The 57671-nt window shown below is 73.4% G+C and carries 50 protein-coding genes and 1 riboswitch (2 of these 51 cut by a window edge); of the genes, 14 read left to right on the top strand and 36 right to left on the bottom strand.

The features are described from left to right. From KSNIM_RS27575 to KSNIM_RS27565, 3 genes are all read right to left on the bottom strand, one after another. Positions 1-830, bottom strand: partial view of an SUKH-4 family immunity protein gene (locus KSNIM_RS27575; RefSeq protein ID WP_263105819.1) — the beginning only. Its footprint begins 1141 nt before the window's first position; only the first 830 of its 1971 coding nucleotides appear in the window; its start codon is at positions 828-830; its stop codon lies beyond the left edge, outside the window. 9 nt (positions 831-839) lie between these two features. After that, positions 840-5513 (bottom strand): toxin glutamine deamidase domain-containing protein, encoded by a 4674-nt coding sequence (locus KSNIM_RS27570; RefSeq protein WP_263108132.1) that lies wholly within the window; start codon positions 5511-5513, stop codon positions 840-842. 263 nt (positions 5514-5776) lie between these two features. Next, complete coding sequence (locus KSNIM_RS27565; RefSeq protein WP_263105818.1) at positions 5777-6130, bottom strand: hypothetical protein; 354 nt, start codon at positions 6128-6130, stop codon at positions 5777-5779. 165 nt (positions 6131-6295) lie between these two features. Between KSNIM_RS27565 and KSNIM_RS27560 the strand changes: the two genes are divergently transcribed. Then, complete coding sequence (locus tag KSNIM_RS27560; protein WP_263105817.1) at positions 6296-7603, top strand: SUKH-4 family immunity protein; 1308 nt, start codon at positions 6296-6298, stop codon at positions 7601-7603. A gap of 29 nt (positions 7604-7632) precedes the next feature. Here the strand turns inward: KSNIM_RS27560 and KSNIM_RS27555 are convergent, their stop codons facing one another. From KSNIM_RS27555 to KSNIM_RS27530, 6 genes are all read right to left on the bottom strand, one after another. After that, positions 7633-8244 carry an endonuclease gene (locus KSNIM_RS27555; RefSeq protein ID WP_263105816.1) on the bottom strand — a complete coding sequence of 204 codons (612 nt, stop codon included), beginning with the start codon at positions 8242-8244 and terminating at the stop codon, positions 7633-7635. Between the two features lie 80 nt (positions 8245-8324). Then, a complete protein-coding gene (locus KSNIM_RS27550; RefSeq protein WP_263105815.1) occupies positions 8325-8831 on the bottom strand; it encodes a hypothetical protein in 507 nt (168 codons plus the stop codon). A 45-nt stretch (positions 8832-8876) separates the two neighbouring features. Then, complete coding sequence (locus KSNIM_RS27545; protein ID WP_263105814.1) at positions 8877-9356, bottom strand: GNAT family N-acetyltransferase; 480 nt, start codon at positions 9354-9356, stop codon at positions 8877-8879. A gap of 1 nt (position 9357) precedes the next feature. After that, a complete protein-coding gene (locus tag KSNIM_RS27540) occupies positions 9358-10296 on the bottom strand; it encodes an RluA family pseudouridine synthase (protein ID WP_263105813.1) in 939 nt (312 codons plus the stop codon). 110 nt (positions 10297-10406) lie between these two features. Further along, positions 10407-11018: a signal peptidase II gene (gene lspA, locus KSNIM_RS27535; protein ID WP_263105812.1), complete on the bottom strand. Its 612-nt coding sequence runs from the start codon at positions 11016-11018 to the stop codon at positions 10407-10409. Between the two features lie 203 nt (positions 11019-11221). Continuing rightward, positions 11222-11728 (bottom strand): TraR/DksA family transcriptional regulator, encoded by a 507-nt coding sequence (locus tag KSNIM_RS27530; RefSeq protein WP_263105811.1) that lies wholly within the window; start codon positions 11726-11728, stop codon positions 11222-11224. Between the two features lie 628 nt (positions 11729-12356). Here KSNIM_RS27530 and ileS point away from each other — a divergent pair. Next, on the top strand, positions 12357-15485 hold the full coding sequence (gene ileS / locus KSNIM_RS27525; protein WP_263105810.1) for an isoleucine--tRNA ligase: 3129 nt from the start codon (positions 12357-12359) through the stop codon (positions 15483-15485). Positions 15486-15725: 240 nt separating this feature from the next. Here ileS and KSNIM_RS27520 read toward each other — a convergent pair whose 3' ends face one another. The 16 genes from KSNIM_RS27520 to rsmH all read right to left on the bottom strand — a co-directional run bounded on the left by KSNIM_RS27520 (position 15726) and on the right by rsmH (position 34002). Beyond that, a complete protein-coding gene (locus KSNIM_RS27520; RefSeq protein WP_263105809.1) occupies positions 15726-17060 on the bottom strand; it encodes a DivIVA domain-containing protein in 1335 nt (444 codons plus the stop codon). Positions 17061-17109: 49 nt separating this feature from the next. Further along, the gene (locus tag KSNIM_RS27515) at positions 17110-17400 is read right to left on the bottom strand and encodes a YggT family protein (RefSeq protein WP_030262809.1); all 291 of its coding nucleotides are present in this window, start codon (positions 17398-17400) and stop codon (positions 17110-17112) included. Between the two features lie 75 nt (positions 17401-17475). Continuing rightward, positions 17476-18084 carry a cell division protein SepF gene (locus KSNIM_RS27510; protein ID WP_030262811.1) on the bottom strand — a complete coding sequence of 203 codons (609 nt, stop codon included), beginning with the start codon at positions 18082-18084 and terminating at the stop codon, positions 17476-17478. Between the two features lie 210 nt (positions 18085-18294). Continuing rightward, positions 18295-19083, bottom strand: coding sequence for a YggS family pyridoxal phosphate-dependent enzyme (locus KSNIM_RS27505; RefSeq protein ID WP_263105808.1), 789 nt, complete (start codon positions 19081-19083; stop codon positions 18295-18297). Beyond that, positions 19080-19814, bottom strand: a complete 735-nt coding sequence (gene pgeF, locus KSNIM_RS27500; RefSeq protein WP_263105807.1) for a peptidoglycan editing factor PgeF — start codon at positions 19812-19814, stop codon at positions 19080-19082. The genes KSNIM_RS27505 and pgeF overlap by 4 nt, the downstream gene beginning before the upstream one ends. 11 nt (positions 19815-19825) lie before the next feature. Next, positions 19826-21034 (bottom strand): cell division protein FtsZ, encoded by a 1209-nt coding sequence (gene ftsZ, locus KSNIM_RS27495; RefSeq protein ID WP_263105806.1) that lies wholly within the window; start codon positions 21032-21034, stop codon positions 19826-19828. A gap of 364 nt (positions 21035-21398) precedes the next feature. Then, positions 21399-22151 (bottom strand): cell division protein FtsQ/DivIB, encoded by a 753-nt coding sequence (locus tag KSNIM_RS27490; RefSeq protein WP_263105805.1) that lies wholly within the window; start codon positions 22149-22151, stop codon positions 21399-21401. Beyond that, complete coding sequence (gene murG / locus KSNIM_RS27485; RefSeq protein ID WP_263105804.1) at positions 22144-23250, bottom strand: undecaprenyldiphospho-muramoylpentapeptide beta-N-acetylglucosaminyltransferase; 1107 nt, start codon at positions 23248-23250, stop codon at positions 22144-22146. The genes KSNIM_RS27490 and murG overlap by 8 nt, the downstream gene beginning before the upstream one ends. 6 nt (positions 23251-23256) lie before the next feature. After that, positions 23257-24627, bottom strand: coding sequence for a putative lipid II flippase FtsW (gene ftsW, locus KSNIM_RS27480; RefSeq protein WP_263105803.1), 1371 nt, complete (start codon positions 24625-24627; stop codon positions 23257-23259). A 64-nt stretch (positions 24628-24691) separates the two neighbouring features. Further along, positions 24692-26119, bottom strand: coding sequence for a UDP-N-acetylmuramoyl-L-alanine--D-glutamate ligase (gene murD, locus KSNIM_RS27475; protein ID WP_263105802.1), 1428 nt, complete (start codon positions 26117-26119; stop codon positions 24692-24694). Beyond that, positions 26116-27177: a phospho-N-acetylmuramoyl-pentapeptide-transferase gene (mraY, locus tag KSNIM_RS27470; protein WP_263105801.1), complete on the bottom strand. Its 1062-nt coding sequence runs from the start codon at positions 27175-27177 to the stop codon at positions 26116-26118. The genes murD and mraY overlap by 4 nt, the downstream gene beginning before the upstream one ends. Further along, positions 27174-28577, bottom strand: coding sequence for a UDP-N-acetylmuramoyl-tripeptide--D-alanyl-D-alanine ligase (locus tag KSNIM_RS27465; RefSeq protein WP_263105800.1), 1404 nt, complete (start codon positions 28575-28577; stop codon positions 27174-27176). Before KSNIM_RS27465 ends, mraY begins: the two co-directional genes overlap by 4 nt. Further along, positions 28574-30160 (bottom strand): UDP-N-acetylmuramoyl-L-alanyl-D-glutamate--2,6-diaminopimelate ligase, encoded by a 1587-nt coding sequence (locus KSNIM_RS27460; RefSeq protein ID WP_317634060.1) that lies wholly within the window; start codon positions 30158-30160, stop codon positions 28574-28576. Before KSNIM_RS27460 ends, KSNIM_RS27465 begins: the two co-directional genes overlap by 4 nt. A 113-nt stretch (positions 30161-30273) precedes the next feature. Beyond that, positions 30274-32388, bottom strand: a complete 2115-nt coding sequence (locus tag KSNIM_RS27455) for a peptidoglycan D,D-transpeptidase FtsI family protein (RefSeq protein WP_263105799.1) — start codon at positions 32386-32388, stop codon at positions 30274-30276. Further along, on the bottom strand, positions 32385-32840 hold the full coding sequence (locus KSNIM_RS27450; protein WP_263105798.1) for an FtsB family cell division protein: 456 nt from the start codon (positions 32838-32840) through the stop codon (positions 32385-32387). The genes KSNIM_RS27455 and KSNIM_RS27450 overlap by 4 nt, the downstream gene beginning before the upstream one ends. A 193-nt stretch (positions 32841-33033) precedes the next feature. Beyond that, a complete protein-coding gene (gene rsmH, locus KSNIM_RS27445; RefSeq protein WP_263105797.1) occupies positions 33034-34002 on the bottom strand; it encodes a 16S rRNA (cytosine(1402)-N(4))-methyltransferase RsmH in 969 nt (322 codons plus the stop codon). Positions 34003-34538: 536 nt separating this feature from the next. On the opposite strand from rsmH, the gene KSNIM_RS27440 reads away from it, so the two are divergent. From KSNIM_RS27440 to KSNIM_RS27425, 4 genes are all read left to right on the top strand, one after another. Further along, complete coding sequence (locus tag KSNIM_RS27440) at positions 34539-35078, top strand: beta-class carbonic anhydrase (protein WP_263105796.1); 540 nt, start codon at positions 34539-34541, stop codon at positions 35076-35078. Positions 35079-35407: 329 nt separating this feature from the next. After that, a complete protein-coding gene (locus tag KSNIM_RS27435; RefSeq protein WP_411543782.1) occupies positions 35408-36433 on the top strand; it encodes an AAA family ATPase in 1026 nt (341 codons plus the stop codon). Between the two features lies 1 nt (position 36434). Continuing rightward, entirely contained in the window at positions 36435-37778 is a 1344-nt protein-coding gene (locus KSNIM_RS27430) for a DUF58 domain-containing protein (protein ID WP_263105795.1), read from the top strand. Further along, on the top strand, positions 37775-40210 hold the full coding sequence (locus KSNIM_RS27425) for a DUF3488 and transglutaminase-like domain-containing protein (RefSeq protein WP_263105794.1): 2436 nt from the start codon (positions 37775-37777) through the stop codon (positions 40208-40210). Before KSNIM_RS27430 ends, KSNIM_RS27425 begins: the two co-directional genes overlap by 4 nt. A gap of 95 nt (positions 40211-40305) precedes the next feature. On the opposite strand, the gene KSNIM_RS27420 is transcribed toward KSNIM_RS27425, so the two are convergent. From KSNIM_RS27420 to KSNIM_RS27410, 3 genes are all read right to left on the bottom strand, one after another. Continuing rightward, positions 40306-40689 carry a DUF3040 domain-containing protein gene (locus tag KSNIM_RS27420; RefSeq protein WP_030262858.1) on the bottom strand — a complete coding sequence of 128 codons (384 nt, stop codon included), beginning with the start codon at positions 40687-40689 and terminating at the stop codon, positions 40306-40308. A gap of 274 nt (positions 40690-40963) precedes the next feature. Beyond that, positions 40964-41716 carry a methyltransferase domain-containing protein gene (locus KSNIM_RS27415; RefSeq protein ID WP_263105793.1) on the bottom strand — a complete coding sequence of 251 codons (753 nt, stop codon included), beginning with the start codon at positions 41714-41716 and terminating at the stop codon, positions 40964-40966. A gap of 110 nt (positions 41717-41826) precedes the next feature. Beyond that, positions 41827-42348, bottom strand: a complete 522-nt coding sequence (locus tag KSNIM_RS27410) for an SAV_6107 family HEPN domain-containing protein (RefSeq protein WP_263105792.1) — start codon at positions 42346-42348, stop codon at positions 41827-41829. A 593-nt stretch (positions 42349-42941) separates the two neighbouring features. Here KSNIM_RS27410 and KSNIM_RS27405 point away from each other — a divergent pair. Further along, positions 42942-43553 carry a DUF4126 domain-containing protein gene (locus KSNIM_RS27405; protein WP_263105791.1) on the top strand — a complete coding sequence of 204 codons (612 nt, stop codon included), beginning with the start codon at positions 42942-42944 and terminating at the stop codon, positions 43551-43553. 159 nt (positions 43554-43712) lie between these two features. Beyond that, a complete protein-coding gene (locus KSNIM_RS27400; protein ID WP_263105790.1) occupies positions 43713-45098 on the top strand; it encodes a phytoene desaturase family protein in 1386 nt (461 codons plus the stop codon). A gap of 13 nt (positions 45099-45111) precedes the next feature. On the opposite strand, the gene KSNIM_RS27395 is transcribed toward KSNIM_RS27400, so the two are convergent. After that, positions 45112-45957, bottom strand: coding sequence for a hypothetical protein (locus KSNIM_RS27395; RefSeq protein ID WP_263105789.1), 846 nt, complete (start codon positions 45955-45957; stop codon positions 45112-45114). An 87-nt stretch (positions 45958-46044) separates the two neighbouring features. Beyond that, on the bottom strand, positions 46045-46959 hold the full coding sequence (gene metF, locus KSNIM_RS27390; protein WP_263105788.1) for a methylenetetrahydrofolate reductase [NAD(P)H]: 915 nt from the start codon (positions 46957-46959) through the stop codon (positions 46045-46047). 166 nt (positions 46960-47125) lie between these two features. On the opposite strand from metF, the gene KSNIM_RS27385 reads away from it, so the two are divergent. Then, positions 47126-48250, top strand: coding sequence for a polyprenyl synthetase family protein (locus tag KSNIM_RS27385; RefSeq protein ID WP_263105787.1), 1125 nt, complete (start codon positions 47126-47128; stop codon positions 48248-48250). Positions 48251-48425: 175 nt separating this feature from the next. On the opposite strand, the gene thiE is transcribed toward KSNIM_RS27385, so the two are convergent. The 3 genes from thiE to KSNIM_RS27370 form a co-directional block, all read right to left on the bottom strand. Then, the gene (gene thiE / locus KSNIM_RS27380) at positions 48426-49070 is read right to left on the bottom strand and encodes a thiamine phosphate synthase (protein ID WP_263105786.1); all 645 of its coding nucleotides are present in this window, start codon (positions 49068-49070) and stop codon (positions 48426-48428) included. Beyond that, positions 49070-49435, bottom strand: coding sequence for an Rv2175c family DNA-binding protein (locus KSNIM_RS27375; RefSeq protein WP_263105785.1), 366 nt, complete (start codon positions 49433-49435; stop codon positions 49070-49072). Before KSNIM_RS27375 ends, thiE begins: the two co-directional genes overlap by 1 nt. A gap of 118 nt (positions 49436-49553) precedes the next feature. Next, positions 49554-50756, bottom strand: a complete 1203-nt coding sequence (locus KSNIM_RS27370) for an NAD(P)/FAD-dependent oxidoreductase (RefSeq protein ID WP_263105784.1) — start codon at positions 50754-50756, stop codon at positions 49554-49556. A 68-nt stretch (positions 50757-50824) separates the two neighbouring features. Beyond that, positions 50825-50937: riboswitch (TPP riboswitch) on the top strand. On the opposite strand from KSNIM_RS27370, the gene thiO reads away from it, so the two are divergent. The 4 genes from thiO to pknB all read left to right on the top strand — a co-directional run bounded on the left by thiO (position 50932) and on the right by pknB (position 54955). Continuing rightward, positions 50932-52086 (top strand): glycine oxidase ThiO, encoded by a 1155-nt coding sequence (thiO, locus tag KSNIM_RS27365; RefSeq protein WP_263105783.1) that lies wholly within the window; start codon positions 50932-50934, stop codon positions 52084-52086. (Overlaps the previous riboswitch by 6 nt.) Continuing rightward, positions 52080-52304: a sulfur carrier protein ThiS gene (gene thiS / locus KSNIM_RS27360; RefSeq protein WP_263105782.1), complete on the top strand. Its 225-nt coding sequence runs from the start codon at positions 52080-52082 to the stop codon at positions 52302-52304. The genes thiO and thiS overlap by 7 nt, the downstream gene beginning before the upstream one ends. Positions 52305-52306: 2 nt before the next feature. After that, complete coding sequence (locus tag KSNIM_RS27355; protein ID WP_263105781.1) at positions 52307-53104, top strand: thiazole synthase; 798 nt, start codon at positions 52307-52309, stop codon at positions 53102-53104. A gap of 105 nt (positions 53105-53209) precedes the next feature. After that, positions 53210-54955 carry a Stk1 family PASTA domain-containing Ser/Thr kinase gene (gene pknB, locus KSNIM_RS27350; RefSeq protein WP_263108129.1) on the top strand — a complete coding sequence of 582 codons (1746 nt, stop codon included), beginning with the start codon at positions 53210-53212 and terminating at the stop codon, positions 54953-54955. Positions 54956-55042: 87 nt separating this feature from the next. Here the strand turns inward: pknB and KSNIM_RS27345 are convergent, their stop codons facing one another. Then, on the bottom strand, positions 55043-55672 hold the full coding sequence (locus tag KSNIM_RS27345) for a sulfite oxidase-like oxidoreductase (protein ID WP_263105780.1): 630 nt from the start codon (positions 55670-55672) through the stop codon (positions 55043-55045). Positions 55673-55861: 189 nt separating this feature from the next. Here KSNIM_RS27345 and bfr point away from each other — a divergent pair, with 189 nt between their 5' ends. Next, positions 55862-56341, top strand: a complete 480-nt coding sequence (gene bfr / locus KSNIM_RS27340) for a bacterioferritin (RefSeq protein ID WP_263105779.1) — start codon at positions 55862-55864, stop codon at positions 56339-56341. A gap of 39 nt (positions 56342-56380) precedes the next feature. Here bfr and KSNIM_RS27335 read toward each other — a convergent pair whose 3' ends face one another. Then, on the bottom strand, positions 56381-56635 hold the full coding sequence (locus tag KSNIM_RS27335; protein WP_263105778.1) for a bacterioferritin-associated ferredoxin: 255 nt from the start codon (positions 56633-56635) through the stop codon (positions 56381-56383). A gap of 161 nt (positions 56636-56796) precedes the next feature. Further along, on the bottom strand, positions 56797-57671 hold the 3' portion of the coding sequence (locus KSNIM_RS27330) for a class II 3-deoxy-7-phosphoheptulonate synthase (protein WP_263105777.1). 475 nt of this gene lie beyond the right edge of the window; the window shows 875 of its 1350 coding nt (coding positions 476-1350); its start codon lies beyond the right edge, outside the window; the stop codon is at positions 56797-56799.

Here is a 57671-nt window from a genome sequence, read left to right as displayed (position 1 = left end):
ACCCAGGACAGCCACTCCTCGTGGCTCGCCGGCGCGGCCAACCCCTCCAGCAGCACACAGTGCAGATCACCCGCGACCGAGCCCAGCGGCACACCCTCCGGGTACGCCAGCGACAGCCCCAGCCCCAGCCCGTACCAGCCGGACTCCACCAGAAAATCCGGATCGGAGAGCCACTCCTCCAACTCCCCCGCCAACGCCGCATGCACCGGCCACGCAGCGTGGAGGTAGGCCGCAACGGCCTCGGTGGTGTCGCCGTTGTCGGACCGGAGCTCCACGAGGACCCGGTGGAGCGCACGCTGCTGCACGCCGTTCAGTGGCAGCCGGGCCCGGACGGCCCGGTGTACAGCCCGGTCCACGAAGCCGACCGTGCGGCCTTCCAAACTGATCTCGGGTCGGGAACCCGCGAACTCCGTCAGCCGCTCGATCGGCACCGGCCGGGCCGTCAGGGCGGCTGCGAACGCGCGCCACACGTCCAGGCTCGAGCGCGAGGGCTCCAGGGCCGCCGCTGCGGCGAGCCACAACAATTCATCGGGATCCGCGGGAAGTTCGTGCTGTCCGATCTGCCCCGAACGGTCGGCGACCGCCGGCGCGGCGATCGACACCCGCCGCCCGAGGAGCCCGAACGCTGCTTCGCGGACCCAGGACGCGATGCGTTCCTGGTCCTCGGAACTCGTCAGCGGACCTGCGGACTCCACCCGTTCCAACTGCAGGGCGACGTCGGGCGCAATGGCGCCGGCCGCCCGTACGGCCGCTGCGATCACCGCCTCGAGGCTCCGCCCGGCACAGTCGACGGTAACGGGAACGGTCTGGGAGGAGTCGTCGTTCGTCACTCGGCAATCCTATGCATCTGCGCTGCCGTCCCTCCGAATACCCATGCGCATCCACAGCACTTCGATGTTCCGCATGTACCAGCGGGTGTCCGCCTTCTGGCCCTGCACCGCGTTCTGGTGGACGTTTCCCGCGGACATCTTTCCGGCGCGGTAGCCGATCGAGTAGCTCACGTCCACGCTCGATAGTGAGGGCGAGTTGCGGATGTAGATGGAGCAGTCGTTCGTGCCCTTGATGCCGCCCGTCCTACCACCACCGGACGAGCGCCCGCAGGGCTCCCGCTCGGTGTAGAGGTGGACGGCCTCCATCGGATTCTTGCCGGCTGCCACCCGCGCCTTGTTCACCTCGTCGAAGTACTTGCCCACATGGGGTTCGGAGTGGTCCTCGTGCTCCTTGGCGGTACCCGGCGCGGAGCTGTCCACGACGTAGTGGGTCTCTCCGCTGTCCGGATCCTTGACCTCCAGCACAGCGAAGTTCCGCCCGCTCATGTCCAGAGCGTTGCCCGTCCCATTGGTGGTCTCCCGCAAGTAGGCGGCCCAGGAAGTCCCGACCTCACGGTTCCCGAAACCCTTCACCATCTCGTTGTAAATATTCCTCGCGGGGCTCTTGCTCGTACCCCACATGTCGAACTTCTTGTGGAAATGGGCTCCCCACGAGCGACCCTCCGGCGGACGCGGGGAATTCGGGTTCGACCACTCGTAACCGTCGGGTCGGCCACCGAGTGCGTAGCCCACCGCGTTGCCCCGGTGGAAGTCGACGTTCATCCGGGCGAGGACGGCGACCACGGCACCGCGCTGGCTGGGATGGAGATCGGCGAATCCGTCGAGCGCATGTACGAGCTCGGTGTGGGTGAACCCACGGGGAACGTTCTCTCCCTTGAGGGTGTTGCGCTCGGCGGACTCGTCGAACAGCTTCTGGAGGGAGCCGTCGCGCTCCCACGCCTCCAGGGCTGCGAACGCCTTGCTCGGATCCGTCTGCTGTACGTCCTGGCCCTCGCGCAGGGTCTTCTGCGAGGGGTCCGCGAGCCGTCCGTGGTGCTCGTGCTTCTCGTCCTGCTTCGTGCCGTACTCGGCGGAGCCCTCGACCTCGTCCCGTGCGGTGACCTTCGGCTTGCCCGGGCCTTCGGGGTCGGTCGCCGTCTTCGGCTTCTTGGCGGCCGACCCGTCGTCGCCCTCATGGTCGAGTTTGTGCTTGGTGCCGGCAGCCTCCGCCGGGGCGCGGCGGTCGGGACGGCTGTCGGTCCGGGTGTGACCGGACCGGCCGGGGTCGGTGTGCGGGCTCGCGGGGCGGCGGTCCGGGCTCAGGGGGATGGCGAAGACGCCGTGGTCGCCGCTGTGGAGAGGCTGGTTGGAGCGGCGGCCGGTCTGGGCGTCGATGTAGGTGATCTTGCCGTTGTGGTTGGCGGCGTTCCAGGCGTGGGCGCGGCCGTCCGCGTCGCGGGTGATGATGACGGCCTGCGAACCGTGGCCCTCGCGGCGGAGGGTGTCCTCCAGTCGGCGATAGGCGTCCTTGCCGTCGCCCATGTCGGAGAACCTGGCACCGAGGGCGTTCTCGATGCGGTCGCGTCCGCCGCGCTCACCACGGTCCGAGGGGTTGCCGTCCGCGTCGTGGTCGGGGGTGCGGGCGGCCGCCGGGGTCGGGTGCCCCGAGTAGGTGTCGACGGTGGCCAGTGCCACGTCGACGCAGTTGTTGTGGCGCCCGGGGGCGTCCGGGTCGCCGTTGATGGCGCGCGGCCAGTCGCCCTCCGGGTCGGGATGCCGCTGCGGCTTGCCGTCGGCGTCACGCGGGACGGAGTTCTCGACCCGCTCGCGGTCGTGGTGGCTCGGCTCGACCAGACCGCCCGGGCTGCCGTGCGGACGGTCGGCGGTGGCCGGACGGTCCGGGTCGACCGGCTTGTGGTCGGGTGTCGTGTGGTCGGGACTGTCGTGGTCGCCCGGCTTGTGGTCGGGTGTCGTGTGGTCCGGGGCGCTGTGCTGGGGGTTGACCTTCGGCGTGTTCGCACCCTCGTCGCCATGCCGGTCCGCCTCGGGGAGACGGTGTTCCGGCGTGCCGGTCGGACGATCGGCGGCCGGGCGGTCGGCACGCGGGTCCGGACGCGAGGTGGCGTCGGGACGCGGTGTGCCGGTCCGCGGGTCGGGACGGCCGGCAGCGGGCTGCCGGCCCAGGTTGGTGGGGCGGTCGGTGCGGTCCGGGCCCGGGTTGTTCCGCTGCCCGGGGAGGGTGGGCCGGTCGGCGTTCGGGGTGCCGGTGGTGGGGCGGTCGGTGCGCGGCGTGTTCGCGCTGCCCGTGCCGGACGTCCCGGTGGTCGGCGGGACACTTGCACCGGGGCTCACCGGGCCGGGGTTCACCGGGCCCGGGTTCTGGGACGGCTGGCCCGTGGACGGCGTTGCGGCGCTGTCCGGGGCGGGCGTACCGGGCGTATGGGTCGGCGGCGCATCGGCGACCGCGGTGGAGGCGGTGTGGACGGTCGCCCGGGGCGGACCGTCCGAGGACGGCGTGCGGGAGGCGTCGCCGGCCGGGACGTGCGGCACCGAACCTGCATGCGGCGGCACCGCCGAACCGGAACGTTCCTGCTGCGGGGCGCCCTCCTCGGCCCGCGGGGTTGGCTCGTGGCGCTGCAGCGGCGCCTCGTGCCCGGGGCGGCCGGCCTCCGGACCGTTGTGGGACTGGGCCGCGGTACCCGCCGGGGCGTCCCCGCGCACCGGACCGTACGACGGGGACGGTCGCCCGTCGCCGTGGTGGGACGGGCGACCGGACGGCTCGTCGCTGCCGCGCACCGGACCGTAGGACGGAGCGGTGGTGTGCGCATCGGCGGCATGCGGCTGAGCCGGCTGGGCGTGCGCGGGCGTCGGGCCGGCGTCCGGGGAGGGACGGGACGACGGGGAGCCGGCCTCGTGGCTCGGCGTCGGCGTGCGGGACGAATCGGGCGCGGCGTGGGCGGAGACCGGACCGGGCCGGGTGGCATCCGTACCCGCGTGCGACGGGGTGCCGCTGTCACCGCCGTGGTGCGGACCGGCGGAAGGCGCCGCCTCGGACCGTCCGGCCGGCGTACCGCCGGGGGCCGGGGTCGGCGCGGGAGCGGGCGAACTGTCCGACGCGGTGTGGGCGGAGACCGGGCCGGGCCGGGTGGCGTCCCCACCCGGGTGCGGGGCGGTACCGCTGTCACCGGCGTGGGGCGTGCCACCGTGGGCCGGGGCCGGGGATCCGTCGCCGGCGTGGTGGGACGCAGGGGTCGGGGCAGGAGCGGGAGCGCTGTCGGGCGCCGGGTGCGCGGTGGTCGGGCCGGGCCGGGTGGTGTCCGCGCCGGAGCGGTCCGCGGGGGCGTCTCCGTTGTGTGCGGGTCCGTCCGGAGAACCGTCGTGGGCAGGAGGGTTGGGCCGACTGTCGGTACCGGTGTGCGCGGGCGGCGCGTCCGCCCCGCGGCCGTTACCCGACGCCGGCACCGGGCCGTCCGAGCCGGGCGCCGGCCGGCTGTCCGTACCCGTGTGGGCGGGCGCAGCCGTGTCCGCGGCGGGGGCGGGCGCGGAGTCGGAGCTCAGTCGCGTGCCGAAGGGGTCGAGCGGCGTGGCGCTGCGGTGGTCGCTCGCAGGTGCCGGGGCCGGCGCCGGCCGGGGCGTGCTCTCGCTCCGGTTACCGGTGCCGCCCTCACCGCTGTTCCCGTTGTCGACCGAGGGAGTGTGGTCGGCACCACCGTTGCCGGAGTCGCCGGACGAGTTGCGCGAGCCACTCGGCGAGGACCCGGACGACGACCCCGACCCGTGCGAGCGCGACGTCCCGGTGCTGCCCGAGCCACCCGACGTGCCCGACGAATCCGAGGAACCCGACGAGCCCGAGGAACCCGACGAGTTGGACGACGACCCGGAGTCTTCGCCGTTCCCGTTCCCGTTCCCGGTCCCGTTCCCGCTCCCGTGCTCGCCGCCGCCCTCGTGGCCGCCGCTTTCCCCGTGCCCGGCCGCACGGTCCGCATGGTGCCGGGCGGCGCCACCGGCTCGCGAGCCGAGCCCGTCCTTCAGGGACTCGCCGAAGGTCTGCTTCCAGTTCTCCGCGGAGGACTTCCCCTCCTCCCAGCCCTTCTTCACCGTCCGGCCGAGGTCGTAGCCGTCCTGCGCACCGAAGCCCTGGTTCACCGTCTGCGCGATCAGATCCTTGATCATCGCCTGGACGGCCGACACGATCGGATCCTTCAACGTCTCCATGATCGCCTCGATCAGCGCATCACGGAGCTCCTTCAGCAACCGGCGGACGATCATCTTCGTCGCCTGCGTCGCCCCCAACGCACCGACCTCGGACAGACCGAACGTGAACGGCGCCGCCGCCTGCGCCGCAATGATCTCCGCCGCCAGGATCACCAACTGCGCAATCACCGCGATCTTGCACGTGATCACGATCACCGCAGCAGCCTCGAACGCCGCCGCGATCAACCGCGCAGCCTGCGCCGCATCCGCGAGATACCCGTCCCCACCCGTCGAGAACTTGTCGAACGCCTTCCCGAACGCATCGACCGAATCACCCGAGTTCGCCGACCGCACACTGTTCGCAGCCGACAACGCCCGATAATTCAACTCATCGACCTGATCCGCGAAATCACGCCACACCTGGGCGCACTCACGCATCTTGTCCTCGTCCGCCTTCGGCCAGTCGAAGCCGAGCATCTCCAGGACCCACTCAAGGCCGTCCGGCAGCATCAGCGACACGAGTCAGTTCCCCCCAACTGACCGACCCGTCCGGCCGAGGGGCCGGGTGCGGGTGAACGAGAACAAAGCACAGCACGAACGACGAACAGTCAGATGATCCCATTCGTCACACTGACACGCCGGCGCCCCTCGCCGCCGGAAAGATCCCTGGTCAGCGCTGTCGGGACCGACCCTTCACCGCCCCCGCACGAACACCGCGGCAACCCTGCACGCGCGGACCTGACCAAACCCGCACGCGCGGACCGGACGGCCCGTCACTTCCGCCGGTCGTCGCGCTTGGCGGAGCCGTTCTCCGCCTCCTCCTGCTCGCGGACCATCTTCTCCGCACGCTCCTCCGACCTGCGTCGGTCCTCCGGCGACAGGTGCTCGGCGGCGTCGTGGATCTCGCCGAGCCGGGCGCTGATCGCGTGCATGTAGCGGTCGGACTCGATGACGTCCTTCATGCCGATCCGGCCGCTGAGCACGCTCTTCGCCATCTCCTGCAGCTCGGGGCCGACGTTGGAGTTGTTGGCGAGGGTGCGCAGTGCCTTGTGCAGCGAGGCGGCCTGGGTCGGGTTGTCCGCCACATCCAGCAGTTCGTCGTCGCCGATCTCGCGCTCTTCGGCCATGGCGGCCACCTCCCCGTCGTCCTCAACCCTGGACTTCACCTGGACCGCGGCGGCCAAGACCGGTCGGCCGCAGTCGGTTTCGTCGTGCGATCATATGCAACCGTTCGGAGTCGACGGTGCCTGACGGTAATCTCGGCCGGAGTCCGCTACCACGGAGGAGTCGTCGTGATCACCCAGGAGCAGGCCCTCGCCGCAGCCGACCGCTGGCTGAACGGCGATGCGCCGGCCGAGCAGCGCCGTGCCGTCCGCCACCGCGAGTTCGGTCTCGGCTGGGTGGTCTGGGCCGCGCCCGCGCCGCTGGAGCGCGACCCCGTCACCGGGGAGCGCCGCCCGCCGGCCGACCTCGGCGACGCCTGCGGCGTGGTGGACCGGGAGACCGGCGAACTCACCGTGTGGCCGTCGATCCCGGTGGACGAGGTGATCCGCGCGTACGAGGCCAAGCACGCCGAGCGGGCGCGGCGGAACGACCCGCCCGCCACCGGCCCGGGCAACACCGCCGTCGCCACCTACGTGAACCCGGCCGACGGCCAGGAGGTCATGCTCTACCGCAACTCCGGTCCGGGTCTGCCGCCCGCGGAGTACCAGCTCGCCGCCGAGCTCGACCGGCTCGGCGTGCCGGCCGGGAACGTGGTCGCCGTCCACACCGACCTGCGCCCGGCCACCCTGCCCGGCGGGTACACCGCCGCCCTGCTGGAGCGCGCCTTCCCCAACGCGAGCGTCTCCTGCTCGCACACCTACGGGATCTTCGCCGACGAGCGGGCCGAGGGCGCTGCCGCGCTCACCCTGCACGCCGAGCGGGTCGCCCGTCTCGCGGGGCAGCCGCTGCCCCCGAGGCCGCACCGGGTGCCGGCACCGCAGCCGGGCGAGGTCGAGCCGGCCGCGCCGGTCCGTGACGTGGCGCTCGGTCGCCGCCTGGCCGAGGTGTTCGGCGAGGTCGTGCGGTACGACGCCGACGACATCGCGGGCAGCGCGCTGCCCGAGCCGGCCCGTTCCGCGCTGACCTGGGCGGGGTTGCCCGCCGACGTGCCGCTGTTCTTCGCCGCCGACCGCCCGGACGCCCCGCCGGCCGGCGGTCTCCTGGCCGACCTGCGCGCCCACCTGACGGCCGCGGGCACCGAGCTGGAGGATTCGCTGCTGGACGTCCTCGCGGGCTGGACGAGGATCGGCTCCGACGGGCTGTGCATCGTCGCCGTGCAGTGCGCGGGGGCCGAGCAGGACCTCGGCTCGGTGTGGGCCGTCAACCCGCGCACCGGCAGCGGACGGTACGTCAGCTCCTCCCTCTCCGGCTTCCTGCGCGGCCTGGACGCCCTGGTGACGGCGCGTGCCGCGATGCGCGGACTCGACCCGCTGGCGGCCGGTGCCGCGGTCGCCGCGCTCCAGACGGAACTCGCCGGGATCGACCCGCGGGCCTTCCACAAGGACTCCACCTGGTGGAACGTGGTCGTCGAACAGATGTGGCACGGCCTGTTCTGACCGGTCGGAGGCACCGGGGGGACGCGCGCTCAGGAGAGCTCGACCCGTACCAGCGCGGCGGCCAGCGCGGGCAGCTCGGGTCCCGGCACCAGGGCGCCCAGGGAGTCGCCGTCGCTCGGCAGGCCGAGCGAGGCGGCGGCGTCCCGCGCCCGGCGGTCGAAGGACGGACGGAGCTCCGGCCAGATGCCCTGGGCCTCGCGGCAGAAGATGTCCGCGCCGACCGGCCCGATCCGGGGGAACTCCTGGAGCAGCCGGTGCATCTCGGCGGGGTCGCCGCCGGCCTCGCCGCGCAGTCGGCGCAGGTCTCCGCGCCACCGGTCGAGGAGCAGCTCGGCGCCGCGGCCGAGGGCGGTGGCAGTGCTCTCGTCGTAGCGGACGTAGTGGGCGCGGCCGAGGGCGTCGACCCGGTCCTGCCAGTCGGAGGCGGCCATGGCCCTCGGGGTGCGCAGGCCGGCCCGGAAGAGTTCGCGGGCGGCGGCGGTCGCGATGTCGGCGTGGATCCGCGTGGAGCAGAGCACGGTCAGCACCAGCAGCTGGTAGAGCGGCGCAGGCTTGTCACGCAGGGTGATCCCGGCCTCCCGCGCGTAGGTCTGCCCGCGCTCGCGCAGCAGGCGGGCCGCCGTCTCCACAGCCTCGCTCACGGGGGCGCGCCTACCCCGGTCCGCCGGTTCGAACCACACGCCGCCGACGCAACGGGAGCCCGGCCGGAGTCAGCCGGCGGTCAGGCGCACCAGGCGCCGCCGGTGCGGCTGGCGCGGGCCTCGACGGTGTAGCCCTGCTCGCCGGCGAAGGCCCAGGCCACCGCGAGGTGGGCGGTGGCGCCGTCGACCTGCTTGGTGAAGCAGAGCCCGATCCGTTCGCCGCCGGGGTCGGTGTGCCAGGCCGGTTCGTCCGGGTCGGGCGGGGCGGGCTGCCAGCCGTTCCGCGCGGCGGCGGCGCGGTAGTGGGCGACGACGTCCGCCCGCCGGGCGGGCTCGTCGTACCCCTGCCCGTAGAACGCGAAGCGGTCGTCGTCGTCACAGCCGGCGAACGGCTCGCCGTCGGCCTGCGCGTCCTGCTGCGCCCCGAGTGCCCGCACTTCGGCGGCCATCGGTTCCTGCAGGCGGCGGTCGGCGAAGGTGCAGCCGTACAGGCCGCCGTCGAGCGCCCAGTACCCGCCGCCGACGACGAGCGCGGCGAGCACGAGTCCGCCGAGGACGAGCGACGCTCCCGCCCGAAGATCGTTCACGGGCGGGAGCGTAGTGGCCGGCGGGTCACGCGGGAAGGGCGGCGGTCAGAACACCCGGACCATCGTGCGGTGCGGGATGCCGGCGTCCTCGTAGACCGGGCCCTCGGCGGTGTAGCCGAGGCGCTCGTAGAAACCGAGGGCCTGGACCTGGGCGTGCAGTTCGAGTTCGCGGGCGCCGCGCTCGCGCCCGGCCCGCTCGATGGCGCGGACGAGGTCGGCGCCGAGGCCGGTGCCGCGGGCGGGCTTGCGCACCGCGAGGCGGCCGAGCAGGACACGGCCCTCGATGCCGGTGAGCTTCAGGGCGTCGACGCCGTGGATCAGGCGGCCGGTGCCGAGGCCGGTGCCGTCGGGGGCGACGGCGAGCAGGTGCACCGAGGTGGCGTCGAGGTCGTCGTACTCGAGCTCCTCGGGGACGTCCTGCTCCTCGACGAAGACCTCGCGGCGGACGAGCCGCACCTGGGCGAGGTCGGCCTCGCTCGTCGCGATCCGGATCTCGACGGCGGGCCGGACGGTCGCATCGGCCATGTCAGCTCTCCGCGGCGATGATGTCCAGGGCCTTCTGCAGGTCGGCGGGGTACTCGCTGCGGAACTCCACCCACCGGCCGTCGGCAGGGTGCTCGAAGCCGAGCTGGACGGCGTGCAGCCACTGGCGGGTGATGCCGAGGCGCTTGGCGAGGGTCGGGTCGGCGCCGTAGGTCAGGTCGCCGACGCAGGGGTGGCGCAGCGCGGACATGTGCACCCGGATCTGGTGGGTGCGGCCGGTCTCCAGCTTGATGTCGAGCAGGGAGGCGGCGCGGTAGGCCTCGATGAGGTCGTAGTGGGTGACCGAGGGCTTGCCGTCGCGGGTGACGGCCCACTTCCAGTCGCTGCTGGGGTGGCGGCCGATCGGGGCGTCGACGGTGCCGGTGAGCGGGTCGGGGTGGCCCTGGACGAGTGCGTTGTACCGCTTCTCGGTGACCCGGTCGTGGAACTGCCGCTTGAGGTCGGCGTAGGCGCGCTCGGACTTGGCGACGACCATGAGGCCTGAGGTGCCGACGTCGAGGCGGTGCACGATGCCCTGGCGCTCCGCGGCGCCGGAGGTGGAGATGCGGTAGCCGGCCGCGGCGAGCCCGCCGATGACGGTGGGGCCGGTCCAGCCGGGGCTGGGGTGCGCGGCGACGCCGACCGGCTTGTCGACGAGGACGATGTCGTCGTCGTCGTGGACGATGCGCATGCCCTCGACGTGCTCGGCGACGATCTGCACGGGGGCGGCCGGGGCCGGGATCTCGACCTCCAGCCAGGAGCCCGCGGTGACCCGGTCGGACTTGCCGGCGACGGAGCCGTCGAGCGTCACCTTGCCCTCGGCCGCCAGTTCGGCGGCCTTCGTCCGGGAGAAGCCGAACATCCGGGCCAGGGCGGCGTCGAGTCGCTCGCCCTCCAGGCCGTCGGGTACGGGAAGGCTGCGGGTCTGCGCTGCGATACTCACTCGTACGAGTATGCCGGACGGCGGGGGGCTGCCCGACCGTCCCGGACGCGGTCCGCCCTGCGGGCGCGGGGCCTGCAGGGCGTCGTTGTCGGGCTCTCACACGGCCGCGGTCACTCCGCGCGGTCGCCGGTGCCCTCTCCGCCGTCCTGCGCGGCGGTCTGCCTGGCGCTCTGGTGGGTGGTGCCGTCCGGGTTGGAGCCGCGGAAGGACAGCAGCACCACGAGGATGCCGCCGCAGACGATCGCCGAGTCGGCCAGGTTGAAGACCGCGAAGTGCTGGACGGAGATGAAGTCCACCACGTGGCCGCGGAACACGCCGGGCGAGCGGAACAGCCGGTCGGTGAGGTTGCCGAGGGCGCCGCCGAGCAGCAGGCCGAGCGCGATCGCCCAGGGCAGGCTGTGGAGGCGGCGGGCGATCCGCCAGATCACCACGATCACGGCGGCCGCGATGGCGGTGAAGACCACCGTCATCGCCTGGCCCATGCCGAAGGCGGCACCAGGGTTGCGGATCACCTGGAAGGTCATGACGTCGCCGATGACCTCGATCGGCCGGCGGCCCTCCAGCCGGGCGACGACCAGCAGCTTGCTGCCGAGGTCGATCAGGTAGGCCAGCAGCGCGACGGCCAGCAGCACGCCGATCCGGCGGCGGCGGACGCTCCGGGCACCGCTCGCCGCGGTGGCTCCGGCCGCGGCGGTGCCGGGCTCGGAGGCGGACTCGTCCACGGCGGTCTCCGGCTCGTGCGGCACGCGTGCGGTGGGGACGGCTTCGTCCTGCGTCTGGGGGGAACCTGGAGTGCTGATGATCCGCTCCGCTGCCGTGTACAAGAGGACCGGCCCGAGGCGGGCCGACCTGGGCCGGGGTTACGGGGACGAGCGTACGGCACTCGGCGGCCGGACCGCCCGTTCCCCGCCACCCCGGACGGGCCCTACCTGCGCTCCTGCTTGGCCTTGCAGCTGACGCAGAGCGTCGCCCGCGGGAAGGCCTGGAGCCGGGCCTTGCCGATCGGCTGGCCGCAGGACTCGCAGATGCCGAAGCCGACGCCCTCCAGGCGGGCGAGCGCCCGCTCGGTCTGGGCGAGGCTGTCGCGGGCGTTGTTGGCGAGGGCGAGCTCGCTCTCGCGGTTGATGTTCTTGGTGCCGGCGTCGACCTGGTCGTCGCCCGCACCGTCGTTGGAGTCGCGCATCAGGCCGGTGATCGCGGCCTCGGAGGCCTCGATCTCGGCGCGCAGGCGCTCCAGGTCGGTGTTGAGCTCGGCGTGCAGCTCGGCCACCTCGGCCGACGTCCAGGCGTCCTCGCCGGGGCGGACGGGCAGCTCGGCCGGGTCCACCGACTCGGCTCCGCCGCTCCGGGCGCCGGAGCCCGCCGGAACATGGGTGCGGCTGGACGCCGCCCGGCCGGTGGTGGTGCTGGTCTTACGCCGTGCAGTGCTCACGGTCCCCTCCCCTGGGTCGCCTGCCACAGCCTCCCGCGTCCGCTTGGTGGCGGTACGCGTGCCAGTTGCTCTCTCAGCCATGGCTTTCGACCTCATTTACGAATGATGCGAACCGCCGGTTCCCGGCGGTTTCTGGTGCCGGAAAGATAAACCTCATCGAATCCGGTCACAACATGACATACCGGCGTCAGATCCGATCCCACTCGGGCAGCCTCTGCCGCCGCCGGTGCCCGGGTGCTGACCCTGTTGTGCCCAGATCGCCACCGGCTAATCGCCACCGGCCGACGGCGGCCCGCCCCGCGCGGTACAGGTGCCGCAACCGGTTTGCCACGGCCGATACACTGGCCTGGCAAGGCGCAGATGGGACGAGTACCGCTGTACGCAGCCACCAGCGACCCGGGGACGGTGCGAGCCCGGGGGTGTGCACGGCGCGAAGATCACCCCGGAGCCGCCGGAAGAACGGCCGTCCGACCAGCTCGGGAGGCCCAGTAGAACCGGCAGCAGACCCAAACAAGAGGGTCGCGGGCCAATCCGGCCGCGGCCAAGGAGGGTGGTACCGCGGGACGGCCTGCCGTCTCGTCCCTCCGTCGGAGCCAGTCCACGCATCCGTCGGAGGTAGACGCCAGCGATGAGCACCTACAACCCCGTCCCCGCGCAGGTCGACCTGCCTGCGGTCGAGCACGGCATCCTGTCGTTCTGGCAGGACAACAAGATCTTCCAGCGCAGCCTGGAGCAGTCCGAGGGCCGCCCGGAGTGGGTGTTCTACGAGGGCCCGCCGACCGCCAACGGTATGCCCGGCGCCCACCACATCGAGGCCCGCGTCTTCAAGGACGTCTTCCCCCGCTACCGGACGATGAAGGGCTACCACGTCGCCCGCAAGGCCGGCTGGGACTGCCACGGCCTGCCGGTCGAGCTCGCCGTCGAGAAGGAGCTCGGCTTCTCCGGCAAGCAGGACATCGAGGCGTACGGCATCGCCGAGTTCAACGCCAAGTGCCGCGAGTCGGTCACCCGGCACACCGACGAGTTCGTCAAGCTCACCGAGCGGATGGGCTACTGGGTCGACCTCGACGAGGCCTACCGGACGATGGACCCCTCCTACGTCGAGTCGGTCTGGTGGTCCCTCAAGCAGATCTTCGACAAGGACCTGCTGGTCCAGGACCACCGGGTCGCCCCCTGGTGCCCGCGCTGCGGCACCGGCCTGTCCGACCACGAGCTGGCCCAGGGCTACGAGACCGTCGTCGACCCCTCGGTCTACGTCCGCTTCCCGCTGACCTCCGGCCCGCTGGCCGGCGAGGCCGCGCTGCTGGTCTGGACGACCACCCCCTGGACGCTGGTCTCCAACACCGCCGCCGCCGTGCACCCCGAGGTCACCTACGTGGTGGCCACCGACGGCACCGAGAAGCTGGTCGTCGCCGAGCCGCTGGTCGCCAAGGCCCTCGGCGAGGGCTGGGAGACCACCGGGCAGAGCTTCACCGGCGCCGAGATGGAGCGCTGGACGTACGACCGGCCGTTCCAGCTGGTCGAGATCGAGAACGCGCACTTCGTGGTGAACGCCGACTACGTCACCACCGAGGACGGCACCGGCATCGTCCACCAGTCCCCCGCGTTCGGCGCCGACGACCTCGCGGTCTGCCGCCGCTACGGCCTGCCCGTGGTCAACCCGGTCGAGGCCGACGGCACCTTCGCCGCGGACGTACCGCTGGTCGGCGGCGTCTTCTTCAAGAAGGCCGACGAGACCCTCGTCGCCGACCTGCAGGCCCGCGGCCTGCTCTTCCGCCACCTGCCGTACGAGCACAGCTACCCGCACTGCTGGCGCTGCCACACCGCACTGCTGTACTACGCGCAGCCGTCCTGGTACATCCGCACCACCGCGGTCAAGGACGCCCTGCTCCGGGAGAACGAGAACACCAACTGGTTCCCCGAGAACGTCAAGCACGGCCGCTTCGGCGACTGGCTGAACAACAACATCGACTGGGCGCTCTCCCGCAACCGCTACTGGGGCACCCCGCTGCCGATCTGGCGCTGCGACGAGGGCCACCTCACCTGCGTCGGCTCGCTCGCCGAGCTCTCCGAGCTCACCGGCACCGACCAGAGCGGCCTCGACCCCCACCGGCCGTTCATCGACGACGTGACGTATCGCTGCCCGCAGTGCTCCGGCACCGCCGTGCGCGTCCCCGAGGTCATCGACGCCTGGTACGACTCGGGCTCCATGCCCTTCGCGCAGTACGGCTACCCGTACCGCAACAAGGAGCTCTTCGAGAAGCGCTACCCGGCGCAGTTCATCTCCGAGGCGATCGACCAGACCCGCGGCTGGTTCTACACGCTGATGGCCGTCGGCACCCTGGTCTTCGACAAGTCCTCCTACGAGAACGTGGTCTGCCTCGGCCACATCCTCGCCGAGGACGGCCGGAAGATGTCCAAGCACCTGGGCAACATCCTCCAGCCGATCCCGCTGATGGACCAGCACGGTGCCGACGCCGTCCGCTGGTTCATGGCCGCGGGCGGCTCGCCCTGGTCCGCGCGCCGCGTCGGCCACGGCACCATCCAGGAGGTCGTCCGCAAGACCCTGCTGACCTACTGGAACACCGTCGCCTTCCAGGCCCTGTACGCGCGCACCGCCGACTGGGCGCCCTCCGCCGCCGACCCGGCGCCGGCGATGCGGCCGCAACTCGACAAGTGGGTGCTCTCCGAGCTCAACACGCTCGTCCGCGAGGTCGACCTCGCCCTGGAGGCCTACGACACCCAGCGGGCCGGCAAGCTGCTGTCCGCGTTCGTCGACGACCTCTCCAACTGGTACGTCCGCCGCGGCCGCCGCCGCTTCTGGCAGGGCGACGCCGCCGCGCTCGCCACCCTGCACGAGGCACTGGAGACCGTCACCCGGCTGATGGCCCCGCTCACCCCGTTCATCACCGAGCGGGTCTGGCAGGACCTGGTCGTCCCGGTCACCCCGGGCGCCCCGTCCTCCGTCCACCTCGCGACCTGGCCGACCTCCGACGAGACCCTCGTCGACACCGACCTCTCGCGGAACATGGCGCTGGTACGGCGCCTCGTCGAGCTCGGCCGGGCCACCCGCGCCGAGTCCGGGGTGAAGACCCGTCAGCCGCTCTCCCGCGCACTGATCGCCGCGCAGGGCTGGGACGAACTCCCCGCCGACCTGCGGGCGCAGATCGCCGAGGAGCTCAACGTCTCCACCCTGGAGTCGCTGGCCGGCGTCGGCGCCTCGCTCGTCGACACCACCGCCAAGGCCAACTTCCGGGCCCTCGGCAAGCGGTTCGGCAAGGGCGTCCAGGACGTCGCCAAGGCGGTCGCCGCGGCGGACGCCGCCGTCCTCGCCGCCGAACTGCGCGCCTCCGGCACCACCGGGGTCGAGCTGAACGGCGAGCGGATCGAGCTCTCGCCGGACGAGGTGATCATCACCGAGACCCCGCGGGAGGGCTGGGCCGTCGCCAACGAGTCCGGCGCGACCGTCGCCCTGGACCTCGCGATCACCCCGGAGCTGAAGCGGCTCGGCATCGCCCGCGACGCCATCCGCCAGATCCAGGAGGCCCGGAAGAACTCCGGCCTGGACGTCGCCGACCGGATCGTCCTGCGCTGGCGCGCCACCACCGAGGAGACCGCCGAGGCCATCGCCGAGCACGGCCCCCTCGTCGCCGACGAGGTCCTCGCCGTGGACTTCGCGGCCGGCGCCGCCGACTGGGAATCCGAGAGCTTCACCGACGACTCCCTCGGCCTCGCCTTCCAGCTCCGCAAGGCCTGACGGGTCCACCCGACTCGACGGGTCAACCAGGAGGGGCGCGGGGAACTGCGCAATTCGGATGCGGGCTTCCTTCCGAATCGCGCAGTTCCCCGCGCCCCTGTTTGTCGCCGGCCGCGCTCGCAAAGGAGCCCGCATCCCCATTGCGCGGTCCCCCGCGCCCCCGAGGGGGCTCCCGGACAGACGAGGGCGCCCCCGCCGTGACCTTGGTCACAGTGGGGGCGCCCTCGATGTGAGTGGTGCTTAGTTGTCGCCGTCCTCGTCGATGAGGAAGCCGCGCATGGGCGCCGGTGCCTGCTGCATCGGCTGCGGCGGCTGCGGGCGGACCGCGGCCATCGGCTGCGTCATCCCGGCGGGAGCCATCTGTGCGGCACCGCTGCCGCCGGCCTGGCTGCCGAAGCTGGAGCCGCCGCCGCCGAAGGAGTTCCCGCCGAACGACTGGCCGTTGCCGCCGAACGACGGCTGGTTGCCGCCGAAGGAGGGCTGGCTGCCGAAGCTCGGGCTGCTCACCGAGGAGGTGGCCGGCGACATCGACGACGCCGCCGGGGGCAGCGAGGCGGTGGCCGGGATCCGCGGCGGGGCCAGCGAGTCGTCCGCCTGCGACTCCAGCTGGCGCAGCTGGGTCTCCAGGTAGGACTTCAGGCGGGTCCGGTACTCGCGCTCGAAGGCACGCAGGTCCTCGACCTTGCGCTCCAGCGTGGCGCGGGCGGACTCCAGGGAGCCCATGGCGACGCGGTGCTTCTCCTGCGCGTCCCGCTCCAGGGCGTCGGCCTTGGCGCGGGCGTCCCGCTCCAGGCCCTCGGCGCGGCTGCGGGCCTCGCCGACGATCTTGTTGGCCTCGGAGCGCGCCTCGGAGATCGCCTGGTCGGCGGTCTGCTGGGCGAGGGCGAGCACGCGGGCGGCGCTGTCGCCGCCGGGCTGCTGCTGCGGCTGGCCCATCGGGCCGCCGAGCGGGCCGCCCATCGGCTGGCCCATGGGGCCGCCCATCGGCGCGAGCTGCTGCTGGCCGCCCATGGTCTGGCCCATCGGCTGGCCCATGGGGCCGCCCATCGGCTGCAGCATCTGACCGCCCATCGGCTGGACCAGCTGCTGCTGGCCGCCCATGGTCTGGCCCATCGGCTGCGGCTGGCCCATCGGCTGGGGCTGGCCCATCGGCGGCTGCCCCATCGGCTGCGGCTGGCCCATCTGACCGGCGCCGGGGCCGGGCGGGAGGGCGGGAGCGCCGGAGGGCAGGCCGAGGGGCTGGTTGCCCATCTGCTGCTGCGGGCCGCCCATCTGCTGCGGACCGGGGCCCTGCTGCTGGCCGGGCACCGGGGGACCGGATATGGCGGCGGGCACGGGGGCACCGGCGGGACGGGCGTCCTGCACCGGCTCCTTGCGCATGTTGGCCTGGTTCTGCGCGGCGGCACGCGTGGCGGCTGCCAGCTTGGCGCGCAGGTCCTCGTTCTCGCGCAGCAGGCGGGTCAGCTCGGCTTCGACCTCGTCGAGGAAGGCATCGACCTCGTCCTCGTCATAGCCTTCGCGCAGCCGGACGGTCGTGAACTGCTTGTTCCGAACGTCCTCGGGGGTCAATGGCATCTCTTCACCTCAACGTGATCGTCGGCACTCCGGAATCCTGTCGCATCGCTCACAACGACAGGGACCGCACGAGCGAGATCAGGACATACACAATGATCATCAGTACGAAGAAGGACAGGTCGAGCGCCACGCCCCCGAGACGCAACGGCGGGATGAAGCGCCGAAGAAGCTTGAGCGGCGGATCCGTGACAGTGTACGTGGCCTCCAGGACCAGGACCATGGCCCTTCCCGGCCGCCACGAGCGCGCGAACTGGAAGACCCAGTCCATCACGAGGCGGAAGAGCAGGATGAGCAGGAAGACTGTCAGCGCGTAATAAAGCACCGCCCCGACGATCCCCATCTCGTCTCCCTCTCCTGGTCATCAGCCCGTCGGTGACGCACTGTCGATCGGTCCACACGTAAAGTCGTGGCCGGGTCAGCTCTGGTTGAAGAACCCACCCTCGGCGATCCGAGCCTTGTCCTCCGCCGTGACATCGACGTTAGCAGGAGACAGGAGGAACACCTTCTGTGTCACGCGCTCGATACTGCCGTGCAGACCGAAGACGAGTCCAGCCGCGAAGTCTACGAGTCGCTTGGCGTCCGTGTCGTCCATCTCGGTCAAATTCATGATCACAGGTGTGCCGTCGCGGAACTGTTCCCCGATGGTACGGGCCTCGTTGTAGGTCCTCGGGTGCAGCGTGGTGATGCGGTAGGGCTCTCGTTCGTTCACTACCTTGGGCATGATCACCGGGGCGCTCTTCTCCAGGTTCTGGCGGCGGTCGGGTGTGATGGACGACACGGGCGCCATCCGCGGCGCCTCCTGCCGGATCGGGACGGCGGCCGGGACGGGCTGCGGCGCGATGTGCGCGACCGGCGCGGGCGCCGGGCGCTCGGCGGCGGCCGGGCGCAGGTCCTCGGTGCGGCCGGTGCGGATCGGCTCGGGGTCCGCGTCGTAGTCGTCGTCGGGGTCGTACCCCTGGCCGTCGTACGTCTCGTCCTCCACGAGGCCGAGGTAGACCGCCATCTTGCGCATTGCGCCGGCCATGCTCCTGTCTCCTCCGCTCTGTGGTGGATCGGCTCCGACTCCGGCCTCGGCCTGCGGTCCCCGCAGCGGTCCGGGCTCGCCGGACCGACGGCCCGTCAGGCCGTGAGGATTCTGCGGAGATGCGATCCACGAAGTTTTCGCTAGCGCGCTGGAACTGCTGCTAGGTTCTGTCCTGTTTTGTCCTGCAGTCTGATCTACTACCCGGTGACGTTACCCGAGCGGTGACCGCACACCGAGTACCGCCGTACCGACGCGTACATGTGTCGCTCCGGCTGCCACGGCCTGCTCCAGGTCCCCGCTCATGCCCGCGGACACCATCGTGGCAGTCGGATGGCTCGCCCGTACGGCGCTTGAGATTTCCGCCAGTCTGGCGAAGGCGGCGGCCGGGTCGTCGGCCAGCGGGCCGGCCAGCGGAGCGACCGTCATCAGGCCGTCGAGCCTCAGGCCCGGTGTGCCGGCGATCAGGTCGGCCAGCGCCTCCACCTCGGACGGCGCCACCCCGGCGCGGTGCGCGCCCTCCCCGGCCTCCTTGTCGAGCGCCACCTGCACCAGGCAACCGAGGGGCGCGCGCCCCGAATTGAGCACCGCCGCGGAGAGCGACCCGACCAGCCGCGGGCGGTCCACGGAGTGCACCAGGTCGGCGTACCGGACCACGGAACGGACCTTGTTGGTCTGCAGCTGGCCGACGAAGTGCCAGGTCAGCGGCAGGTTCACGCACTGCTCCGCCTTGGGGGCGGCGTCCTGGTCGCGGTTCTCGGCCACGTCGCTGACGCCGAGTCCGGCGAGCAGGGCGGTGTCCTCGGCCGGGTAGGTCTTGGTGACCACGATCAGGGTGACCTCGTCGCGGGCCCGGCCGGCCGCCGAGCAGGCGTCCGCGATCCGCTTCTCGACGACGTCGAGGTTGGCGCCGAGCTGCTCGAACCGCTCGCGCTGCCGCTCGTCGAGGGCGGCGGAGAATTCGGCGCCGCCGGGGAACGGTCCGTAGATGTCGTTCGTCATGAGTGTTCGGGGCCCAACCAGACGTAGCTCGCGAGCCGACCGGTCCGCTGCTCGCGGCGGTAGGAGTAGTGGTCGTCCGACTCGAGGGTGCAGACGTCGGAGCGCACCACGTCGGTGACGCCCGCCTCGGCGAGCTGGGCGACGACGCCCGCGGCGACGTCCAGCGCGGGCGTGCCCCAGGAGGTCTCGGCGCGTGCGGCGGGGACGATCGCGGCGACCTCGTCGCGCAGTCCGGCGGGCACCTCGTAGCAGCGCCCGCAGACGGCGGGGCCGAGCACGGCGGTGATCCGGGCCGGGTCGGCGCCGAGCTCCGCCATGGCCCGCACCGCGGCCGGGACGACGCCCGCGGCGAGCCCGGGCCGGCCCGCGTGGGCGGCGCCGACGACGCCCGCGGCCCGGTCGGCGAGCAGCACGGGCGTGCAGTCGGCGGTGAGCACGGCGAGGGCGAGCGGGCGGTCGGTGACCACGGCGTCGACGGTGGGGGCCTGCCCGGCGGGCTGGCGCTGCGTCACCACGGCGACGTCCGCGCCGTGCACCTGGTTCATCCAGACCACATCGGCCGGGTCGAGGCCGAGCTCCCGGGCGGCGATCTCCCGGTTGCGCCGGACGGCGGCCGGGTCGTCCCCGACCGCGCCGCCGAGGTTGAGCTCCCCGTACGGCGAGGTGCTCACCCCGCCCCACCGAGTGGTGGAGGCGAAGTGAGCACCGTGTCGACTGATGTGAGGAATCACGTGCGAGACGTCTACTTCAGGAAGTCGGGCACGTCGAGCTCCTCGGCGGGGCTCTCCACGTACGGCTGGCGGGCGGGCTGCACCTGCGGCGGCACCGGCGGGACGGCCGGGGCGATCCGGGCCGGCACGTCGGTGGGGCGGTCGGAGTCGTCCGAACGCGAGGTCACCGAGCCGATCCCGTAGGAGGGCCGGGTGGCCGGGCGCTCCGGGGCGCTCGCGGGCGGGGTGGAGGAGGAGGCCTTGACCACCGGCTCGCGGACGATCGCCGGCGGCTGGCCGCCGTCGAAGCCGGCCGCGATGACGGTGACGCGGACCTCGTCGCCGAGGGCGTCGTCGATGACGGCACCGAAGATGATGTTGGCCTCGGGGTGGGCGGCCTCGCTGACCAGCTGGGCGGCCTCGTTGATCTCGAACAGGCCGAGGTCGGAGCCGCCGGAGATGGAGAGCAGCACGCCGCGGGCGCCGTCGATGGAGGCCTCCAGCAGCGGAGAGGAGATCGCCATCACGGCGGCCGCCTTGGCGCGGTCCTCGCCGCGGGCGGAGCCGATGCCCATCAGGGCGGAGCCGGCGTCCGACATCACGGACTTGACGTCGGCGAAGTCGAGGTTGATCAGGCCGGGGGTGGTGATCAGGTCGGTGATGCCCTGGACACCGGAGAGCAGCACCTGGTCGGCGGAGCGGAAGGCGTCGAGCACGCTCACCTGGCGGTCCGAGATGGACAGCAGGCGGTCGTTGGGGATGACGATCAGGGTGTCGACCTGCTCGCGCAGGGCGGCGATGCCGTCCTCGGCCTGGTTGGCGCGGCGGCGGCCCTCGAAGGTGAAGGGGCGGGTGACCACGCCGATGGTGAGCGCGCCGAGGGAGCGGGCGATGTTGGCCACGACGGGCGCGCCGCCGGTGCCGGTGCCGCCGCCCTCGCCGGCGGTGACGAAGACCATGTCGGCCCCCTTGAGGACCTCCTCGATCTCCTCGCGGTGGTCCTCGGCGGCCTTGCGGCCGACCTCGGGGTTGGCGCCGGCGCCGAGGCCCCGGGTGAGTTCACGGCCCACGTCGAGCTTCACGTCGGCGTCGCTCATGAGGAGGGCCTGCGCATCGGTGTTGATCGCGATGAACTCGACGCCCTTGAGCCCGACCTCGATCATCCGGTTGATGGCGTTGACACCACCGCCGCCGATTCCGACGACCTTGATGACTGCGAGGTAGTTCTGGGGTGCTGCCACGTCGAAGGCCTCTCGCCTCGAATTTCCGGGTCGGCTCCCCTTGTCGCGAAGGCCGACGGATGTCGATGGGTGGGAAGCGCGCGCTTTCGGTGCTGGTATGTCCGAAATGCCGACCGCCGACCCGAACCCTAAACTTGAGGTTTAGGGTTGTAGCTGCAGCTGTGTCACTTCACCGTTGGACACAGCCCGGTGACACAGGACAGTAGGTCGCATCCGGTCGGTGTTCAACGAACACGCCGAGCTTCCCGTTTTTCTTTTGAGCCTATGTGATCATCGACTCCCCGGCGAAACCGGGGTGACCACCAAGGGTCGGACCGGAGCCTCGGCGCCGTCAATACCGCCCCTTGGGGAAGAACTTACCGGATCATCCCGACACGGCCGGGGCATCCGGTGCACTCACGTCGTAATTGGCGGCTTTCCGACCGAGCAGTGCGGCCAGCACCCGGGCCTTGCGGCCGGTCCGCTCCGGGCTCCCCCAGCGCACCGTCGCCCCGCCTGCGAGCTGCAGCCGGATGTCGTCGTAGCTGTGCACCTGGACCGCGCCGGCCTTGCCGGCCAGTTCGGCGGGCAGCCCGGCCGCCACGGTGATCGCCGCCCGCACCAGGGCCGGCCGGTCGAACAGGTCCAGCGCATCGTTCGCCTGCTGACTGAGCTGCAGGTCCACCACCGGCACCCCGGCCGGGGCGGACGCCTCGGTGGCGAAGGTGAAGCCCCCCGCATCCACCTGCGCGAACTTCCCGTCGTCGGTGCGGACGGAGGCGACCGCCCGACGCTCCGTCACCTTGACCCGCAGGGTGTGCGGCCAGCCGCGCCACACCTCGGCCTTCGCCACCCGGGGCAGCGCCTCCACCCGCTTGCGCGCCTCGTCGAGGTCGACCCGGGCGAGCGGTCCGTGCCGCAGCCCGCCGAGCGACGCCGCCACCTCGTCCCGGCCGAGCCCCCCGCTGTCCAGGCCCTGGACGGCGACGGAGCGCACGTCCAGGGCCGAGGAGAGGAACACCGTCCAGCCGAGCAGGCCGGCCACCAGCGCACCGAGCACGCACAGCACCGCGATCCCCCGCCGGGAGAGCCGCAGCCTGGTGGCCGGCGCGGGCGCCGGGTCGGCGGGGTCAGCCACGACGACGGCCGCCCCGGGAGGCCTCGATCGCCTCGTAGACCATCCGCACCAGCAGCTCGTCCGCGTCCCGGCGGCCGAACTCGGCGGCCGAGCGGCTCATGTCCCACAGCCGCGCCGGGTCGGTGAGCACCGGCAGCACGTTCTGCAGCACCCACTCCGGGGTCAGTTCGGCGTCGTCGACCAGCAGGCCGCCGCCGGCCTTCACCATCGGCTGGGCGTTCAGCCGCTGCTCGCCGTTGCCGATCGGCAGCGGGACGAAGGCGGCCGGCAGGCCGACCGCGGCGAGCTCCGCGACGGTCATCGCACCGGCCCGGCAGAGCATCATGTCGGCCGCGGCGTAGGCCAGGTCCATCCGGTCCACGTACGGCACCGGCCGGTAGGGCGGCATGCCGGGGATGTCGTCGACCTGCGGCAGCTCGTTCTTCGGGCCGACCGCGTGCAGGATCTGCACCCCGTACTGCTGCAGCCGCGGGGCGATCGCCTGGACGGTCTCGTTCAGCCGGCGGGCGCCCTGCGAACCGCCGGAGACCAGCAGGGTGGGCAGCCGCTGGTCGAGGCCGAAGTAGTGCCGGGCCTCCGGGCGGACGGCGTTGCGGTCCAGGGTCGCGATGGTGCGGCGCAGCGGGATGCCGATGTACCGGGAGTCGCGGAGCTTGGAGTCCGGGGTGGAGACGGCGACGAAGTCGGTGTAGCGGGCGCCGATCTTGTTGGCCAGGCCCGGACGGGCGTTGGCCTCGTGGACGACGATCGGCACGCCGGCGCGCTTGGCGGCGAAGTAGGCGGGCATGGCGACGTAGCCGCCGAAGCCGACCACCACGTCCGCGTTGACCCGCTCGATGACGTCCTGGGCGGCGCGCACGGTTCCGCGCAGCCGGCCCGGGACGGTGATCAGCTCGGGGGTGGGCTTGCGGGGCAGCGGAACGGCGGGGATCAGCGCCAGCTCGTAGCCGCGTTCGGGCACCAGCCGGGTCTCCAGGCCGCGCTCGGTGCCGAGGGCGGTGATCCCGACGGAGGGGTCGTGCCTGCGGAGCGCGTCCGCGAGCGCCAAGGCCGGTTCGATGTGACCGGCGGTCCCGCCGCCGGCGAGTACGACATGCACCGAAATTCACCGCTCCCTGCGCGCCGGACGTGCGGCCGGCTTGCGCGCTGTGGTTCGTCGTCGTGGCACCACCCTGGCCAGGAGTGTCCCGGCCCGGGTGGGGTTCCGGGCGGCCAGGGCCGCCTTCGCCCCCGGAGTGCTGCGCGCGAAGCTGACCAGCACGCCGACGGCGCACAGGGCCGACAGCATGGCGGACCCGCCGTAGGAGAACAGCGGGAGGGGGACGCCCGCGATGGGCAGGAGTCCCAGTGCCGACCCCAAGTTGACCATGGCCTGCGCCATGATCCACGTGGTGGCGGCTCCCGCGGCATACCTGACGAAGGGGTCCTTCGTGCCGATGGCCACACGGATACCCGCGTAGCCTAGTGCCGCGAAGAGACCGAGCACCGACAGCGTCCCCACCAGACCGAGTTCCTCGCCGGTGGCGGCGAAGATGAAGTCGGTGTGGGCCTCCGGCAGCTGGCCCCACTTCTCGACGCCGGCGCCGAGTCCGGAGCCGAAGGGGCCGCCGGCGGCGAAGGCGTAGAGGCCGTGCAGGGCCTGGAAGCAGTTGATGTTCGGGTCGGGTTTGGTGACGCCGATGCAGGCCAGCCGGTCGAGCCGGTGCGGCACGGTGATGATCAGCGCGGTGCAGGCGACGACGGCGATGCCGAGGGTGGCGGCGAACAGCCGCAGCGGTGCTCCGACCATCCACAGCAGCCCGAAGAGCATCGCCACCAGGACCATGGTGGTGCCCATGTCGCCGCCGAGCATGATCAGCATCATCAGGAGCACGGTGCCGGGCACCAGCGGGACGAGCAGGTGCTTCCACTGGTCGAGGGTGTGGGTGCGGTGCTTGCGGGCGAGCAGGTCGGCGCCCCAGAGCACCAGGGCGAGTTTGGCGAACTCGGAGGGCTGGACCTGGAAGAAGCCGAAGCTCAGCCAGTTCCGGTTGCCGTTCACCATCACGCCGATGCCGGGGATCGCCACCAGGAGCATGCCGGCGATCACGGCGAGCAGCAGCGGGTAGGCGAGCAGCCGCAGCGCCTTGACCGGGGTGCGGGCGAGCAGCACCAGCATGACGGCGCCGAGCATGGTGGCGACCAGCTGCTTGCGGAAGAAGAAGGTGATCGGCAGGCGGTGCTCCATGACCAGGATCTGGGAGGAGGAGAACACCATGACCAGGCCGAGCACCACCAGCAGCATGGTGGAGCCGAGGATCAGGTAGTACGGGGTGAGCGGGCGTTCCAGCATCCAGCGCACCCGGGCGCGCAGGGCGCGGAGCCGGGTGACCGGGGTGGCGGCCTTGAAGGTGGTGGTGGTCGCCGAGATCAGCTGGAGGCGGGCGGAGCCGCGCTCCGGTGGGGCGGCCGTTCCCGCCTTGCCCTCACCGGACACCTGCTCCCCCTGTCTCTCCCGCGCTCGGGCCGGACGGCAGCTGGTGCCGTCCGGCCTGTTTCCGCTATTCCATCAGGTCCAGGACCGCGGCGGCGAAGAGGTCGCCGCGTTCGCCGTAGTTGGTGAACATGTCCATCGAGGCGCAGGCGGGTGCCAGCAGGACGGTGTCCCCGGGCTCGGCGAGCGAGGCCGCCGTCCGGACGACGTCCGCCATCGCCTCGGCGCCAGTCTGGCCCGCGGCGGCTTCGACGACGGGGACATCCGGGGCGTGTCGCAGCAGCGCCTCGCGGATCAGCTCGCGGTCCTGGCCGATCAGCACGGCCCCCCGGAGGCGGTCGGCGGCGGCCGCCACGAGCTCGTCGAAGGTCGCGCCCTTGGCGAGTCCGCCGGCGATCCAGACCACCGGTTCGTACGCGGCGAGCGAGGCCGCCGCGGCGTGGGTGTTGGTGGCCTTGGAGTCGTCGACGTAGGTGACCCCGTCGACCTCGGCGACCCGCGCGATGCGGTGCGCGTCGGGGCGGAAGGCCCGCAGGCCGTCACGGACGGCCTTGGCGTCCACGCCGTAGGCGCGGGCGAGCGCGGCCGCGGCGAGGGCGTTGGCGATGTTGTGCGGGGCGGCCGGCACGACGTCGGAGACGGAGCCGATCTCGGCCGCGTTGTTGGCCCGGTCCTCGACGAACGCGCGGTCGACGAGCAGGCCGTCGACGACGCCGAAGTTCGACAGGCTCGGGGCGTCGAGGCCGAAGCCGATGGCCCGGCAGCCCTCCTCGACGTCGGCCTCGCGGACCAGCGCCTCGGTGGCCGGGTCGGCCAGGTTGTAGACGCAGGCGACCTTGTTGCCCTCGTAGATGCGGCCCTTGTCGGCGGCGTACGCCTCCATCGAGCCGTGCCAGTCGAGGTGGTCGGGCGCCAGGTTGAGGACGGCCGCCGAGTGCGGGCGCAGCGAGGGCGCCCAGTGCAGCTGGTAGCTGGAGAGTTCGACGGCGAGGACGTCGTAGGGCTCCTCGGCGAGCACCGCGTCCAGGACGGAGACGCCGACGTTGCCGACGGCGGCGGTCCGCTCTCCCGCCGCCGTGAGGATCGAGGCGAGCATCTGGACGGTGGTGGTCTTGCCGTTGGTGCCGGTGACGGCCAGCCAGGGGGCGGGTTCTCCGGTCGCCGGGTGCGGGCGGCGCAGCCGCCAGGCGAGTTCGACGTCGCCCCAGACGGGGACGCCGGCCTGCTCGGCGGCGACGAACAGCGGGCTGTTCGGCGGCCAGCCGGGCGAGGTGACGATCAGTTCGGTGCCCTCGGGGAGGGTCGCGCCGTCGCCGAGGCGGACGGCGATGCCGGTGAGGTCGGCGGCCTTGGCGCGCAGTGCGGGGCCGTCGCCGCCGTCGACGACGGTGACGTCGGCGCCGAGGTCGCGCAGCACCCGGGCGGCGCTGACGCCGGACAGGCCGAGGCCCGCCACGACGGCCCTCAGGCCGTTCCAGTCGGGGTTCTCCGTCATCCGGCCACCCATCCTGCGTAGAAGAGTCCGAGGCCGACGGCGACGCACAGGCCCTGGATGATCCAGAAGCGGACGACGATGAGCACCTCGCTCCAGCCCTTGAGCTCGAAGTGGTGCTGGAGCGGCGCCATCTTGAAGACGCGCTTGCCGGTCATCCGGAACGAGCCGACCTGGATGATCACGGACAGGGTGATGATCACGAACAGGCCGCCGAGCAGGGCCAGCAGCAGTTCGGTGCGGGAGCAGATGGCGAGGCCGGCGAGGGCGCCGCCGAGGGCGAGCGAGCCGGTGTCACCCATGAAGATCTTGGCGGGCGAGGTGTTCCACCACAGGAAGCCGAAGCAGGAGCCCATCAGGGCGGAGGCGACGACGGCGAGGTCGAGCGGGTCGCGGACCTCGTAGCAGCTCGCGGTGGCGGTGATCATGTGGGCGCAGGTCTGGCCGTACTGCCAGACGCCGATGAAGACGTACGCGCCGAAGACCATCACCGAGGCGCCGGTGGCGAGGCCGTCGAGGCCGTCGGTGAGGTTCACGCCGTTCGACATCGCGGCGATCATGAAGTAGGCGAAGATGACGAACAGCACCGGGCCGATCGACCACTTGAAGTCGTTGACGAACGACAGGCTGGTGGAGGCGGGAGTCTGTCCGCGGCTGTCGGCGAACTGGAGCGACAGGACGGCGAAGGCGAGGCCGACGAAGGACTGGCCGAGCAGCTTCGCCTTGGCCCGCAGGCCGAGGGAGCGACGCTTGACGACCTTGATGTAGTCGTCGAGGAAGCCGACCAGGCCCAGACCCGCCGTCAGGAACAGCACCAGCAGACCGGAAGCCGTGGGCGACTCGCCCGTTATCGCCTTGGTGGCGAAGTAGGCGATCAGCGTCGCCAGGATGAACGCGATGCCGCCCATGGTGGGGGTGCCGCGCTTGCTGTGGTGGGCCTTGGGGCCGTCGTCGCGGATGTACTGGCCGTAGCCGTGCTTGGCCAGCAGCTTGATCAGGGCGGGCGTGCCCAGCAGCGACAGGATCAGTCCGATGCCGCCGGAGAAGAGGATCTGCTTCACTGAGCGGCCCCATCGGCGAGCAGGGCCTCAGCGACCTTCTCCAGGCCGGCCGAACGGGAGGCCTTCACCAGCACCACGTCCCCAGGCTGCAGCTGACTGCGCAGCAGCTCGATCGCCGCGTCCGCGTCGGACACCAGCACCGACTCCTCACCCCACGAACCTTCGTTCCTCGCGCCGAGTTCCATGCAGGCCGCCTCGCGTCCGCCCACCGCCACCAGCTTGGTGACGTCGAGCCGGACGGCGAGCCGCCCGATGGCGTCGTGCTCGTCGAGGCTGTCCTCGCCGAGCTCCCGCATCTCCCCGAGCACCGCGAAGGTGCGGCGGCGCTCCGGGCCGCGGCCGGCCATCGACACCAGCGCCCGGAGTGCGGCCCGCATCGAGTCCGGGTTCGCGTTGTAGGCGTCGTTGACGACGGTGACACCGTCGGCCCGGTCGACGACCTCCATGCGCCAGCGGGACAGCGCACCCGCCTCGCTGAGCGCTTCGGCGGTGTCGTCGACGGGCATCCCGAGCTCCACCGCCACCGCTGCGGCGGCGAGGGCGTTCGAGACGTGGTGCTCACCGTACAGGCGCAGGTTCACGGGTGCGGAACCGGCTGGGGTGATCAGCGTGAAGGACGGCCGTCCGGTGGCGTCCAGGCGAACGTCGGCTGCACGGACGTGGGCGTCCCGGCTCTCGCCGAAGAGCACGACGCGGCCCTTGGTGCGGCTCGCCATCGCCCGCACCAGCGGGTCGTCGGCGTTGAGGACGGCGACGCCGTCGGCGCCGAGCGCCTCGACGATCTCGCCCTTGGCCTGCGCGATGCCCTCCTTGGAGCCGAACTCGCCGACGTGGGCGCTGCCGACGTTGAGGACGATCGCGATGCTGGGCGGGGTGATGCCGGTCAGGTACTCGATGTCGCCCTTGTGCCGGGCGCCCATCTCCAGCACCAGGTGCCTGGTGGCGGGCTCGACCCTCAGGGCCGTCATCGGGTGCCCGATCTCGTTGTTGAGGTTGCCGGGCGGGTAGACGGTCTCGCCGCGGCGCTGCAGCACCTGGGCGATCAGGTCCTTGGTGCTGGTCTTGCCGGAGGAGCCGGTGAGGGCGACCACGGCGGTGCCGGTGGCGCGCTCCACGACGGCGCGGGCGAGCCGGCCGAGGGCCGCCACCACGTCGTCCACCAGGATCGCGGGCACGCCGACCTGACGGGACGCCAGCACCGCGACGGCGCCGGCCCCGATCGCCTTGGCGGCGTAGTCGTGCCCGTCCACCTGCTCGCCGACCACGGCGACGAACAGGCCGCCGGGCTGCACCTGGCGGGAGTCCACCACGACCGCCCCGGTCACCACGGTCTCGGGGTCGGCGCCGTCGAGCGTGCCGCCGACCGCCGCGGCGGCCTCGGCGAGGGTCAGTGCGATCACGGCTGCTCTCCTTCGGGGGCCTGCTCGGGGCGGGCGGTGGCCTGCTGGGGGCGGACGGTCCGCGCGATGGCCTCGCGCAGCTCCTCACGGTCGTCGAACGGGCGGACCTCGCCCTTCGCGTACTGGCCGACCTCGTGGCCCTTGCCGGCCACCAGGACGGTGTCCCCGGCGTGCGCCCGGGCGACGGCGTGCCTGATCGCCTCGGCGCGGTCCGGCACCACCAGCACCTCGCCGCGCTCCTCCTCGGGCACCTCGGCGGCGCCGGCGAGCATCGCGGTGAGGATCGCCAGCGGGTCCTCGGAGCGCGGGTTGTCGCTGGTCAGCACGGCGGTGTCGGCGATCCGCGCGGCGATGGCGCCCATCGGGCCGCGCTTGAACGGGTCGCGGTCGCCGCCGCAGCCGACGACCACGTGCAGCCGGCCCTTGGTGACCTCGCGCAGCGACTCCAGGACGGCCTTCAGGGCGTCCGGCTTGTGCGCGTAGTCGACCACGGCGACGTACGGCTGGCCGGCGTCGACCCGCTCCAGGCGGCCGGGCACGCCGGTCGAGGCGGCGACCCCGGCGACCGCGGAGTGCAGCGGCACGCCGGCGGTGACCAGGGCGGTGATCGCGCCGAGCGCGTTGGCCACGTTGAACGGGCCGGGCAGCGGCACCGAGGCGTCCGCGGCGGCGCCGTCCGGGCCGACCACGCGGAAGGTCGAGCCGGCCGGGCCGAGCTGGACGTCCACGGCCCGCCAGTCGGCCTCCGGGTCGCCCTTCGCGGAGAAGGTCACCACCGGGATCGGCGCCTCGCCGGCCAGCCGGCGGCCGTAGGCGTCGTCGAGGTTGGCCACCCCGCGGCGGGCCTTGTCGGTCTGGAAGAGCCGGGCCTTGGCCCGGTAGTAGTCCTCCATGTCCGGGTGGAAGTCGAGGTGCTCGGGGGTGAGGTTGTTGAACAGCGCGACGTCGTACAGCACCCCGTCGACCCGGCCGAAGACCAGGGCGTGGCTGGAGACCTCCATGACCACGGCGGCCGCGCCGCGCTCGCGCATCACCGCGAGGACGGCGTGCAGGTCGGTGGACTCGGGGGTGGTGCGCTCGCTCTTGATCCGCTCGCTGCCGACCCGCATCTCGACGGTGCCGATCACCCCGGGCAGCAGGCCGCCGCCGCGCAGTCCGGCCTCGACCAGGTAGGAGGTGGTGGTCTTGCCGTTGGTGCCGGTCAGGCCGATCATCAGCAGCTGCTCGCTGGGGCGCCCGTACACCGCGGCGGCGAGGTGGCCCATCGCACCGCGGACGTTGTCCACCACCAGCAGCGGCGCACCGGCGTCCCGGGCGAGCTCGGCGCCGGCCGGGTCGGTCAGCACGGCGACGGCGCCCGCCGCCACCGCCTGCCCGGCGAAGGCGGCGCCGTGGTGGTTGGCACCGGGGAACGCCACGTACACGTCGCCGGGGCGCACCGCCCGGGAGTCGTGGGTGATGCCGGTGACCCCGGGGCCCTCTGCGGGCGCCAGGCCCAGCTGTCGGGCGACCTCGGCGAGCGGCAGCGCCGCCGGGCTGGAGGGGCGGGGCGGGCTCGCGGAGATTTGATCGGGTTTCGGCACGGCGGGCAGGGTATCGGCCGAAGGGCCTCCAGGGCCAAACCGGGCGGGGGTGCCCCCGTCGTTCCGCTCCGCCGGGCGCGGATCGCTGCTGCGGTGGTCGGGGGCGTCGTTCATCAGGGCTTCCAGTCGACGGGCAGGTTCGGCGCCTCGCTGCCGCTGGGCGCGACCCGCAGGGTCTTCAGGGCGAACTCCATCACCTGCTTGAACACCGGGCCGCACAGCTGGCCGCCGAAGTGGCCGTTGACCGGGTCCTGGATCACGCAGGAGACGGTGACCCGGGGCTGGTCGGCCGGTGCGAAGCCGATGAAGGAGGCGGTGTACCCGGAGTACCGGCCGGTCTTCGGGTCCACGCGGTTGGCGGTGCCGGTCTTGCCGGCCACCCGGTAGCCGGGGATCGCGGCCTTGGTGCCGGTGCCCTGCTCGTCGGTGACGACGGACTCCAGCATCTCGGTCAGCGTCTTCGCGGTCGCCTCGCTCACCACCCGGGTCTGCGCGCCGGGCGGGGACTGGGTGTAGCGGCCGTCCGGGCCGGTGGTGCCCATGACCATGCCGGGCGCGACCCGCACCCCGCCGTTGGCGATGGTGGAGAACACCGAGGTGGCCTGCAGGGCGTTGACCGACAGGCCCTGCCCGAACGGGATGGTGTACTGCTGCGAGCCCTTCCAGTCCTCCGGCTTGGCGAGGATGCCGCGGGTCTCGCCGGGGAAGCCGAGTCCGGTGGGCTGCCCGATCCCGAACTTCTGCAGGTAGCCGCCGAGCACCTGGTTGGCCTGGGCCTGGTCCTTGCCCAGGTGCTCGGCGGCCTCGATGGTGCCGATGTTGGAGGACTTGGCGAGCACGCCGGCCAGCGTCAGGTACCAGGTCTCGTGGTCGACGTCGTCGTGGAAGACCCGGTCGGAGCGCTGCAGCGTGTTGGGCACCGTGACGTGGGTGTCCCAGGTCGCGGTGCCGGTGTCCAGCACCGCGGCCATGGTCATCAGCTTGGCGGTGGAGCCGGGCTCGTAGGCGTCCTGGACGGCGGCGTTGCCGAGCTGCTCGGGCCGGGCCGAGGCGAGCTTGTTCGGGTCCAGGCCGGGCGAGGTGGCCATGGCGAGGACCCGGCCGGTCTTCACGTCCTGGACGACGACGTAGCCCTTCTCCGCCCCGGCGTTGGCGACCTGGTCGGTGATGGCCCGCTGGGCGGCCCACTGGATGTCCTTGTCGATGGTCAGCCGCAGGTCGGTGCCGGGCACCGGCGCCTGCATGCCGCCGCCGGAGCCGGGCACGATCCGCCCGCCGACCGAGGCGTAGGTGGAGCGCCCGTCCACGCCGGCCAGGTCCTTCTGGTACTGCAGCTCCAGCCCGCCGGTGCCGGTGCCCTCGGCGTTGACGAAGCCGACCAGGTTTCCGGCGAGGTCGCCGGCCGGGTAGACCCGGCGCTTGCTGGGCGACCAGACCACCCCGGCGAGGGTGTTGGCGCAGGCGGTGTCGACCGCGGTCCGGCCCCCCTTGTCCACGGGCTTGCCGAGCAGCTGGCGCTGCCCCCGGCAGGCCTTGGTGTCGGCCTGCTTGGCCAGGTCGGCGCGCAGGTCGGCGATCCTGTTCTTCGCCTCCGGGGTCTGCCGGGGGGCGAGCAGCGCGTACCGGCTCTTCGGGTTTTTCGGGTTGAGGTGCAGCAGCCCGGCGATCTTCTCCTTGGGCACGCCGAGGATCGGCGCGAGCAGCGCGGCGGCCTGCTCCGGCGCGTCCGGGACGTGGGTGGCCTCGGGGGTGAACAGCGTGGGGTCGGCGGTGATGTCGTAGGCGTCGACGGTGGTCGCCAGGACGGTGCCGTCGCTGGACGTTATCGAGCCGCGCTCCGCGGACAGCACGACCGGCACGTACTGGTTGGCGCCGGCCTCGGAGGCGAGCGCGTGCGAGTCGAGCAGCTGCAGCTGGACGAGCCGCCCGGCGAAGACCGTGAAGACGACGACCAGCGCGATGCCGGCCAGCCGCAGCCGCTTGCGCGGGTCGGCGAGGCGGATCATGCGCGGCTGCGGGCGGGCCGCGGGACGCTGCGGGCGGCGGGCCGGATGGGCGGCGCGCGGGTCGGCGGCACGGCCCCGGTCGGGGCGCGGGGGTGTCCGGCGGGCCTGGTCGGCGCTGCGCGGGCGGGGGGTGCGGGCCCGGTCGGCGGGTTTGCGGCCGGGCTCCCCGGGGCGGTGCGGGCGGCGGTCGCCGGGGCCCTGCGGGCGGCGCGGTGTGCTCATCGTCCGCTCCCGGGGTGCGGGGCCGTCGAGGTGGGAGCGGCCGGCGGGGCGGGTGCGATCTGCACCCCGTCGTCGCCCGCACCCGGCGACCGGGACGCCGTTCCGGCCGCGGCGGAGGGATCACCGGACGGGGCCGAGGGGGCGGCGGAGGCGTCCTCGGGCCGCTTGACCGGCGGGCTGTCCTGGGCCTGGCCGGGCTTGCCGAGCACCTTGCCGTCGTCCTGCAGGAAGGCCGGGCCGCCGCCGGGCACCATGCCCAGTTCGCGGGCGCGGCGGGCGAGTGCGTCGGGTGCGGCGTTCTGGTCGATCTGCGCCTGCAGGCCCTGCTTCTCGTCGGTCAGGTCGGTGGTCTGCTTCTTCAGCCGGGACAGCTCGAAGGAACCCTCGTTGAGGGCGGTGTTGAGCATCAGCAGGCCGAGCAGCCCGGCCGAGAGCAGCACGACGATCAGCACGGCGAACGGTGTCCGTCCGCGGACCGACCGGGTCTGCGGGCGGGCGGTGATCCGCCCCCGTCCCGTCTGCCCCGGGAGCGCGCCGCTCCTTCGGGTCCGACCGCCCCGCCCGCCCGCGGGCAGCAGGGGCCCACCGCCGGCCACCGGCACTGCGCCCTCCCTCTCGCCGTTCCTCGCTCGCCGTCCTCCCCGGTCAGCGCCGGGTCGCCCTGATCCTCTCCGCCACGCGCAGCCGGACGGGCGCGGCGCGCCGGTTCTCCTCGATCTCCGCCTCGGTGGCCAGCTCCGCGCCGCGGGTGTGCAACTTCAGCCAGGGCTGGAGTTCCTCGGGTACGAACGGCAGCCCGGGCGGAGCGGTGGACGTGGCGCCGGCCTGGAAGTACTGCTTGACCAGGCGGTCCTCCAGGGACTGGTAGGACATGACCACGATCCGGCCGCCGACCGCGAGGCGCTCCAGTGCGCCGGGGATCGCCCGGTCCAGCACCTCCAGTTCCCCGTTGACCTCGATCCGCAGGGCCTGGAAGGTGCGCTTGGCCGGGTTGCCGCCGGTGCGCCGGGTCGCCGCCGGGATGGCGTTGCGTACCAATTCGACGAGACGCGCGCTGGTGGTGAACGGTTCCTTCTGCCGTTCGCGGACGATCACCGAGGCGATCTTCCCGGCGAACCGCTCCTCGCCGTAGACCTTGAGGATCCGGGCGAGGTCTCCGTGGCTGTAGGTGTTGAGGACCTCGGCGGCGCTCAGGCCGCGGGTCTGGTCCATCCGCATGTCGAGCGGGGCGTCCTGGGCGTAGGCGAAGCCGCGGTCGGCCTCGTCCAGCTGCATCGACGAGACGCCGAGGTCGAACAGGACGCCGTGCACCTCGGGGATGCCCAGGTCGTCGAGGACCTGCGGGATCTCGTCGTACACGGCGTGCACCAGGGTGGCCCGGTCGCCGAAGGGGGCCAGGCGCTGCGCGGAGAGCTCCAGCGCGGCGGGGTCGCGGTCCACCGCGACCAGCCGGGCCCCGGGGAACTGGGTGAGGATCGCCTCGCTGTGGCCGCCGAGGCCCAGGGTGGCGTCGACCACCACGGCGCCGGGCGCGGAGGCCGCCGGGGCCAGCGCGTCCATGCAGCGCTGCAGCATCACCGGGACGTGCTTGGGTGCCGGACTCTCGTTGGACATCGCGCGGTGGCGCCCTTCCTCGGTGCGGCCGCCCGGGCCCGGACGGCTGGCCCCATTCTCGCCCACCGCCGGAGCGGATCCGGCCGCCGGGGCGCGGACCGCCCGGACGCACGCGGCCCGCGGTCCCCGCCCGCTCGCCTGGGGAAGGTGACCGCCCGGCACCGGGGAAGGTGCGCCAGGAGGCACAGGAGCGGGTGGAGGCCGCGGGCCGCGTACGGGAGCGCCCCGGCTGCCGGCCCCGAGGGGGCGTCGGCGGGGCGCGGGGGCCGTGCTCCACTGCGCCGCCAGACTATCGCCCGCTCACGCCGAGTCAACGCTCCCCGACGGAGCGCCACCCGGGCGGCGGTACGGACCGGCGCAGGTCACGGCCGTCGTGTCCCGAGCGGGCCGGCCGGGCGCACCGCGGCGGCCCGCGCCGGGCATACCGGGAGGAACGGCGCAACCCACCCGGCCTGCGGCGCAGCGCGGCTATGGACTCGATCACAGCCCGCGGCCGCCCGCACCACGGCCCCGGGATTCGGATTACCTTCGTCACCATGACAGTGACCCCCGACCGGCCCGTGCCGAATGCCGCTGCCAGTCCCACCTCCGACATCATCGACCGCTTCGTGGCGTCGAACCGCGAGTACGCAGTCGAGTTCCGCGACGGCGGCATGGACGCCCGACCCGTGCAGAAGGTGGCCGTGGTGGCGTGCATGGACGCCCGCCTCGACCTGTTCGCCGCGCTCGGCCTCGAGCTCGGCGACGCGCACATCATCCGCAACGCGGGCGGCGTCGTCACCGACGACACCATCCGCTCGCTCACCATCAGCCAGCGTGCCCTCGGCACCCGCTCGGTGGTGCTGATCCACCACACCGGCTGCGGTCTGCTCGGCCTCACCGAGGACTTCCGCCGCGAGCTGGAGGCCGAGGTCGGCCAGCGCCCGCAGTGGGCGGTGGAGGCGTTCGTGGACCTGGACGGCGACGTCCGCCAGTCCATGCAGCGGGTCCGTACCTCGCCGTTCCTGCCGCACACCGACGACGTCCGCGGCTTCGTCTTCGACGTCCACACCGGGCTGCTCCGCGAGATCGTCTGAGTTCGCGTCCGCCCCGACCGGGGCGGACGACCGCTCCCCACCCGGCCAGCGTCGTCCGGGTCCGCTCCCCGAACGGGCTCCCGTCCCGGGCGTCATCGGTGTCGGGACGAACCGGGACACTGCACGCGTCTCGCCCGCCCGAGTGACTTCCGGCCGTGCGACAGGGAAGAATGCCCGTGCAGGCCCGGCCCCGATCCACCCGGGGCGGCCCGCCGCACGCCCACCGCCCGTGCCACTCCTCGCCGGACTCGCACGCCCGCCCGGGCGGTGCGCCATCGGTGCAGCCGGCCGCCTGAGCCGGCACAAGTGGTCCACATGGGAGCGAACGGGTGACGACCTACAACACGCAGGGCACGGCGGGCGCGACCCGTTCCGACGGTTTCGCGGCCCGCAGGCCCGCGGGGCTCCAGGAGCTGGGCGCGGTGGCCGAGCGCATCCGCGCGTCGGTGGAGAGCGTCATCGAGGGCAAGCCGGAGGCCGTCCGGATCGCGCTGACCGTACTGCTGGCCGAGGGCCACCTGCTGCTGGAGGACGTGCCCGGCGTCGGCAAGACCATGCTCGCCAAGGCGCTGGCCCGGTCCGTGGACTGCACGGTGCGCCGCATCCAGTTCACCCCGGACCTGCTGCCCTCGGACGTCACCGGCACCAACGTCTTCGACCAGCACCAGCGGGACTTCGAGTTCCGGCCGGGCGCGATCTTCGCGCAGATCGTCGTCGGCGACGAGATCAACCGGGCCTCGCCGAAGACCCAGTCGGCGCTGCTGGAGTCGATGGAGGAGCGCCAGGTCACCATCGACGGCACCAGCTACGAGCTGCCCTCGCCGTTCATGGTCGTGGCGACCCAGAACCCGGTCGAGATGGAGGGCACCTACCCGCTGCCCGAGGCCCAGCGGGACCGCTTCATGGCCCGGGTGTCGATCGGCTACCCCAGCGCCGACGCGGAGTTCGCGATGCTGGACGTGCACGCCGGCGCCAACCCGCTGGAGGACCTGCAGCCGGTCGCGCACGCCGCCGACATCCTCAAGCTGATCGAGGTGGTCCGCTCGGTGCACGTCGCCGACGCGGTGCGCCGCTACGCGGTCGACCTGGTCGCCGCCACCCGCTCCCACCCGGAGCTGCGGCTCGGTGCCTCGCCGCGCGCCACCCTGCACCTGGTGCGGGCCGCCCGGGCCGCCGCCGCGCTGGAGGGCCGCGACTACGTGGTGCCGGACGACGTGCAGGGGCTGGCCGTGCCGGTGCTGGCGCACCGCCTGCTGCCGACCGCCGAGAGCCGGCTGAACCGGCGCACCGCCGAGCAGGTCGTGCTGGACCTGGTCGCGCGGCTGCCGATCCCCCGTCCGCTGGGGCGCGGCTGACGTGGCCGCGGGCGAGAACCCTCCGCCGCAGGCCGGGCAGGCGCCGCACGGACTGCGGTCGGGGCTGCACGGGCTGACCACCCGCGGGCGTTCCTTCCTCGCCGCCGGGATCACCGCCTCGCTGTGCGCGTACGTCTTCGGGCAGGACGCGCTGCTGCGGGTCGGCGTGCTGCTGGCGGCGCTGCCGCTGGCCTCGGCGGTCTGGTTGCTGCGCACCCGCTACCGGGTGGCGGGCGGCCGCCGGCTGTCCCCGCACCGGGCGCCGGCGGGCCAGGAGGCCCGGGTGCACCTGCGGCTGGACAACGTGTCCCGGATGCCCACCGGTGTGCTGATGCTGGAGGACCGCGTCCCGTACGTGCTCGGGCCGCGGCCGCGGTTCGTGCTGGACCGGGTCGAGCCGCACGGCTACCGCGAGGTGTCCTACCGGGTCCGTTCGGACCTGCGCGGCCGCTACCCGCTGGGTCCGTTGCAGCTGCGGCTGTCCGACCCGTTCGGGATGTGCGAGCTGGGCCGCTCGTTCAACGCCTCCGACGTGCTCACCGTGGTGCCGCAGGTGGTGCCGCTGCCGCCGGTGCGGCTGCCGGGCGAGCGGGCCGGGCACGGCGACACCAACGCCCGCGCGCTGGCGCTGGCCGGCGACGACGACGTGATCCCGCGCGAGTACCGGCACGGCGACGACCTGCGCCGGGTGCACTGGAAGTCCACCGCGCGGTACGGCGAGCTGATGGTCCGCCGCGAGGAGCAGCCGCTGCGGGCGCACGCCGCGGTGCTGTTGGACACCCGGGAGATCGCGCACCGCGGCACCGGGCCCGGCTCGTCCTTCGAGTGGGCGGTGAGCTGCGCCGCGTCCGTCGGCGTCCACCTGGTGGACCGCGGCTACCGGACGCGGCTGGTCACCGACACCGGCCACGCGGTGCCGTCCGCGGGCAACCCGGCCAGCACCACGCCCGCCGAGGCGAACGGGCTGCTGCTGGACGAGCTCGCGGTCGTCGACCACTCCGACGGCGGCGGGCTGGCCCGCGCCGAGGAGGTGCTGCGCGGCGGCGAGGGCCTGCTCGTCGCGATCGTCGGCTCGCTCGACTCCGAGCAGCTGGAGCGGCTCTGCGGGCTGCGCCGCCGGGCCGCCGGCGCGGTGCTGTTCCTGCTCGACACGGCGACCTGGGCGGGCCTGCGGCACCTGCTGCCGAACACCGGGGACGGCGCCTTCGAGGAGCAGCAGAAGATGCTGCGGCGGGCCGGCTGGACGGTCCTGCCGGTGAAGGCCGGCGCCTCGCTGCCCGAGCTGTGGCGTTCGGCCGACCGCACCGAGCAGTCGAGCCCCTACCGAGACGAGGTCGGCGCGTGACCACCCGGGCCCGATTGACGATCAACGCGGCAACGGCGACCGCGCTCACCTCGCTGTGCCTGCTGCCGCTGGTCACCACGCACGGCTGGTTCGTGCAGGCCCTCCTGCTGGTGGCGGTCGCGGCCGCGGCCGGCGCCGGGCTGCGCCGGCTGGCCGTCGCCGGCTGGGCGGTCACGCCGCTGCAGCTGCTGATCGTCCTATACGCGCTGATGCTGCTGTCGGTGCGCCGGTCGATGACCTGGGGGCTGCTGCCCGGCGGGCGGGCGCTCGACGCGCTGAGCTCACTGCTCACTCAGGCCGGCACGGACCTCGGCCAGTACGCGGTGCCTGCGCCGGACACGGCGGGCCTGCGGCTGGTGCTGGTCGGCTCGGTCGCCCTGATCGCGGTGCTGGTGGACGCGCTGGCGGTCACCCACCGCCGGGCGGCGGCGGCCGGTCTGCCGCTGCTGGCGCTGTACTCGGTGGGCTGCGGCCTGTCCGGGGTGGGCTCGGGCTCGTGGATCTGGTTCCTGCCCGCGGCCGGCGGCTACCTGCTGCTGCTCCGCGCGGAGGGCCAGGACCGGCTGTCGCGCTGGGGCCGGGTGTTCAGCGGCACCGGCAAGGCGACGAACACGCCGCCGGTGCACAACGGGCACCGGGTCGGTGTGATCGCGCTGGTGCTGGCGGTGGCGGTGCCCGCGTTCCTGCCGCAGGCGGGTCTGGGGCTGGTCGGTGCGATCGGCGGCAGCGGCTCGGGCACCGGCAGCGGCTCCGGGTACCGGGTGACCTCGCTGAACCCGGTGGTGGCACTGACCGAGAGCCTGCACCGGACGGACCCGGTGCCGCTGCTGCAGTACCGCACCACCGCGCAGTCGGTCGGCGAGATGTACCTGCGGATCGGCGCGCTGGACGAGTTCAACGGCGTCGACTGGCGGTTCTCCCCGCAGAAGCTCCAGCAGCGGCCGGAGCCGCTCCCGAAGCCCGCCGGCCTGTCCTCGGCGGTCGCGGTCACCCAGGCGAGCACCCATGTGGCGATCTCGGAGAACCTGCGGACCGACTGGCTGCCGGTGCCGTACCCGGCGAGCTCGGTGTCGGTGCAGGGCAACTGGCGGTACGAGCCGGACACCCGTACCCTGGTCGGCGCGGACGGCCAGAAGACCGACGGCCTCACCTACGACGTGACCAGCCTGGACGTGCGGCCGACCGCCGAGCAGCTGCGCTCGGCCGGACCCGTCCCGCCCGACCTGCCCGGGCGGTACCTGCAGCTGCCGGACTCGCTGCCGGCCCAGGTCGCGAAGACGGCGCAGGAGGTGACGGCGGGCAAGGACAACGCCTTCGACCGGGCGGTGGCGCTGCAGGACTGGTTCACCTCGCCGCAGTTCCACTACGACACCGACATCGAGGCCGGCACCGGCACCAACGCGATCCTGAAGTTCCTGCAGGACCGGCGGGGCTTCTGTGTGCACTTCGCGTCGACCATGGCCGCGATGGCCCGGACCCTCGGCATCCCGGCCCGGGTGGCGATCGGCTTCACCCCGGGCAGCTCCAGCGACGGCGCGGTGTACGTCGTGCGGTCGACCAACTACCACGCCTGGCCCGAGCTGTACTTCGCGGGCACCGGCTGGGTCCGGTTCGAGCCGACGCCGTCGGCCGGGCAGGGCGCGATCGTGCCGAACTACACCCGCCCGGAGACCGCCCCGTCGGCCGGCGCGACCACCGCGCAGCCGAGCGACCAGCCGAGCGACGCCGCTTCGGCCTCGCCGGGTGCGACCAACAGCTGCGGCGCCGGCCACCGTGCGGAGGACTGCTCGGACCAGCAGACCGCCGCAACGCAGACCGTGCAGGGCGAGCCGTGGTGGCTGTCCTGGCGGGCGCTGGCGACGTACTCGCTGGTGGCGCTGGCGCTGGCGCTGCTGGCGGTGCCGGCGCTGTGGCGGGCGAGGCTGCGGCGGCGCCGGCTCGGAGCCGGACGGCACCTGGCGGGCGCCGAGCGGAAGGCGCTGAGCGACGCGCAGGTGCTGGCCGCCTGGCAGGAGCTGATCGACTCGGCCTGGGACCTCGGCATTCCGCCGGACGACGCCAGTACGCCGCGCCGCACCGTGGCGCGGATCGCGCAGCTCGGCTTGCTGGACGGGCAGGCGCAGGCGGCGGCGGGCCGGGTCGCGCTCGCCACCGAGCAGGTGCTGTACGCCCGGGAGACCGGGCCGGTGCCGCCGCTCGGCGCGGACGTGCTCGCCACCCGTGACGCGCTGCGGGCCTCGGTCGGCCGGTACGGCCGGCTGCGGGCGGTGCTGCTGCCGCCGTCGGCGGCGCGCCTGTGGTGGCGGGCCACCGAGCGGGTCGGCGCGGTGCAGCAGGCGGTGCGCGGCCGCTTCGACGCACTGGCGGGTGCGGTCCGCGGGGCCGTACGCCGGGTGCTGCGGCGCCCGCCCGAGGAGGACGGCCGGTCCTGACCGGCCGCACTCCCGATCGCCGGAGAACGGCGCCGGGGGCGGACAGTCCGGTGAACTGTCCGCCCCCGGCGGTGGTCGCTCGTGGTCCAGAGGTCCTAGAGGCCGTCGTGTTCGTCGCGGCGTCGTTGCCAGCGCTGTTCCATCCGGTCCATCACGTTCGCCTTGCGGCGGGGAGCAGGGGATGCCTTGGGGCCCGATCCGTGCCCGAGGGCACCGCGCCGCCAACCGGTCACGGCGAGGACCGCGCAGCCAAGCATCACCAGGAAACCGATCACGCTCACCCAGATCAGCTGGGCGACCATGCCTCCCATCAGGAGACCGACGCCAGCCACGAACCCTGCGGCGGCCAGGTAGACCCTCCGACGGGTGTAGGTGCGCAGGCCGGTTCCCTCAAGCGCTGACGCGAATTTGGGATCTTCGGCGTACAGCGCTCGCTCCATCTGCTCGAGCAGTCGCTGCTCGTGCTCCGAGAGCGGCACGGAGTCCTCCTACTCGTCGGTCGCGGGGCGACCGGTCCGCCACCCCTGGGCCTGATCCTGTGTGGTCCATATGCCCCAGGCGTTCGGGTGTCATGCTTTCCGGCTTTACCCAGATCATACGGTCCACAGGGCCTGTACGGGGTGGTCGTGGACACGTGCCATCGACCACTTCGGAGCCGCCCTGCACCGGTGCCAACGCGCCTGCCCGCGCACAAGTGCCCGGATCATCGGAATCTCCGCAGACCAGGGCCGCCCGGGCGGCCCGGCGGCGGGCTCAGACGAGGGCGGCCAGCAGGTGGAGCTGGGTGGCGACGGCGTGGAAGGCGGGGTCCTCGGCGGCGGCCAGCTCCAGCTTGAGCAGGGCCTCCATCGCGCCCGGTTCGGTGTCGACGAGCACCCCGGGGACGAGGTCGGCGAAGACCCGTACACCGTGCACGGAGCGAACCTGGAGGCCGGCCGCGGCGGCGAGGCCGGACAGCTCCTCGCCGGTGAAGCGGCGCGGCATCGGGTCGCCGGCGCCCCAGCGGCCGTCCTCGGCGTCCAGGACCGTGCGGGCCTCGACGAAGTGGCCGGCCAGCGCGCGGGCGAGCACCGCGCCGTTGCGGTTGGCGGCGAGCAGGCTCACCAGACCGCCCTTGCGCAGCGTGCCGGTGAGGCTGCCGAGCGCCTCCGCCGGGTCGTCGACGACCTCCAGCACGCCGTGGCAGAGCACCGCGTCGGCCGAGCCGGCCTCGACCACCTCGGGCAGCGTCTGGGTGTCGCCCTGCACCGCCCGGACGAGGTCGGTGACACCGGCCTCGGCGGCGCGCCGCTCCAGCGCGAACAGCGCGTCCGGGCTCGGGTCGACGACCGTGACGCGGTGGCCGAGCCGGGCCACCGGCACGGCGAAGTTGCCGGTGCCGCCGCCCGTGTCGAGGACGTCCAGCACCGGCCGGTCGAGCTCCGCGGCGCGCTGCTCCAGGGCGGTGCGCAGCACCTCCCAGACCACGGCGGTACGCAGGGCACTGCGGGGACGCGTCGGGTACACGGCGGGGCTCCTCGGTACTGGGATCGATCACCGAACGCCACCACCTTAGGCCCTGCGCCGCCCGCCGACGGGCCCCGAGCACCGCGGGCCGGTGCGGGGCCCTGCGCCGGTCACTCCGCCAGCGGTAAGGGCTGCTGGGGGACGGCCGGACCGAGGCCGAGCAGGCGCTCGACGATGCGCAGGTACAGGCCGGTGTTGCGGATCAGGTCGTCGGCGTCGCGGGCGGTGGCGGCGGTGCGGATACCGGCCTCGGCGGCGGCCCTGCGCCGTGCGCCCGCGGCGAAGTAGCCGGCCCACTCGGCGAGCTCGGGCGCGACCCCCGGCAGCAGCTCCCAGGCGCTGCGGATGGCCTTGCGGCGGCGCGGGTGGGGGTCGGGCCGGCCGCGCACGGCGAGCACCGCGGCGGTGGTGCGCAGCGCGGCGAGGTGGGCGGTGGCGTAACGCTCCAGCGGGTCCGGCAGGCTGCGGGCGGCGGTGAGGGTGCGGTGGGCCTGGCGGAGCAGGTCGAGGGCGGCGGGCGGGGCGTCCGCGCGCCGCACCACGGGGTGGACATCGGCGGCGCGGGTGCGTCCGGCGGGCAGGGTGTCGGCGACAGGGTGGCGGGTGACGCGCTCGGGGCGGCTGATGGTCATGGTCTCCCCCGGTCCGATGCGGGTGCCCGGACCGGGCGGCCCGCGCCCCTCCAGCGTGGCAACCGCCACTGACAATCCCGGGTGCGAACGGTCCGGCCGGGGCGCGGGGGGCCACGGTGGCAGGAGATGCGGCGGGGGCGGCAGTCCCGGGCCGGACCGGCACCCCCGTCGCCGTCCGGCCGGGCGCTGCCGCCCCGCACGTCTGCCGGAGGCCGTTCCCCCGGCCTCCGGTCCCCCGGTCGGGCCGTCCCCCCGGACCGCGCTCCGCCGCCCCGTGCCGGCGGTGCGCGGCCCCGATCGGCCCGTGCAGCGCGACCGGGCCGGCCCGCCGGTCCCCCACTGGCGGCGGATGGCCCTGTCGCATCCCGGGCGGTGTGTTGCGGTTGCCCCGCCCGGCGCCCACCACTATGGCGTCCCCGCAGGTCAGGTGGCATCCGTCGGCGTACTCATTCGCGGACCTGAGTATCCGTACTCAGCCCCCCGGCGGGCGGCCGGCCCGGGAACCGGCGGGCCGTGCCGCGCGTCCTTGCAGCACCGGTACGGTACGTCCCGACCGCCCGGGTGTCGGGCGGCCCTGCCGGAGGGGAGCAGAGTTGAGCATCATCCCGTTGATCTTCACCAGCGGCTGGGCGAGCGGTGTCAACGCCTACGCCGTGGTGCTGCTGCTCGGCCTGTTCGGCCGGTTCGGCGGCGCGGAGTCCGTGCCGCCCGCGCTGGAGCGCACGGACGTGCTGATCGCCGCAGCGGTGCTGTTCCTCTGCGAGGCGGTCGCCGACAAGATCCCGTACGTGGACTCGGTGTGGGACGTGGTGCACACCGTGATCCGCCCGGCCGCGGGCACGGTCGTCGGCGTGCTGATGGCGAGCAACGACCCGGGGTCGCTGAGCGAGGTCGCCGCGGGTGCGCTCGGCGGTACGACGGCGCTGGTCAGCCACGGCATCAAGGCCTCACTGCGGATGGCGGTCAACACCTCGCCCGAGCCGGCCTCGAACATCGTGGTCAGCCTGCTGGAGGACCTCTCGGTGGCCGGCCTGGTCACCCTGGCGGTCTTCCACCCGTGGGTGGCTGCCTCGGCGGCCGCGGTGCTGCTGGTGGTGGGGGTGCTGCTGGTCTGGTTCGCGGTGTCCCGCATCCGCCGCTTCCTCCAGCGCCGCCGCGAACGCCGCGCCGCCCGGGCCGGGGCCACCGCCCAGCCGCAGTACTGACCCCCGTAGGGGCGCGGGGGAACCTGTGTCGGCTGCTCCCGGCTTGCCGCGTGCACCGCCCCGGACCGCGTAGTCCCCGCGCCCCCGAGTGGTCACCCGGAGCTCCCCTGCACCGACCGCGTGCCGCCGTCCGGAGGTTCGCCCGTAGGATCGGCTCCCATGGCACGGATCGTCATCATCGGCGCAGGCATGGCCGGACTCGCGGCAGCGGCCCGGCTCGGTACCCTCGGCCACCGGGTGACGGTCTGCGAGGCCGCCCCGACGTACGGCGGCATGGTCGGCCGGTACGAGCGGGACGGCTTCGCCTTCGACACCGGGCCCGGTGTGCTCAACCTGCCGGCCGTCTACCGCGACCTGGCGCTGAAGAGCGGCCGTGAGCCGCTGGAGCAGCTGGTCGAGCTCGTCCCGGTGGAACCGGAGAGCCGGCACCTCTTCCCGGACGGCACCGACCTGGTCCTGCCGAACGCCTCCCGCGGCGGCGTCGCCAGGGCGCTGGACGCCGCCTTCGGCGCCGGGTCCGGCGACCGCTGGGGCGAGGTGATGAACCGCGGCCGGGCGGTGTGGGAGGCCACCCGCCGCCCGCTGATGGAGGAGCCGCTGCCCGAAGGCCGGCTCGCCGACCCGTACCCGCGGCCGCCGCGCCGCGGTCCCGCCAAGTGGCTGCCGCGCGGCTCGTACAGCCTCGACGACGTGGCCCGCCGCGAGCTCGGCGGCCACCCGGGGCTGACGGCGCTGCTCACCGAGTACGCGACCCGGTTCGGCCTCGGGCCCGACGCCCCGGCCGGGGCGACCGTGCTGGCGTACATGGAGCAGTCCTTCGGCGTCTGGTACGTCCGCGGCGGTATCCGGGTGCTGGCCGACGCGGTGTTCCGCCGCTGCGAGCAGCGCGGGGCCGAGTTCCGCTTCGGCACCCGGGTGACCGAGGTGCTGACCGCGGGCGGCCGGGCCTGCGGGGTGCTGACGGCCGACGGCGAGCGGATCGACGCCGACCTGGTGCTCTCCTCCTCGCCCGACCCGGGCCTCGGGTGGGAGAAGCCGGGCAGCGGCCTGGGCCGGGTGCGGGTGCTGCTCGCGCTGCGCGGGGCCCGGCCGGAGGGCACCGTGCACCGGACGGTGGTGCACGCCGAGGGCGCGGGCTGGGAGACGGAGGCGCTGCTCCACGGGGACAGCGTCCCCGAGGGGCCGACCGTGCAGGTGCTGCGGCCGGACGACCCGTCGCTGGTCCCGGACGCCGGCCACGAGGCGGTGACCCTCACCGTCACCTGCGGGGTGCAGGAGGGCGACGACCTGGACGCCTACGCGGGCCACCTGCTCGACCACCTGGCGAAGTCCGGGCTGGACCTGCGCGAGCGGGTGCTCTGGCGGGAGGTGCGGTCCACGGAGTGGGTGCCCGTCCCCTCACTCGCGGGCGGCACCCTCAACCCGCCGAACGGGACCCGCGTCCCGGGGCTGTACCGGATCGGCGGCGGCGCCCACCCCGGCGGCGGGCTCGCCCGGGTCGGCATGTCCGCCTCGATCACCGCCGGGCTGGTCGGCCCGGCCTGACCCGGCCCACCGCTCAGCCCTGCTGCTGGTAGTCCCAGGTCTGCTGCTGGTAGTGGCCCTGCTGCTGCGGGACGGCCGCCTGCTGCTGGTACTCCCAGCCCTGCTGGTAGTAGTAGCCCTGCTGCTGGGCCTGCTGCGCCTGCTGCGCCTGCTGGGCGGCGAACTGCTGCGCGGCGTACGGGTCCTGCTGGTCCCAGCCGTAGACGGCCTGCTGGGCGTGGGCGACCTGCTGGCCGTACGGGTCCGGCTGCTGGTACTGGGCGTAGGCGGCCTGCTGCTGCGCCGCCCACTGCTGGTCCCAGCCGTAGCCGGCCTGCTGCTGCGCGTACGCGTCCTGGTAGACGGGCTGCTGCGGGACGGCCTGCTGGGTCCAGGCCGGCTGCTCCTGCTGCTGGTACGCCTGCGGCTCGGCGTAGACACCGTCGGCGGCGATCTCCTCGACCTCGGTGTACGCGGCGAGGGCCAGGTCGGGCTCGACCGGGCCCACCGCGCCGACGACCGGCGGCTCGGGCAGCGCCGTCTCCGCGGCCCCGGCCGCACCGCCGGTGGCGGCGCTCAGCAGCGGGACACGGGCCAGCGGACCGGGCAGGCTGCCGTCCGGGCCCCGCAGCGACCAGCCGGCGACGAAGCCGCGCTTCACCGAGGTGGTCACGAAGAACTGGCCGACCGCGAAGGCGGCCGCGCCGATGCCGATGACCAGCACCGACTGCAGCCGCATGCCGCCGACCACGGTGAGGAAGCCCGCGAGGGCGACGCCGCGCCACACCACCGGGGCGCGGTTCTGCAGCAGGAGTTCGGCGATCAGCCAGAGCGCGACGACCGCGAGGGCGGCGTACAGCAGCAGGTACCCGATGCCCATCCCGCTACCTCCACTCGCGCGCGCCGCATGTGCGGGCGACTGTACAGGCTGCGGACGAACACCACTGCATCCGTGACGGGACCGGTCTCAGCGCCGGTGCAGGCCGAGGTTCTGGTAGATCTCCAGCGTGGAGGTGGAGTGGTTGAGGGTGATGAAGTGCAGGCCCGGCGCGCCCTCGGCGAGCAGCCGCTCGGACATCGCGGTGGCGTGCTCGATGCCCACCGCCCGCACCGCCTCCGGGTCGTCGGCGACGGCCAGGAAGCGGGCCTTCAGCTCCTCCGGGAAGTCGGAGCCGGACAGCTGCGGGAAGCGCTCCAGCTGCCGGATGTTGGTGACCGGCATGATCTCCGGGATGATCGGCGTGGTGCAGCCCGCCGCCGCGACCCGGTCGCGCAGCCGCAGGTAGTCCTCGACCTCGAAGAACATCTGGGTGATCGCGTAGTCCGCGCCGGCCCGGCACTTGGCGACGAAGTGGCGGATGTCGTCGTCCCAGTTCTCCGAGCGCGGGTGCATCTGCGGGAAGGCGGCCACGCCCACGCAGAAGTCGCCGATCCCCTTGATCAGCTCGACCAGCTCGTAGGCGTAGGTGACGCCCTCCGGGTGCCGGACCCACTCGCCCATCGGGTCGCCGGGCGGGTCGCCGCGCACCGCGAGCACGTTGCGCACGCCCTCGTCGGCGTACTGGCCGATGATGTTGCGCAGCTCGGCCACCGAGTGCTCGACGGCGGTCAGGTGGGCGACCGGGGTCAGGGTGGTCTCGGTCGCGATCCGGCCGACCATGTTGACCGTGCGGCTGCGCGAGGAGCCCCCGGCGCCATAGGTCATGCAGACGAAGTTGGGGTCGAGCGCCTCGACCCGGCGGATCGCGTCCCAGAGGCGGCGCTCGCCGACCTCGTTGCGCGGCGGCATGAACTCGAACGAGAACGACCGGTCACCGGCCGCCAGCAGATCCCGGACGGTCGGCGCGTGGTCGGTCCGGGTGGAGGGGATGCCGAGTGCCATGGTGGCAGGCTAGCGGTCAGCCGCGGAGGGTGACCAAACGTAGTCCACTGAATGAGACGTGCACGTGGGACACGGCGTCACGGGGCCACCCGCCGGTCGCGGTCCGCCGGGTCGGAGCACCGATTCGGGACGGGGACGGCCGCCGGATAGGCTGATTGTCAGCCCAATGATCCGGAGTCCCACCGTGCCCTCCCCCACCAGCCTGCCGGCCAACCCGATCGACCGTGAGGCCGTGCGCGACCGCGTGAACGCAGCGCTCGCCGCGTTCATGGACGGCCGGAGCACCCTGCTCGCCGGCATCTCCCCCCAGCTCGGCCCGGTCTCCGAGGCACTGCGGGACTTCCTGCTCGACGGCGGCAAGCGGCTGCGGCCCGCCTTCTGCTACTGGGGCTGGCGCGGTGCCGGCGGCTCCGCCGACCACCCCGGCATCGCCGACGCCGCCGCCGCCCTCGAACTCCTCCAGGCCAGCGCCCTCGTCCACGACGACCTCATGGACCGCAGCGACACCCGCCGCGGCCTGCCCTCCGTCCACCGCCGCTTCGAGGGCCTGCACCGCGAGCACGGCTGGCGCGGCGACCGGGAGCAGTACGGCGCCAGCGCCGCCGTCCTGCTCGGCGACCTGCTGCTGATCTGGTGCGACGAGCTCTTCCAGAGCTCCGGGCTGCCGGACGACGCGGTGCGGGCCGCCAAGCCCGTCTTCGACCTCATGCGCACCGAGGTCATGGTCGGGCAGTACCTCGACGTCCTCGAACCGGTCGCCGGGGACTCCGCCGACGCAGGGGCGCTCGACCGGGCGCAGACCGTCCTGCACTACAAGTCCGCGAAGTACACCATCGAACGGCCGCTCCAGGTCGGCGCCCTGCTCGCCGGCGCCGGACCCGAACTCGTCGAGGCCTACGGGGCGTTCGGGCTGCCACTCGGCGAGGCCTTCCAGCTCCGCGACGACCTGCTCGGCGTCTTCGGCGACCCTGCGGTCACCGGCAAGCCCGCCGGGGACGACCTCCGCGAGGGCAAGCGGACGCTCCTCGTCGCCCACGCGATGCGGGGGCTCGCGCCCGCGGACGCCCGGCACCTCGACGAGCGGCTCGGCGCGGCCGACCTGACGGCCGAGGAGATCCCCGTCCTGCGGGAGCTGGTGGAGCGCAGCGGCGCGGCCGACCGCGTCGAACGGCGCATCGAGGAACTCCTCGAACAGTCCCTCGCCGCCCTCGACGCCGCCCCCCTCGCCGACGGCCCCGCCCGCCCCACCCTCCTCGCCCTCGCCGAAGCCGCCACCATCCGCAAGCACTGAGGAACGGCTTGACGTAGGGGAGGCACAAAAGGGGCGCGTGGGGGCACCTCCCGGCCGAAGGCTGGGGGAGAACTGCGCAGTCCGGGAGTGGGTCGCCGTACGGAACGAGGCTGGGCCCTGATCCGCACGGTCGCCCACATCCGCATTGCGCAGTTCCCCGCGCGCCCCTGATGGGCTAGCTTTCGCGGATGCGCCGGGCCAGGGAGGCCGCTGCCGCGCCCGGGTCCTCGGCGGCGGTGATGGCGCGGACGACGACGATCCGCCGCGCCCCGGCCGCGAGCACCTCGTCGAGGTTGGTCTCGTCGATGCCGCCGATGGCGAACCACGGACGGTCCGTCACGGCCTTCGCCGCGTAGGAGACCAGGCCGAGGCCGGGTGCCGGGCGGCCGGGCTTGGTGGGGGTGGGCCAGACGGGGCCGGTGCAGAAGTAGTCGACGCCGGCCTCGGCGATCGCCGCGTCGACCTCGCTCTCGGCGTGGCAGGACCGCCCGATCAGGACGTCCTCGCCGAGGACGGCCCGGGCCGCCGGCACCGGCAGGTCGTCCTGCCCGAGGTGCAGCACCTGAGGACCGGCGGCGTGCGCGACGTCCGCGCGGTCGTTGACCGCGAAGAGCTTGCCGTGGCGGCGCGCCGCGTCGGCGAAGACCTCCAGGTACTCCAGCTCCTGCCGGGCCTCCAGGTTCTTGTCCCGGAGCTGGACGATGTCCACGCCGCCCGCCAGCACGGCGTCGAGGAACTCGGCCAGGTCGCCCTGCTCGCGGCGGGCGTCGGTGCACAGGTAGAGCCGGGCGTCGGCCAGTTGCTCGCGCGGGTCCGGCATCAGAGCGCCATCGCCTGGGCGCGGCGCTTGACCTCGGTGGCGCGGTTCTCGTGCAGGGCCTGGATGGGGCTGCCGGGCAGCGACGGGTCCTCGGTGAAGAGCCACTCGAGGATCTCCTCGTCGCTGAAGCCGGAGTCCCGCAGGACGGTCAGGGTTCCGATCAGGTGCTTGACCGGGCCCTCCGGCGTGATGAACGCGGCGGGCACCTGCAGCGACTTGTTCTCCCCCCGGCGGACGGCCAGCAGGGTGTTGGACTTCACCATGTTGCGGACCTCGGTGACCTGCACTCCCCACAGTTCGGAGATGTCGGGCAGGTACATCCAGGCTGGGACCAGGGCGTCAATCTTGGGATCGATCTCACTCACGGCACCAGACTGCCACCTGCCGGGCCCCGCGCGCACGCAGCCCGCACCGTCCGCCCGGTACCGATGGCGGATCGTGACCGGACGACCGCCCGGGGCGGCGGCCCCCGGTGGGCGCGGCTCAGGCCGCGGCGGCCTTCAGCGGGACGGCCGGGTCGGCGGCGCGGGCGCGGTCGAGCGGGGTGCCCCGCTCGATCAGCCGCTTGGCCTGGTTGAGGTCGCGGGGCCGGTCCACGGCGAGCAGGGCTACGGGGGCGCCGCCGCGCAGCCACAGCACCGACCAGGTCGGCTCGTCCGGGCTGCCGCGCCACAGCAGTTCGTCGGCGTCGGCGTGCCGGCCGGCGTACTGGACCATGCGGCCGAACTGCTCGGACCAGAAATACGGCACCGGGTCGTAGGCGGCGTCGGAGCCGAGCAGCGAGGCGGCCGCGGCGGCGCCGGACTGCAGGGCGTGGTCCCAGTGCTGGACGGTGAGCCGGGTGCCGGAGCGGCGCGAGGGGTACGAGGTGCAGTCGCCGGCCGCCCACACGCCGGGGGCGCTCGTGCGCAGCCGCTCGTCGACCAGGACGGCGCCGGCCGCATCGAGGGCGACGCCGGAGCCGGCGAGCCAGCCGGTGGCCGGACGGGCGCCGATGCCGACGACGACGTGGTCGGCGGCGATCCGGCCGCCGTCGGCGAGCAGCAGGCCGGCGGGTTCGACGGCGGCGACGCCGGTGCCGCAGCGCAGGTCGACGCCGGCGTCCGCGTACCAGCGGGCCATCAGGGCGCCGAGTTCGGCGGGCAGGGCGCCGGGCAGCGGGGCGGGGCCGGCCTCGACGACGGTGACCTGGCAGCCGAGCTGCCGGGCGACGGTGGCGGTCTCGGCGCCGATCCAGCCGGCGCCGACCAGGGCGAGCCTGGTCCCGGGGGTGAGGTCGGCACGCAGCGCCAGGGCGTCGTCGAGGGTGCGCAGCAGGCGGGCGCCGGCGGCGCCGGGCAGGGTGGTGGCCTCGGCGCCGGTGGCGATCACCAGGGCGTCGTGGGCGAGCGGGCCGGCGTCGGTGTGCAGGACGCCGGGTTCGAGGCCGGTGGCGCGGCGGCCGAGCAGCAGGTCGACGCCGAGCTGCTCCCAGTCGATGTCGAAGGCGGTGGAGTCGCTCTTGCCGAGCAGGACGTCCTTGGAGAGCGGCGGCCGGTCGTACGGGCGGTGCGGCTCGTCGCCGACCAGGGCGACCGTCCCGCGGAAGCCGCCCTGCCGCAGGGCGAGGGCGCACTGGGCTCCGGCCATGCCGGTGCCGGCGATCAGGACGCGGTCCGTTCCGTTCAGCTCTGCCACGGCGGCCACCCTATCGGCCGGGGTGTCCAGCCTGTGTACGCCCTTTCGGGGTGGGCGACACGCGGCGTTATGGTGGGTGCACACCACACGGGAGCCCGGTGCACCGGGCTGAGAGGCGGGCTGGAGCGGCCTGCGACCGTCCGAACCTGATCCGGGTCATGCCGGCGAAGGGAGAATCAGCGACGTGGCACGGTCCCATTCCGACGTGCTGGTGGTCGGCGGCGGCATCATCGGGCTCGGCGTCGCCTGGCGGGCGGCGCAGCGCGGCCTGGCCGTGGCCCTGGTCGATCCCGTGCCCGGCGGCGGCGCCGCGCAGGTCGCCGCGGGCATGCTGGCGCCGGTGACGGAGCTGCAGTACGGCGAGGAGCCGCTGCTGCGCCTGGGCATGGCGTCGAACGAGAGGTACGGGGCGTTCGCGGCCGAGCTGACCGAGGCGACCGGCCTGGACACCGGCTACCGGCGGACGGGCACCCTGGCGGTTGCGCTGGACGCGGACGACCGCGAGGAGCTTCGCGAGCTGCACGCCTTCCAGGCCCGGCTGGGCCTGGACTCGCAGTGGCTGACCGGCCGGGAGTGCCGCCGGCTGGAGCCGATGCTGGCGCCGGGGGTGCGCGGCGGTCTGCTGGTCACCGGGGACCACCAGGTGGACGGGCGGCGGCTCGCCCGGGCGCTGGTGGTGGCCTGCGAGCGGGCCGGGGTGGTGCTGCACCGGGCGTCCGCGGTCGAGCTGCTCGTCGAGCACGGCCGGGCGGCCGGGGTGCGGACCGACGGCGGCGACGTGCTCTCGGGCGGGCAGGTCGTGCTGGCCGCGGGCTGCCGCAGCCACCTGCTGCCGGGCCTGCCGGACGGCGTGCTGCCGCCGGTGCGGCCGGTGAAGGGCCAGGTGCTGCGTCTGCAGGTACCCGAGGCGTACCGGCCGTTCCTGTCGCGGAACGTGCGGGCGGTGGTCCGTGGGCAGCACATCTACCTGGTGCCGCGGGCGGACGGTGAGCTGGTGATCGGCGCGACCAGCGAGGAGCAGGGCTTCGACACCACGGTGACCGCCGGCGGGGTCTACGAACTGCTGCGGGACGCGCACGAGTTGGTACCGGGTCTGACCGAGCTGCCGCTGGTGGAGACCGGTGCCGGGCTGCGTCCCGGTTCGCCCGACAACGCGCCGCTGCTCGGCCCGACCCTGCTGCCCGGGCTGGTCGCCGCCACCGGCCACTACCGCAACGGTGTGCTGCTGACGCCGGTGACCGCCGACCTGCTCGGCGAGTACCTGGCGACCGGGAGCGTCCCGGAGCTCGCCGCCCCCTTCTCCCCCGACCGTTTCCACTCGAAGGCCCTCGCATGCTGAACACCGATCCGGTGCCCGTCCCCCTGACCGTCAACGGCGAGCCGCGCGAGCTGCCCGCGGGCACCACGCTGGCCGAGGTGGTGGCCCGGGTGTCCGCCGCGAACACCGGTGTGGCGGCGGCGGTCAACGAGGCCGTGGTGCCGCGCGGCGCCTGGCCGGCCACGGTGCTCGGCGCGGGCGACCGGGTGGAGATCCTCACCGCCGTCCAGGGAGGCTGACGATGGCCGACGACCTGTTCACGATCGCGGACACGGCGTTCACCTCGCGCCTGATCATGGGCACCGGCGGCGCCCCCAGCCTGGACGTGCTGGAGCAGGCGCTGCAGGTGTCCGGTACCGAGCTGACCACGGTGGCGATGCGCCGGGTCAACGCCTCGACCCAGGGGTCGGTGCTGGACGTGCTGACCCGCAACGGGATCCGGGTGCTGCCCAACACGGCGGGCTGCTTCACCGCCGGCGAGGCCGTGCTGACGGCCCGTCTGGCCCGCGAGGCGCTCGGCACCGACTGGGTGAAGCTGGAGGTGATCGCGGACGAGCGGACGCTGCTGCCCGACCCGATCGAGCTGCTGGACGCCGCGGAGACCCTGGTCGACGACGGCTTCACGGTGCTGCCGTACACCAACGACGACCCGGTCCTGGCACGCAAGCTGGAGGACGTCGGCTGTGCGGCGATCATGCCGCTGGGCTCGCCGATCGGCTCGGGCCTGGGCATCCGCAACCCGCACAACTTCCAGCTGATCGTGGAGAGTGCGGGTGTGCCGGTGGTCCTGGACGCGGGCGCGGGCACCGCCTCCGACGTGGCGCTGGCGATGGAGCTGGGCTGTTCGGCGGTGATGCTGGCCTCGGCGGTGACGCGGGCTCAGGACCCGGTGCTGATGGCGGACGCGATGAAGCGGGCCACCGAGGCCGGCCGGCTGGCGTACCGTGCGGGCCGCATCCCGCGTCGCTTCCACGCCGAGGCCTCCTCCCAGATGGCCGGCCGCGCCCACCTGGACACCCGCGAACACCCGGCGTTCTAGGGAGCACCTCCGGCGGCGCATGTCTCAACATCGGCACAACCGCGCCGCGGGCGGCGCTGTCCCGGGCCGAGGGTCACCCCTGCGTCCTACACTCCTCGGGTGGACATGACGCTCGACGACCCCCTGATCGGTGCCCTGCTCGACGGCCGGTACCGGGTTGATCGGCGCATCGCCGTCGGAGGCATGGCCACGGTGTACCGCGGGACGGACACCCGGCTGGACCGGGTCGTCGCGCTGAAGGTGATGCACCCCGCGCTGGCCGCCGACGGCGGCAACGAGTTCACCGGCCGGTTCATCCGCGAGGCGAAGGCCGTGGCTCGGCTGTCCCACCCGAACGTGGTGAACGTCTTCGACCAGGGCGCGGACGGCCGGGCGGTGTTCCTGGCGATGGAGTACGTGCCCGGCCGGACCTTGCGCGACCTGCTGCGCGACCGCGGGGCGCTGTCGGCGCGGGCCGCGCTGGACATCCTGGAGCCGGTGCTGGCGGCGCTCGGCGCGGCGCACCGGGCGGGCCTGGTGCACCGGGACGTCAAGCCGGAGAACGTGCTGATCACCGACGGCGGCATGGTGAAGGTCGCGGACTTCGGCCTGGTGCGGCTGCTGACCGGCACCGAGGGCGCCGGCGACGCCGTCACCAGCACCACCTCGACCGGCACGGTGCTCGGCACCGTCTCCTACCTCGCGCCGGAGCAGATCCGTCAGGACGGCCCGACCGACCAGCGGGTCGACGTGTACGCGGCCGGCATCCTGCTGTACGAGATGCTGACCGGCGCCAAGCCGCACACCGGCGAGAACGCCATGCAGGTGATCTACCGGCACCTGAACGAGGACGTCCCGGCGCCGTCGCTGGCCGCGCCGGGGGTCGGCCGCGAGCTGGACGCCATAGTGGCCGCCGCGACCGCCCGCGACCCGCAGGCCCGTCCGTGGGACGCGGTGGAGCTGCTGGCCGCGCTGCAGCGGGCCCGCCGGGCGCTCACCCCGGCCCAGCTGGACGCCGAGCCGCCGGCCTCGACCCGGCCGACCCCGCAGTACCCGACCGGCGAGATCACCGCGGTGGTCGACCGTCCGGTGGAGCGCACCAGCGTGCTGGACGTGCCGGCCGATCTGCTGACCCCGCCGCGGCCGTACGACGAGACGGCACCGGCCCGCCCGCCCCGGGCGCCGCGTCCGCCGCGCTCACGCGCCCCGCTGGTCTGGGGTGCGGTGATCGCGGTGGTGCTGCTGCTGGTCGGCGGGGCGACGTACCTGCTCTCGGACGGGCTGTACACGACGGTGCCGACGGTGCTCGGGCAGACCGAGGCGCAGGCGGTGGCGACGCTGGACAGGGCGGGGCTGCGCGGTACGTTCAGCCAGCAGTTCAGCGAGACCGTCAAGGCCGGGCAGGTGATCTCCACCGATCCCGGGGTGGGCGCGCGTGCCCGCAAGAGCGATCCGGTGAAGGTGCTGCTGTCCAAGGGCCCGGACCGGGTGCCGGTGCCGTCCGTGGAGGGTCTGCCGCTGGAGCAGGCCCGCAAGGCGCTGACCGATGCCAGGCTGACCCCGGGGACGACCCGGGAGGAGTTCGACGACGACGTGCCCGAGGGGTCGGTGATCAGCGTGGAGCCGGGCGTCGGCACCTCGGTCAGCCCGAACACGCCGGTCGCTCTGGTGGTCAGCAAGGGCATGCAGCCGGTGCCCGACGTGGTCGGCCTGAGCAAGGACGACGCCGCCAAGGCACTCACCGACGCCGGCTTCAAGGTGCAGGCCACCGGACTGAACCTGTTCGGCGGCAAGGTCACCGGGCAGGCGCCCAAGGCCGGCACCCCCCGCGCGCAGGGCAGCACCGTGGTGATCAGCTTCGGGCTGTTCTAGGACTGTCTTCACGGGCGTACGGATGCCACAGAGGGGCGCGTGGGGGCACCTGAATTGCCCCTCCGAGCGGCTCGGCGGGGACGGCCGTCAGCGCAGCGGCCCGTCCCCGGGCTTCTCCTGGTAGGAGTAGCGCTGCTCGGCCCACGGGTCGGCGAGGTTGTGGTAGCCGCGCTCCTCCCAGAAGCCGCGGCGGTCGGCCCGCATGTACTCGACCGCACGGACCCACTTGGGGCCCTTCCAGGCGTACAGGTGCGGCACCACGAGGCGGACGGGGAAGCCGTGCTCGACGGTGAGCGGCTCGCCGTTGCGGTGGGTGGCGAAGACGGTCTGCGGGTCGGTGAAGTCGGCGATCCGCAGGTTGGCGCTGTAGCCGTACTCGGCCCAGACCATGACGTGGGTGACGCCGGGGGCCGGCGGCACCAGGTCGAGGACGGTCTTGGCGGCGACGCCGCCCCACTCGTTGCCGAGCATCGAGAAGCGGGTGACGCAGTGCAGGTCGCCGCGGACGGTCACGCGCGGCAGTGCGTGGAAGCCCTCGAAGTCCCAGCGGTGCTTCTCGGCCGAGGCGGTCGCCCCGAACACCTGGAAGTCCCAGCTCTGCGGCTTGAAGCGGGGCACCGGTCCGTAGTGCAGCACAGGCCAGCCGCGCTGGAGGCGCTGGCCGGGAGGGAGTCGAGGGTCGGACGGCTGCGGTGGTTCCGGTTCGTGCTGACCCATGCCTCCATGGTCGCAGACGGCGGGCGGTACGCGTTGCGCGCCCCTCACGCACGCCCCCTCCATCGAACCCGCACATCGGAAAATCGGACATAACTCCTAGATGGGGGTAAGTGTGAACTTACTGGAAACCATGCCCGCTCCAGTGCCACGATGCGGGCAAGCGACGGACGGCTATCAGGAAGGCACGCCATGCAGGGCGACCCCGAGGTCATCGAGTTCCTCAACGAGCAGCTCACCGCCGAGCTCACTGCCATCAACCAGTACTTCCTGCACGCCAAGATGCAGGAGAACAACGGCTGGACGAAGCTCGCCGCCTACACCCGGCACGAGTCCTTCGACGAGATGAAGCACGCGGAGACGCTGACCGACCGGATCCTCTTCCTGGACGGCCTGCCCAACTACCAGCGGCTGTTCCACGTCCGGATCGGCCAGACGGTCAGGGAGATGTTCGAGGCCGACCGTCAGATCGAGGTCGAGGCCATCGACCGGCTGCGCCGCGGCATCGTCGTCATGCGGGCCAAGAACGACGTCACCTCGGCCAACATCTTCGAGTCGATCCTCGCCGACGAGGAACACCACATCGACTACCTGGACACCCAGCTCGAACTGCTGGAGAAGCTGGGCGAGCCGCTCTACCTGGCACAGCTCATCGAGCAGCCGGAGAGCTGAGACGCCGACCGGCGCATGGCGCGCGGCGGCGGGCGGGAACTAGGCGGCTTCGAGACCGCGCTCGGGCGCGGTCTCAGCGGCGGAATCGGCCAGCCCCAGCTTTGCGGCCAGCCTGGCCGTCGGGCACGGGCGGGCGCCGTGCTCCCCGAGCAGGGCCTGGATCCGGCGGACGCAGGAACCGCAGTCGGTGCCGGCCTTGCAGCCCTTGGCTATCTGCCGCGGAGTGACGGCGCCGCCGTCGATCTCCCGCTTGACCTGGGCCTCGGTGACCGCATGGCACATGCACACGTACATCGGCGGCTCTCCCGGGCTGGTGTTCGTTGATCGGCAAGGTTCGCCTTACCTCGCTAAGCCTTACCTTACCCAAGGTACCCGCAAAGCAAAGCCCCTCCGCTCCCGGTGGCCCGGAAAGCGGAGGGGCGTTTGTCACATTGCGATCATCGCGGGCGCCGGCCTCACTGGTTGCGGTACATCTCCGCGACCAGGAAGGCCAGGTCGAGCGACTGGCTGCGATTGAGCCGCGGGTCGCAGGCCGTCTCGTAGCGCTGGTGCAGGTCGTCGACGAGGACCTCGTCGCCACCGCCCACGCACTCGGTGACGTCGTCACCGGTGAGCTCCACGTGGATGCCGCCCGGGTGGGTGCCGAGCGCGCGGTGCACCTCGAAGAAGCCCTTGACCTCGTCGAGCACGTCGTCGAAGCGGCGGGTCTTGTGGCCGGTCTCGGCCTCGAAGGTGTTGCCGTGCATCGGGTCGCAGATCCACACCGGCTGGGCACCGGAGGCGGTGACCTTCTCGACCAGGGCGGGCAGGTGCTCGCGGATCTTGCCCGCACCCATCCGGGTGATGAAGGTCAGCCGGCCCGGCTCGCGGTCCGGGTCGAGCCGGTCGATCAGGGTGAGCGCCTCGTCGACCGTGGTGGTCGGGCCGAGCTTCACGCCGATCGGGTTGCGGATCTTCGAGGCGAACTCGATGTGCGCGTGGTCCAGCTGACGGGTGCGCTCGCCGATCCAGACCATGTGGCCGGAGACGTCGTACAGGTCACCGGTGCGCGAGTCGGTGCGGGTCAGCGCCGTCTCGTAGTCCAGGATCAGCGCCTCGTGCGAGGAGTAGAACTCGACCGTCCGGAACTCCTCCGGGGCCACCCCGCAGGCGTTCATGAAGGCCAGCGCGTTGTCGATCTCCCGGGCGAGCTGCTCGTACCGCTGGCCCGACGGCGAGTTGCGCACGAAGTCCTGGTTCCAGGCGTGCACCTGGCGCAGGTCGGCGTAGCCGCCGGTGGTGAAGGCGCGCACCAGGTTGAGCGTCGCGGCGGACGCGTTGTACATCCGCT

Source organism: Kitasatospora sp. DSM 101779, assembly GCF_025655475.1.
Lineage (GTDB): Bacteria > Actinomycetota > Actinomycetes > Streptomycetales > Streptomycetaceae > Kitasatospora.
Note: the sequence above shows the minus strand (reverse complement) of the source record. Positions and strands in the feature narration are given on the sequence as shown.

Bases quoted from the DNA above. Each gene is read 5' to 3' on its own strand.
- KSNIM_RS27570 (WP_263108132.1), bottom strand. From the start codon at position 5,513: ATGCTGCCGGACGGCCTTGAGTGGGTCCTGGAGATGCTCGGCTTCGAC.
- KSNIM_RS27565 (WP_263105818.1), bottom strand. From the start codon at position 6,130: ATGGCCGAAGAGCGCGAGATCGGCGACGACGAACTGCTGGATGTGGCG.
- KSNIM_RS27545 (WP_263105814.1), bottom strand. From the start codon at position 9,356: ATGGCCGATGCGACCGTCCGGCCCGCCGTCGAGATCCGGATCGCGACG.
- ileS (WP_263105810.1), top strand. From the start codon at position 12,357: ATGAGCACCTACAACCCCGTCCCCGCGCAGGTCGACCTGCCTGCGGTC.
- KSNIM_RS27520 (WP_263105809.1), bottom strand. From the start codon at position 17,060: ATGCCATTGACCCCCGAGGACGTTCGGAACAAGCAGTTCACGACCGTC.
- KSNIM_RS27515 (WP_030262809.1), bottom strand. From the start codon at position 17,400: ATGGGGATCGTCGGGGCGGTGCTTTATTACGCGCTGACAGTCTTCCTG.
- KSNIM_RS27510 (WP_030262811.1), bottom strand. From the start codon at position 18,084: ATGGCCGGCGCAATGCGCAAGATGGCGGTCTACCTCGGCCTCGTGGAG.
- KSNIM_RS27505 (WP_263105808.1), bottom strand. From the start codon at position 19,083: ATGACGAACGACATCTACGGACCGTTCCCCGGCGGCGCCGAATTCTCC.
- murD (WP_263105802.1), bottom strand. From the start codon at position 26,119: ATGACGGAGAACCCCGACTGGAACGGCCTGAGGGCCGTCGTGGCGGGC.
- KSNIM_RS27455 (WP_263105799.1), bottom strand. From the start codon at position 32,388: ATGAGCACACCGCGCCGCCCGCAGGGCCCCGGCGACCGCCGCCCGCAC.
- rsmH (WP_263105797.1), bottom strand. From the start codon at position 34,002: ATGTCCAACGAGAGTCCGGCACCCAAGCACGTCCCGGTGATGCTGCAG.
- KSNIM_RS27440 (WP_263105796.1), top strand. From the start codon at position 34,539: ATGACAGTGACCCCCGACCGGCCCGTGCCGAATGCCGCTGCCAGTCCC.
- KSNIM_RS27410 (WP_263105792.1), bottom strand. From the start codon at position 42,348: ATGACCATCAGCCGCCCCGAGCGCGTCACCCGCCACCCTGTCGCCGAC.
- KSNIM_RS27400 (WP_263105790.1), top strand. From the start codon at position 43,713: ATGGCACGGATCGTCATCATCGGCGCAGGCATGGCCGGACTCGCGGCA.
- KSNIM_RS27395 (WP_263105789.1), bottom strand. From the start codon at position 45,957: ATGGGCATCGGGTACCTGCTGCTGTACGCCGCCCTCGCGGTCGTCGCG.
- metF (WP_263105788.1), bottom strand. From the start codon at position 46,959: ATGGCACTCGGCATCCCCTCCACCCGGACCGACCACGCGCCGACCGTC.
- KSNIM_RS27385 (WP_263105787.1), top strand. From the start codon at position 47,126: ATGATCCGGAGTCCCACCGTGCCCTCCCCCACCAGCCTGCCGGCCAAC.
- thiE (WP_263105786.1), bottom strand. From the start codon at position 49,070: ATGCCGGACCCGCGCGAGCAACTGGCCGACGCCCGGCTCTACCTGTGC.
- thiS (WP_263105782.1), top strand. From the start codon at position 52,080: ATGCTGAACACCGATCCGGTGCCCGTCCCCCTGACCGTCAACGGCGAG.
- KSNIM_RS27355 (WP_263105781.1), top strand. From the start codon at position 52,307: ATGGCCGACGACCTGTTCACGATCGCGGACACGGCGTTCACCTCGCGC.
- pknB (WP_263108129.1), top strand. From the start codon at position 53,210: ATGACGCTCGACGACCCCCTGATCGGTGCCCTGCTCGACGGCCGGTAC.
- KSNIM_RS27345 (WP_263105780.1), bottom strand. From the start codon at position 55,672: ATGGGTCAGCACGAACCGGAACCACCGCAGCCGTCCGACCCTCGACTC.
- bfr (WP_263105779.1), top strand. From the start codon at position 55,862: ATGCAGGGCGACCCCGAGGTCATCGAGTTCCTCAACGAGCAGCTCACC.
- KSNIM_RS27335 (WP_263105778.1), bottom strand. From the start codon at position 56,635: ATGTACGTGTGCATGTGCCATGCGGTCACCGAGGCCCAGGTCAAGCGG.